This is a genomic window from uncultured Pseudoteredinibacter sp. (genome assembly GCF_947502065.1).
In the GTDB taxonomy this organism is placed as follows: Bacteria; Pseudomonadota; Gammaproteobacteria; order Pseudomonadales; family Cellvibrionaceae; genus Pseudoteredinibacter.
On record NZ_CANMYE010000006.1, the window covers coordinates 1 to 57,270 of the forward strand.

General features: G+C 47.0%; 56 protein-coding genes (1 of these 56 only partly in view). 24 read left to right on the forward strand and 32 right to left on the reverse strand.

Annotated elements, in window-relative coordinates:
- Positions 1-134: 134 nt before the first annotated feature.
- From Q1A41_RS15180 to Q1A41_RS15215, 8 genes are all read left to right on the forward strand, one after another.
- Positions 135-548: a hypothetical protein gene (locus Q1A41_RS15180; protein WP_299980714.1), complete on the forward strand. Its 414-nt coding sequence runs from the start codon at positions 135-137 to the stop codon at positions 546-548.
- 60 nt (positions 549-608) lie between these two features.
- Positions 609-1,151, forward strand: coding sequence for a TIR domain-containing protein (locus Q1A41_RS15185; protein ID WP_299980716.1), 543 nt, complete (start codon positions 609-611; stop codon positions 1,149-1,151).
- 2 nt (positions 1,152-1,153) lie between these two features.
- On the forward strand, positions 1,154-1,633 hold the full coding sequence (locus Q1A41_RS15190; RefSeq protein WP_299980718.1) for a hypothetical protein: 480 nt from the start codon (positions 1,154-1,156) through the stop codon (positions 1,631-1,633).
- A gap of 136 nt (positions 1,634-1,769) precedes the next feature.
- A complete protein-coding gene (locus tag Q1A41_RS15195) occupies positions 1,770-1,958 on the forward strand; it encodes a transposase (RefSeq protein WP_299980720.1) in 189 nt (62 codons plus the stop codon).
- Positions 1,918-2,925, forward strand: coding sequence for an IS3 family transposase (locus Q1A41_RS15200; RefSeq protein ID WP_299980722.1), 1,008 nt, complete (start codon positions 1,918-1,920; stop codon positions 2,923-2,925). Before Q1A41_RS15195 ends, Q1A41_RS15200 begins: the two co-directional genes overlap by 41 nt.
- Before the next feature lie 423 nt (positions 2,926-3,348).
- The gene (locus tag Q1A41_RS15205; RefSeq protein ID WP_299980724.1) at positions 3,349-4,950 is read left to right on the forward strand and encodes a hypothetical protein; all 1,602 of its coding nucleotides are present in this window, start codon (positions 3,349-3,351) and stop codon (positions 4,948-4,950) included.
- Positions 4,951-4,970: 20 nt separating this feature from the next.
- A complete protein-coding gene (locus Q1A41_RS15210) occupies positions 4,971-5,450 on the forward strand; it encodes a hypothetical protein (RefSeq protein WP_299980726.1) in 480 nt (159 codons plus the stop codon).
- A 30-nt stretch (positions 5,451-5,480) separates the two neighbouring features.
- Complete coding sequence (locus Q1A41_RS15215; RefSeq protein ID WP_299980728.1) at positions 5,481-5,834, forward strand: nuclear transport factor 2 family protein; 354 nt, start codon at positions 5,481-5,483, stop codon at positions 5,832-5,834.
- A gap of 56 nt (positions 5,835-5,890) precedes the next feature.
- Here the strand turns inward: Q1A41_RS15215 and lepB are convergent, their stop codons facing one another.
- The 3 genes from lepB to Q1A41_RS15230 all read right to left on the reverse strand — a co-directional run bounded on the left by lepB (position 5,891) and on the right by Q1A41_RS15230 (position 8,769).
- Positions 5,891-6,520, reverse strand: a complete 630-nt coding sequence (gene lepB / locus Q1A41_RS15220) for a signal peptidase I (RefSeq protein ID WP_299980730.1) — start codon at positions 6,518-6,520, stop codon at positions 5,891-5,893.
- Positions 6,521-6,628: 108 nt separating this feature from the next.
- Entirely contained in the window at positions 6,629-7,831 is a 1,203-nt protein-coding gene (locus tag Q1A41_RS15225; protein WP_299980732.1) for an acetate/propionate family kinase, read from the reverse strand.
- A gap of 17 nt (positions 7,832-7,848) precedes the next feature.
- Complete coding sequence (locus tag Q1A41_RS15230; protein ID WP_299980734.1) at positions 7,849-8,769, reverse strand: bifunctional enoyl-CoA hydratase/phosphate acetyltransferase; 921 nt, start codon at positions 8,767-8,769, stop codon at positions 7,849-7,851.
- A gap of 305 nt (positions 8,770-9,074) precedes the next feature.
- On the opposite strand from Q1A41_RS15230, the gene Q1A41_RS15235 reads away from it, so the two are divergent.
- Entirely contained in the window at positions 9,075-10,433 is a 1,359-nt protein-coding gene (locus Q1A41_RS15235) for a hypothetical protein (protein WP_299980736.1), read from the forward strand.
- Between the two features lie 44 nt (positions 10,434-10,477).
- On the opposite strand, the gene Q1A41_RS15240 is transcribed toward Q1A41_RS15235, so the two are convergent.
- The 6 genes from Q1A41_RS15240 to gpmI all read right to left on the reverse strand — a co-directional run bounded on the left by Q1A41_RS15240 (position 10,478) and on the right by gpmI (position 16,212).
- The gene (locus Q1A41_RS15240; protein WP_299980738.1) at positions 10,478-10,849 is read right to left on the reverse strand and encodes a hypothetical protein; all 372 of its coding nucleotides are present in this window, start codon (positions 10,847-10,849) and stop codon (positions 10,478-10,480) included.
- Positions 10,850-10,903: 54 nt separating this feature from the next.
- Complete coding sequence (locus Q1A41_RS15245) at positions 10,904-11,137, reverse strand: DUF6316 family protein (RefSeq protein ID WP_299980740.1); 234 nt, start codon at positions 11,135-11,137, stop codon at positions 10,904-10,906.
- Positions 11,138-11,269: 132 nt separating this feature from the next.
- A complete protein-coding gene (locus Q1A41_RS15250; RefSeq protein WP_299980742.1) occupies positions 11,270-12,040 on the reverse strand; it encodes a divergent polysaccharide deacetylase family protein in 771 nt (256 codons plus the stop codon).
- Positions 12,041-12,047: 7 nt separating this feature from the next.
- Positions 12,048-13,298 (reverse strand): S41 family peptidase, encoded by a 1,251-nt coding sequence (locus Q1A41_RS15255; RefSeq protein ID WP_299981022.1) that lies wholly within the window; start codon positions 13,296-13,298, stop codon positions 12,048-12,050.
- A 186-nt stretch (positions 13,299-13,484) separates the two neighbouring features.
- A complete protein-coding gene (locus Q1A41_RS15260; protein ID WP_299980744.1) occupies positions 13,485-14,642 on the reverse strand; it encodes a peptidoglycan DD-metalloendopeptidase family protein in 1,158 nt (385 codons plus the stop codon).
- Between the two features lie 16 nt (positions 14,643-14,658).
- A complete protein-coding gene (gene gpmI / locus Q1A41_RS15265; protein ID WP_299980746.1) occupies positions 14,659-16,212 on the reverse strand; it encodes a 2,3-bisphosphoglycerate-independent phosphoglycerate mutase in 1,554 nt (517 codons plus the stop codon).
- A 169-nt stretch (positions 16,213-16,381) separates the two neighbouring features.
- Between gpmI and Q1A41_RS15270 the strand changes: the two genes are divergently transcribed.
- From Q1A41_RS15270 to Q1A41_RS15285, 4 genes are all read left to right on the forward strand, one after another.
- Positions 16,382-16,792 carry a rhodanese-like domain-containing protein gene (locus tag Q1A41_RS15270; protein WP_299980748.1) on the forward strand — a complete coding sequence of 137 codons (411 nt, stop codon included), beginning with the start codon at positions 16,382-16,384 and terminating at the stop codon, positions 16,790-16,792.
- Positions 16,793-16,800: 8 nt separating this feature from the next.
- A complete protein-coding gene (grxC, locus tag Q1A41_RS15275) occupies positions 16,801-17,052 on the forward strand; it encodes a glutaredoxin 3 (protein ID WP_299980750.1) in 252 nt (83 codons plus the stop codon).
- 214 nt (positions 17,053-17,266) lie between these two features.
- Positions 17,267-17,773, forward strand: coding sequence for a protein-export chaperone SecB (gene secB / locus Q1A41_RS15280; RefSeq protein ID WP_299980752.1), 507 nt, complete (start codon positions 17,267-17,269; stop codon positions 17,771-17,773).
- A gap of 251 nt (positions 17,774-18,024) precedes the next feature.
- Positions 18,025-18,633, forward strand: a complete 609-nt coding sequence (locus Q1A41_RS15285) for an N-acetyltransferase (RefSeq protein WP_299980753.1) — start codon at positions 18,025-18,027, stop codon at positions 18,631-18,633.
- Positions 18,634-18,712: 79 nt separating this feature from the next.
- Here Q1A41_RS15285 and glnG read toward each other — a convergent pair whose 3' ends face one another.
- The 6 genes from glnG to glnA all read right to left on the reverse strand — a co-directional run bounded on the left by glnG (position 18,713) and on the right by glnA (position 28,622).
- The gene (gene glnG / locus Q1A41_RS15290; protein WP_299981024.1) at positions 18,713-20,119 is read right to left on the reverse strand and encodes a nitrogen regulation protein NR(I); all 1,407 of its coding nucleotides are present in this window, start codon (positions 20,117-20,119) and stop codon (positions 18,713-18,715) included.
- A gap of 2 nt (positions 20,120-20,121) precedes the next feature.
- Positions 20,122-21,180: a nitrogen regulation protein NR(II) gene (gene glnL / locus Q1A41_RS15295; RefSeq protein WP_299980755.1), complete on the reverse strand. Its 1,059-nt coding sequence runs from the start codon at positions 21,178-21,180 to the stop codon at positions 20,122-20,124.
- A 306-nt stretch (positions 21,181-21,486) separates the two neighbouring features.
- Positions 21,487-22,071: a DUF4124 domain-containing protein gene (locus Q1A41_RS15300; protein WP_299980757.1), complete on the reverse strand. Its 585-nt coding sequence runs from the start codon at positions 22,069-22,071 to the stop codon at positions 21,487-21,489.
- Positions 22,072-22,157: 86 nt separating this feature from the next.
- Complete coding sequence (locus Q1A41_RS15305) at positions 22,158-23,216, reverse strand: pyridoxal-phosphate dependent enzyme (RefSeq protein WP_299980759.1); 1,059 nt, start codon at positions 23,214-23,216, stop codon at positions 22,158-22,160.
- A 137-nt stretch (positions 23,217-23,353) separates the two neighbouring features.
- Complete coding sequence (locus Q1A41_RS15310) at positions 23,354-26,854, reverse strand: two-component regulator propeller domain-containing protein (protein ID WP_299980761.1); 3,501 nt, start codon at positions 26,852-26,854, stop codon at positions 23,354-23,356.
- 361 nt (positions 26,855-27,215) lie between these two features.
- A complete protein-coding gene (glnA, locus tag Q1A41_RS15315; RefSeq protein WP_299980763.1) occupies positions 27,216-28,622 on the reverse strand; it encodes a glutamate--ammonia ligase in 1,407 nt (468 codons plus the stop codon).
- A 448-nt stretch (positions 28,623-29,070) separates the two neighbouring features.
- Here glnA and thiI point away from each other — a divergent pair, with 448 nt between their 5' ends.
- Positions 29,071-30,522 (forward strand): tRNA uracil 4-sulfurtransferase ThiI, encoded by a 1,452-nt coding sequence (gene thiI, locus Q1A41_RS15320; protein WP_299980765.1) that lies wholly within the window; start codon positions 29,071-29,073, stop codon positions 30,520-30,522.
- 87 nt (positions 30,523-30,609) lie between these two features.
- Here thiI and Q1A41_RS15325 read toward each other — a convergent pair whose 3' ends face one another.
- Positions 30,610-31,092, reverse strand: coding sequence for an Lrp/AsnC family transcriptional regulator (locus tag Q1A41_RS15325; RefSeq protein WP_299980767.1), 483 nt, complete (start codon positions 31,090-31,092; stop codon positions 30,610-30,612).
- A gap of 163 nt (positions 31,093-31,255) precedes the next feature.
- Between Q1A41_RS15325 and Q1A41_RS15330 the strand changes: the two genes are divergently transcribed.
- From Q1A41_RS15330 to Q1A41_RS15345, 4 genes are all read left to right on the forward strand, one after another.
- Positions 31,256-32,209, forward strand: a complete 954-nt coding sequence (locus Q1A41_RS15330) for a hypothetical protein (RefSeq protein WP_299980769.1) — start codon at positions 31,256-31,258, stop codon at positions 32,207-32,209.
- Between the two features lie 141 nt (positions 32,210-32,350).
- Positions 32,351-32,824 (forward strand): hypothetical protein, encoded by a 474-nt coding sequence (locus Q1A41_RS15335; protein WP_299980771.1) that lies wholly within the window; start codon positions 32,351-32,353, stop codon positions 32,822-32,824.
- A 251-nt stretch (positions 32,825-33,075) separates the two neighbouring features.
- Complete coding sequence (gene typA, locus Q1A41_RS15340; RefSeq protein WP_299980773.1) at positions 33,076-34,890, forward strand: translational GTPase TypA; 1,815 nt, start codon at positions 33,076-33,078, stop codon at positions 34,888-34,890.
- A 665-nt stretch (positions 34,891-35,555) separates the two neighbouring features.
- Positions 35,556-36,803 carry a hypothetical protein gene (locus tag Q1A41_RS15345; protein ID WP_299980775.1) on the forward strand — a complete coding sequence of 416 codons (1,248 nt, stop codon included), beginning with the start codon at positions 35,556-35,558 and terminating at the stop codon, positions 36,801-36,803.
- A 35-nt stretch (positions 36,804-36,838) separates the two neighbouring features.
- Here the strand turns inward: Q1A41_RS15345 and Q1A41_RS15350 are convergent, their stop codons facing one another.
- The gene (locus Q1A41_RS15350) at positions 36,839-37,780 is read right to left on the reverse strand and encodes a DMT family transporter (protein ID WP_299980777.1); all 942 of its coding nucleotides are present in this window, start codon (positions 37,778-37,780) and stop codon (positions 36,839-36,841) included.
- A gap of 488 nt (positions 37,781-38,268) precedes the next feature.
- Entirely contained in the window at positions 38,269-38,862 is a 594-nt protein-coding gene (locus Q1A41_RS15355; RefSeq protein WP_299980779.1) for a DNA-3-methyladenine glycosylase I, read from the reverse strand.
- Positions 38,863-39,024: 162 nt separating this feature from the next.
- Between Q1A41_RS15355 and pip the strand changes: the two genes are divergently transcribed.
- Positions 39,025-39,996, forward strand: coding sequence for a prolyl aminopeptidase (gene pip, locus Q1A41_RS15360; RefSeq protein WP_299980781.1), 972 nt, complete (start codon positions 39,025-39,027; stop codon positions 39,994-39,996).
- 115 nt (positions 39,997-40,111) lie between these two features.
- Positions 40,112-40,552: a D-aminoacyl-tRNA deacylase gene (dtd, locus tag Q1A41_RS15365; RefSeq protein WP_299980783.1), complete on the forward strand. Its 441-nt coding sequence runs from the start codon at positions 40,112-40,114 to the stop codon at positions 40,550-40,552.
- Positions 40,553-40,639: 87 nt separating this feature from the next.
- Here the strand turns inward: dtd and tatC are convergent, their stop codons facing one another.
- From tatC to ubiE, 8 genes are all read right to left on the reverse strand, one after another.
- The gene (gene tatC / locus Q1A41_RS15370) at positions 40,640-41,386 is read right to left on the reverse strand and encodes a twin-arginine translocase subunit TatC (protein WP_299980785.1); all 747 of its coding nucleotides are present in this window, start codon (positions 41,384-41,386) and stop codon (positions 40,640-40,642) included.
- A complete protein-coding gene (gene tatB / locus Q1A41_RS15375; RefSeq protein WP_299980787.1) occupies positions 41,383-41,766 on the reverse strand; it encodes a Sec-independent protein translocase protein TatB in 384 nt (127 codons plus the stop codon). The genes tatC and tatB overlap by 4 nt, the downstream gene beginning before the upstream one ends.
- Positions 41,767-41,771: 5 nt before the next feature.
- Entirely contained in the window at positions 41,772-42,017 is a 246-nt protein-coding gene (gene tatA / locus Q1A41_RS15380; RefSeq protein WP_299774941.1) for a Sec-independent protein translocase subunit TatA, read from the reverse strand.
- 45 nt (positions 42,018-42,062) lie between these two features.
- Positions 42,063-42,401, reverse strand: coding sequence for a phosphoribosyl-ATP diphosphatase (locus Q1A41_RS15385; RefSeq protein ID WP_299980789.1), 339 nt, complete (start codon positions 42,399-42,401; stop codon positions 42,063-42,065).
- Positions 42,402-42,416: 15 nt separating this feature from the next.
- Positions 42,417-42,800, reverse strand: coding sequence for a phosphoribosyl-AMP cyclohydrolase (hisI, locus tag Q1A41_RS15390; RefSeq protein WP_299980791.1), 384 nt, complete (start codon positions 42,798-42,800; stop codon positions 42,417-42,419).
- A gap of 126 nt (positions 42,801-42,926) precedes the next feature.
- On the reverse strand, positions 42,927-44,516 hold the full coding sequence (gene ubiB / locus Q1A41_RS15395; protein WP_299980794.1) for a ubiquinone biosynthesis regulatory protein kinase UbiB: 1,590 nt from the start codon (positions 44,514-44,516) through the stop codon (positions 42,927-42,929).
- Positions 44,513-45,163, reverse strand: coding sequence for an SCP2 sterol-binding domain-containing protein (locus Q1A41_RS15400; RefSeq protein ID WP_299980796.1), 651 nt, complete (start codon positions 45,161-45,163; stop codon positions 44,513-44,515). Before Q1A41_RS15400 ends, ubiB begins: the two co-directional genes overlap by 4 nt.
- Positions 45,164-45,176: 13 nt before the next feature.
- Complete coding sequence (ubiE, locus tag Q1A41_RS15405) at positions 45,177-45,938, reverse strand: bifunctional demethylmenaquinone methyltransferase/2-methoxy-6-polyprenyl-1,4-benzoquinol methylase UbiE (protein ID WP_299980798.1); 762 nt, start codon at positions 45,936-45,938, stop codon at positions 45,177-45,179.
- A gap of 362 nt (positions 45,939-46,300) precedes the next feature.
- Here ubiE and Q1A41_RS15410 point away from each other — a divergent pair, with 362 nt between their 5' ends.
- Positions 46,301-47,551: a hypothetical protein gene (locus Q1A41_RS15410; protein ID WP_299980800.1), complete on the forward strand. Its 1,251-nt coding sequence runs from the start codon at positions 46,301-46,303 to the stop codon at positions 47,549-47,551.
- Positions 47,552-47,787: 236 nt separating this feature from the next.
- Entirely contained in the window at positions 47,788-48,309 is a 522-nt protein-coding gene (locus Q1A41_RS15415; protein ID WP_299980802.1) for a hypothetical protein, read from the forward strand.
- A 211-nt stretch (positions 48,310-48,520) separates the two neighbouring features.
- On the opposite strand, the gene Q1A41_RS15420 is transcribed toward Q1A41_RS15415, so the two are convergent.
- The 6 genes from Q1A41_RS15420 to Q1A41_RS15445 form a co-directional block, all read right to left on the reverse strand.
- Positions 48,521-49,228, reverse strand: coding sequence for an enoyl-CoA hydratase/isomerase family protein (locus tag Q1A41_RS15420; RefSeq protein ID WP_299980804.1), 708 nt, complete (start codon positions 49,226-49,228; stop codon positions 48,521-48,523).
- A gap of 129 nt (positions 49,229-49,357) precedes the next feature.
- Positions 49,358-50,254, reverse strand: coding sequence for an ABC transporter six-transmembrane domain-containing protein (locus tag Q1A41_RS15425; RefSeq protein ID WP_299980806.1), 897 nt, complete (start codon positions 50,252-50,254; stop codon positions 49,358-49,360).
- Positions 50,255-50,422: 168 nt separating this feature from the next.
- Entirely contained in the window at positions 50,423-51,043 is a 621-nt protein-coding gene (locus tag Q1A41_RS15430) for a glutathione S-transferase (RefSeq protein ID WP_299980808.1), read from the reverse strand.
- Positions 51,044-51,115: 72 nt separating this feature from the next.
- A complete protein-coding gene (locus Q1A41_RS15435) occupies positions 51,116-54,181 on the reverse strand; it encodes an efflux RND transporter permease subunit (protein WP_299980810.1) in 3,066 nt (1,021 codons plus the stop codon).
- A gap of 49 nt (positions 54,182-54,230) precedes the next feature.
- Positions 54,231-55,295, reverse strand: a complete 1,065-nt coding sequence (locus tag Q1A41_RS15440) for an efflux RND transporter periplasmic adaptor subunit (protein WP_299980813.1) — start codon at positions 55,293-55,295, stop codon at positions 54,231-54,233.
- A 130-nt stretch (positions 55,296-55,425) separates the two neighbouring features.
- A complete protein-coding gene (locus Q1A41_RS15445) occupies positions 55,426-56,022 on the reverse strand; it encodes a hypothetical protein (protein ID WP_299980815.1) in 597 nt (198 codons plus the stop codon).
- 236 nt (positions 56,023-56,258) lie between these two features.
- Between Q1A41_RS15445 and Q1A41_RS15450 the strand changes: the two genes are divergently transcribed.
- Positions 56,259-56,825: a DUF4136 domain-containing protein gene (locus Q1A41_RS15450; RefSeq protein WP_299980818.1), complete on the forward strand. Its 567-nt coding sequence runs from the start codon at positions 56,259-56,261 to the stop codon at positions 56,823-56,825.
- 56 nt (positions 56,826-56,881) lie between these two features.
- On the forward strand, positions 56,882-57,270 hold the start of the coding sequence (gene gltS / locus Q1A41_RS15455) for a sodium/glutamate symporter (RefSeq protein ID WP_299980820.1). It continues 811 nt past the right edge of the window; the window shows 389 of its 1,200 coding nt (coding positions 1-389); the start codon lies at positions 56,882-56,884; its stop codon lies off the right edge, out of view.

A 57,270-nucleotide genomic window follows, 5' to 3' on the forward strand; every position in this document is an offset into this window, starting at 1 on the left:
AAGTCTTCTCCAAGTTGGTTCGCGCCTCAAGCTTACCGCTTTGGTGGTAAGCTGGAGAAGGCTCAATAAGTATCAAGTCAAAGCACTCGGACACAGAAAAGCTGTGCCGGTGTTTGAGGCGCTAGCACTCAAACATGAAACGAATAGCACTCCTAATACTGATAACATTTACGCTGGGCGCATCAAGTAGCGGAAATATCCAATATACTTTCGAGGCGAGCGATCCTAACTTGGCGGTAAAGCTAGCTAAGGAGTTTCTTCAAACTCAGGGCTTTGGTCATGTCGGTGAACTAAACGGGGTCAGTGAGTATGAGCATTCGCAGTATTCAGTTTTTGCTTATCTTGGCTCAGTCGAGAAAACCGTTTATCTTGGGTTTACTGAGCTTAGAGGCGGCTGTAGCAGTGTTGAGGGTGTGCCATCTATCGAGCGCGAGTACGAAAATTATCAATCGCTCCTTGATAGTCGGGGCATAAAAATTAAAAACTTTGTAGCGAGCAAAAGTGCTAACAAGTCAATTAACTACGCGCCTTCGGCGCCGGCCAGCTAAAAGCGTGGCTTCGCCACAAAGCTGCCGGTTATTGAGGCGTTGAATTTCTAAGGAAAGATCATGAGTAATCGTCACAATGTATTCATCAGTTATCATCATAAAAATGATGAAGCGTACAAAATTGAATTCGAGAGGTTGTTCTCTGGAGTTTATGATATTTTAGAAACCAAAGCTGTTAGCGATGGTGATATAGACCCATATATAAAGACGGAGACTATTCGTCAAAAAATTAGAGATGAGTTTATTCGTTCTGCCAGTGTTACTGTTGTGCTGATTGGCTCAGAGACATGGAAAAGGAAGCACGTTGACTGGGAAATATCATCAAGTATTCGTGAGACACAAAGAAATTCGAGAACAGGTTTAATTGGCATAATCTTACCAACATACCCAAGATTAGATACAAGCAAGTACAATAAGGGAACTATTCCACCAAGGCTTCAAGACAACTTGGACTGTGACTTTGCGAAGATCTACAATTGGTCAAATGACCCATATACAGTTCAACAATGGATTCATGAAGCATTCGTTCGGCGGAAGCAAATTAATCCTGATAACTCACGTGAAATGTTTGGTCAAAATCGTTCTTCATCAAGTTGGTGCTAGTTATGAAGTGGGCTAAGTGGTTAGAAAACTGGGATATGACATCCCTTAAAATTAAAGCTCCGTTTCTTGAAATGGAGTGGAATCCTCAAGATGAAGATAAAGCAGCTGCGTGGGAACTCTACATTGAGCTTCTTACGAGAATTACTACCCAGAAATTAGATGATAATCACGGAGATGAGAAAACAGCTTTAACAAGCATATTTTCGATATTTTCAATTACGCGTGATGTCATGAAAAACAATGGCCGCCACTGCATCGAGTTTACCAAAATAGCAATTGTTGTCCTGAATCAGGTAGTAAGACCTTTTACTGCAAAATGGCATGGCCTATCGGTAAATGGAGCTTTTGACGACCCTAAACAATGCAAAGAGTTTAGAGCTGAATTGGTTGAAATTCAGAATACACTGAGAGTCTACACAAAAATGCTAGCCGATATGGCTGGGGTTGAAGATTTAACTGAGCTTGAGAGTGACGAAATTTAACAAGGCCAATCACTCGGAAAATTTACTCGCTGCGCTCCCAATTTTCCGGTGTTGGCGGCGTTACTGTAGTGGCATAGTTAATTTGGCCATCTGATTGGAGGTGATATCATCGCCTCTTAGACAAAACAGGTGATCAATGAGTAAACGTACAAGACCTACATTTAGCCCTGAATTCCGACTTGAAGCTGCTCAGCTTGTTGTTGACCAGGGGCGTTCCGTTCGTGAGGCAGCTGATGCAATGGGCGTGGGTAAGCCAACAATGGATAAGTGGGTGCGCCAACTCCGTGAAGAGCGTGAAGAAAAGCACCCTTGGGTACGCCAATGACCCCGGATCAACAGCGTATTCGCGAGCTGGAGAAACAGCTCAGGAGGGTCGAAGAAGAAAAAGAGATATTAAAAAAGGCTACAGCTCTCTTGATGTCGGACTCGATGAGAGGTTCTCGTTAGTCGACAAGCTCAAAGAGAGCCACGCAGTAACAATAATTTGCGAAGTCTTTGGTATACACCGAAGCAGTTACAAATACTGGAGCAAGCGGTCGCGATCGTTATCGCCGGAGCAACTCGAACTGCACTGCCAAATTAAAGCGGCATTTGAAGAGAGTAATGGCTCGGCGGGCGCTAGAACTATTGCAGATATTGTAACGGCCCGAGGTATAGATTTAAGCCGTTACAGGGCTAACAGACTAATGAAAAAGCTTGAGTTGGTCAGCAGTCAACTACCTGGGCATAAATACAAGAAGGCGAGCCAAGAGCACATCGCAGTACCAAACAAGCTCGATCGTCAATTTAACGTATCTAAGCCCAATCAAGTTTGGTGTGGTGACGTCACTTACATTTGGACTGGTCGGCGCTGGGCGTACTTAGCGGTCGTGTTAGATTTATTTGCACGAAAGCCAATTGGCTGGGCAATGTCGTTATCGCCAGACAGTGCGTTAACGTCTCAGGCGCTAAGCATGGCATTTGAATCTCGCGGCAAGCCTAAAGGGCTAATGTTTCACTCAGATCAAGGAAGCCACTACAGCAGTCGTAAATTCCGACAATTATTGTGGCGCTACCGAATCACTCAGAGTATGAGTCGTCGCGGTAATTGCTGGGACAATGCTCCGATGGAGAGGTTCTTTAGGAGTTTGAAAACTGAGTGGGTGCCAGCACTTGGCTATCGAAATTTTACAGAGGCAAAATATGCGGTGACAGATTATCTTGTTGGTTACTACAGCCAGACAAGGCCGCACCGACATAACGGTGGTTTAAGTCCAAACACTGCTGAGCAGCTGTACTGGAGTGACTACTAAACCGTGGCCAGATTTACTTGACCACTACAGGCCTTTGCTTGCGGGGCTTTAGTGATGTTGTCGGTTGTCGTTGATCACTATGATGGGCGCGATAATGAACACAAGTATCAGGTCTTCGCTAGGGTGTTTAAGTATCTTGCTTGGAGCTTGTTCGCTGCGGCTTTAATTTACAACCTGCTAAATTAAGCGCTTTATAAAAGTGTCACTTAACTCAGCATTCCGCTTCGCTGCTTGAAAGTCTTATGACATCTCTTCTTATAGCCATCCCTGCGCCGCTGGAGTAAGCTTTAAAGCCAGTCGCTGTATTCGTTCCCGGTGGTCGCGATAGCTTGGTCATTTCTGGCCTAGATTGTGCGGGTTCTTTGTGGTCTGTGTACCTGTGCAAAACAGGTGCTTTACTACCACCACCGGAGGGATTCTAAAATGATTAAGCAGGGTAAATACCAGGCATTTATTGGAAGTGTACTGCGAAGCTGCCGCTCGTTCTTTTCTGTTCCGTTTTCCTTATCTTTTCTACCGTGCATTGCTTTGAGCTTGTCTCTAGGTCTTAGCGCTACGGTACAGGCCCATGAGGGGCATCAAGATGAAGATATTATCTTGAAGGATTTGGGGAATCTTGGTGAGGTCGATTTTAAAGTCTCTTGTGATAAACCTGCACAAGAAGCTTTTAATACGGGCGTGGCTTTGCTGCATCATATGATGTATGCCCAGGCTGAAGAGTTATTTCAAAAGTGGAAGCAAAAAAGCCCAGACTGCGCCATGATGTATTGGGGCTATTCCATGTCGCTGTTTCACCCGCTGTGGCCGGATAAAATCTCTAAGATGGCCTTAGCCAAAGGGCAGCGGGCTATTAGCAAAGCGACTACTTTAAAAGTATCCGCTCGGGAGCAGGCTTATATTCAGGCCGCCGCTGAGTTTTATAAAGATTGGAAAACTGTCGCTGAGCCCCAGCGCATTAAAGCTTGGGCAGATGCCCATAAGGGTATTTATAAACAGTACCCTAAGGATGTAGATGCTATTGCCTTCTATGGTTTGGCGCAGTTAGTAGTGGCTTCTAAAACGGATAAAACCTTTGCCGCGAATAAAAAAGCGGGTGAGTTGTTGGCAGGGATCTTAGAGAGTAACCCTCTTCATCCCGGTGCTATTCACTATAGTATTCACGCTTACGATAATCCTGTACTGGCCGAGGTTGGCGCAGAACCCGCTCGTGCCTACGATAAAATAGCACCCGATGTACCTCATGCTTTGCATATGCCCACTCATATTTTTGTACGTTTGGGCGAGTGGAAAGATGCAATCAGTTGGAATGCGCGCTCGGCCAAGGCCGCACTAAAGTACCCTTCCCATGGTGCAACCTCAATGCACTATGTGCACGCTTTAGATTATCTGATCTACGGCCAATTGCAGCTAGGCAATGGGGCAGAAGCCGTTAAGGTATTCGAGCAGAGCCATGCTCACCATCCAATGCAAAATACTTTCCCGGTTGCGTATGCGCTTTCGACTATGCCGGCTCGGATATCTTTAGAGCAGCAGCAGTGGCAACAAGCCAGCCAGCTTAAAACTCGCGAGCCAAGTTATATCAACTGGGATAACTTCCCTCAGTTGGAAGCTATCAGTTACTTTGCCCGTGGCCTAGGCGCAGCGAGAAGTGGTAACTTGGATGCTGCACGCAATGCCTTGGTTACGCTAAATCAATTGCATACTAAAGCAACCGCCATTAGCCCCAACTACTGGGCGCCATTGGTTAATGCCCAGCGTAAATCAGTTAAGGCTTGGTTGTTGTTTGCTGAAGGCAAAAAACAAAAAGCACTGGCACTACAGCGTGAGGCTGCTGATATCGAAGATTCTCTTGATAAAGACCCAGTAACACCCGGTGCGGTGTTGCCCGCTAGGGATTTACTTGGCGATATGCTGCGATTGGATGGTAAGCTTGAGGCCGCCCAGCAGGCTTATAAAGCCAGCTTAAAAATTGGCCCTAATCGCCGTTATAGTTTAGAGGGCCTTGAAAAGGCTAAACAAATATAAGGTGAGCTAGCAGTTATAAAATGTACCAAGGTATTTTGATTGTTTCGCAGCTACTGTTAGCTGTTATTTATTTTAGTGCCGGTTTGAGCAAGTTATTACCTTGGTTTCCCAATATTATTGGGCCGGTATGGTTGATTGATGTACTAGCCAAATACAACTTGGCATTGTTCGGCTATTTTATCGCTATCGCTCAGGCTGTGGTGGGTGGCTTATTGTTTTTTCCGCGCTTTAGATTGGCAGCCAGCTTAATGCTGCTGCCAATGCATTTATGTATTACGGTTATCCCTATTTCACTAGGATGGCAGGGGACACCAATCGTTAATGGCTTGTTGTTGATAATGTTGCTTGCATTGCTATTTGACGATAGGCATCAACTAAAGGCTCTCCTGGCTAGCCAGGCTGAATCACAATACGGCAATAACAAACGTGTGTATTGGCTGAGTTTGGTTTGCTTTTTTTTCTTGGCTGTGTTTTTAAAATACGGCACTGCTTTCTTATAAGCGTGCCGCTTAACTTTTTCGGTGTTTGTAATGGCTAAAAGCTTAAACCCTGTTGTTCAAAAATGGCTGCAATGCTGGGAGCAGGGCGATATTGATAATTTGCCCATCACGGATGATTTTAGCCATAGTAGTCCCTTTGGGCTTATTAAACCCAAGTCTCGTTATCTAGAGATTGTAAATAAGAACAAAGCCGACTTTTTGGGTAACAGCCTTAAGGTGATTGATCATATCGAAGAAGGCGATAAGGCCTGCATTCAGTTTGAGCAGAAGAACAAAAATACTGGTTTAGAAATGACGGTGTGTGAGTGGTATGAGCTGGAAGGCGATAAGATTAAGGCGATTCAATCTTTTTATAATATTGGTGATGCCAAGATAGAAGGCTAAGCCCTTTGGGGATTAGCCTTGTATTTCAATAACCGTTAGCGTTTTGTTCTCACGCCCTAATCTAAATCTTTGGCGAAGCGATCACTGCGGGGTAGAAAGTAGTTTTCATAATCGAAGGATATGGCAACTTTGCCAGCGCGGCCTCGTAGTTCCTGTTGTGGGATAAAACCATAAACTCTGGAATCGGCACTGTGGCTGCGGTTATCGCCCAACACTAGATACTGATCTGCGGGTACGGTAACGGTTTCAAAGTTGGCTAATGGGCCGTTAGCTTGGTCGATTCTTACTTTATGTGGGCGGCCGGCTAGCTCTTCGATAAATAATCTATCGCCAAGTTCTTTATAGGCTAGGGCTTCGCCATTAATAATCAAACGGTGATTACGCATAGCCACTTTATCGCCCGGTAGGCCCACTACCCGTTTTACTAGACGCTTATCGGCCGCGACAGAATCAAAAACAACGATATCACCACGCTCTGGGCTATGTGGCTCTGTGATGAGCTGGCCGGTAAAGGGCACTCGCAAGCCGTAGGCCATTTTATTAATGGTAATGCGATCGCCTTCGGTGATGGTGGGTAGCATAGATCCTGTTGGTACATCGTTCCAGTCGGCGATGGCGCTGCGGAACATCATCATGCCGGCGATAAACAGGAATAAGCCTCGGTTGTCCTTCCAGAGTTTTTGCATAGTTACTTGCTCACTTTAAGAGGTTTAGGCTTAGAGTGAGCCAGTGGGGCTTAGTTCGATTCTGGTCAAAAGAAATCGATTCTTGCCGTAGACATTAAGAGCGCTAACTTAGGCGATAAGTTTGGCCGTTTCTTGGGCGATTATCTTTTCTTCATTGGTGGGGATAACTAAGCACTGTATGGCCGAGTTGGGCTTATTGATACGTGCCTTGCCTTGAGCATTGCACTGTTCATCAAGCTGCAAACCAAGCCAGCTGCAGCGCTCGCCAATACGCTGGCGTATTTCGACTGAGTTTTCGCCAATGCCACCGGTAAATACGATGCTGTCTAGGCCTTCCAGGGTGCCAGCTAGGCGGGCGATCTCCAATGCTGCGCGGTAGCAGAATATATCGACGGCCAGCTTGGCCTCTTCGGCATCAGATTCCAACAGAACTTTCATTTCAGAGCTAATACCCGAAACACCTAGGCAGCCGCTTTGGCGATAGAGTAAATCTTCTAGCTCATCGAGGCTGAGGTTTTTTTCGCGTTGTAAATACAGCAAAACGCCAGGGTCGATACTGCCAGTGCGGCTGCCCATGACGAGGCCTTCTAGGGCGCTAAAGCCCATGCTGGAAGCTACTGATTTGCCCGCTTGCATGGCACACATGCTAGCGCCAGAGCCTAGGTGGCAGACAACGGTTTTATTGGCACTGAGGTTTTCCTGCGCCAGTTGTTCGGCAATATATTGATAACTTAAGCCATGAAAGCCATAACGTTGCACGCCCGCTTCACGATATTGTTTGGGAATGGCATAGCTGCGCTCTAGTTCTGATTGTCCGACATGGAACATGGTATCAAAGCAGGCAACTTGCTTTACGCCTGGGCGGAGGCTTTGACATAACTCGATAAGTTTAATGTTAAAGGGCTGATGCAACGGCGCCAAAGGAATAAAATCACTTAATTGATTTAGGGCTTGCTCATCAATAATACGGGCTGCAGAAAAGAGTTCGCCGCCATGCACAACACGATGACCAATCGCGGCGATATTTATTTCGCTTGCCTGCTGCGCTAAGAAGTCGAGGGCAAACTGTAGGCAGTATTTATGAGCAGCCAAAGATTGCTCATCGCTTGCCTCTTCGGTTTTAGGAATATTCAGCGAGATCTTTTGCTTTTCAATATTACCTTGGTAGCTTGCGCCGGGTTTTATATTAACCCGTGCATCACCGTAAATATCCGATGTATCTAGGCGCAGCAATAGCTCGCGGTTATTCTTATTGAATAGCCCAAGCTTTAAGCTGGAAGAGCCTGCATTAACCGTTAAGATTGCATCCATAGCAATATTCCTACGCCCTAGTTTTTGTGGAGTACCAGTTGTGAAGCCAAGGCGCAGCTGGCCAATCTGGCAAAGGTGCCATCGGCGCGGCTATTTAGGACGATAGGCACTTTAGCACCAAGGGCGATACCGGCCGATTTGGCATTAGCTAAATACATTAATTGTTTGGCAATCATATTGGCTGATTCTAAATCGGGCGCTAATAAAATATCGGCATCACCCGATACTGGCGAATCAATATGTTTATCTTCGGCGGCCTGTTTTGAGATGGCATTATCAAAGGCTAGTGGGCCATCTAAAATGCCCCCTTTAATTTGCCCTCTATCGGCCATTTTACATAGTGCAGCCGCATCGATGGTGGCTGGCATATAGGATTTCACTTTTTCTACTGCGGCCAGTATGGCGACTTTAGGTTCGCTAACCCCCAATGCATGACAGAGATCGATACAGTTTTGTACGATGTCTTTTTTCTGGGGCAACTTTGGATCAATATTGATAGCGGCATCGGTAATCATTAAGGGTTTGTGGTAGCTCGGTACATCTAAAACAAACACATGGGATAGGCGACGCTCTGTTCTGATGCCATGCTGTTTGTCGATGACGGCATCTAACAATTCGGCGGTTGAAAGATCGGCTTTCATTAATATTTCCGCTTGCTGCTCTTTTACCATGGCTACCGCTTTGTCGGCTGCGGCATGGCTGTGCGGGGTGTCGATAATGGCATAAGGGCTGATGTCCAGGCCTTCTTCTTCGGCGCAGGCGCGAATGCGAGCTTCTGGCCCTATCAGTATAGGTTCGATAATACCTTTCTCGGCAGCTTCAACGGCGCCGCAAAGACCATTTTGCGCTACTGGGTGGACGACTGCTGTGCGTATGGGGCGTGCGGCAATGGCGCGCTCTATAAATTGTTCTAATTGGCCGTGTGCAGCATTCATCATAATTATGGGTTCCTATAAGCGCCTTAGATGGCTAGAAAGATAGCTCAAGTTTTGTCTTAGAGTATATCGGCTTTAAGTTAACAGAATATGATTTATATCGGTTTTTAATTCCACCAGCTTATGGAAATTAATGTTGGCAGTCGCCTGAATAAACCCAGTATACTGCTGTGACTTTATGCTGTGCGATAACAACAATAAGCTTGGGCAAATGCGTTGGCCTAATTGACTCATAAAGCTGAGTAATAAAGTCGCACGGTAAAGTGGCAGGCAAGATAACAATAACGATCAGAAAAACGGACACAACTATGAGTAATAAAGGCGAGCAAGCTGAAAAGTCAGCAGGTTTTCAGTGGCTGGGTTTTACTGCACGCATTCCATTTGTTCACACTCGGGTTTGTTGGCCTGAGCTGTTTCAGGGTATTTTAATTTCGGCGGCTACCGCTTTGGCTTTGGTGCCTTTGTTAACGGGCTATTTTGGTTTGAGCTTTGAAGAGGCGATTGCGATGTCGTTTATTCACAGCTTTTTGATCAGTGCTTCGTGGATGATCTTTGGCGAGCCTTATGCCTCTGGTTGGTTAACGCCAGCTTTGCCGTTTGTGTTAACGCTGTTGTTGTCGGACAGTTTTAGCAGTGCCACTGAGCGGCTGCAGATGATGACGGCTATTTCTTTGGATTTTGCGATTTTGCTGGCCATTCTCGGGGTCACGGGGCTTGGGGCTAAGCTGATTAAGGTGATGCCTGAGGTTTTGAAAGGTGCGGTTATTTTGGGTGCCGCGGTGGCGGCCTTTTTGAAGGTTTTTGATCTGCAGGCCAGTGATAATATTTTTAATACTCACCCTTACAGTGCCACTGTGGCGATTGCCTTGTCTTTGCTGCTCGCTTTTTCGGCTCCTATGCATCGTATGGCGGCTAAGTATCCGATGGTGGCTCGTTTGGTCGCTTTGGGTTTGCTTCCGGGTTTTGTATTGGGTGCTATTGTAGGTGCGGTAACGGGTGAGCTGAAGTTTGATATTCAGATGGGTTTCTTTGCGCTGCCTATGGTCGATATGTTCAATAAGGTGAGCCCTTTTGTTATTGGCTGGCCAAGTTTGGATATGTTTTTGCAGGGTATTCCGTTGGCTCTGATTGGTTACATTTTGTTTTTTGGTGATTTGGTCACCGGTAAGGAAGTCTTGGCGATGGTGGAGAAGAGTCGCGAAGATGAGAAGTTGGATTTTAATGATTCCCGCACGCATATTTCTGTGGCGATCCGTAATGTGATCAGTGCTTTGATTGCGCCGTTTTTTCCAACTCAGGGTATTCTTTGGACGGGTATTCATGTGGTGATTGCTCAGCGTTGGCAGCAGGGTAGGAAGGCGATGAATTCTTTGTATGATGGGATTTCGTCTTATTACATGATGGGTTTGCCGTTTATCTTCTTTATTGCTCCGGTGGTTACGGGCATTAAGCCGATGATGCCGATTGCTTTGGCGGTGACTTTGGCGCTTACGGGTTTTGCTTGTGCTTATGTGGCGATGAGTAAGGCGAATAATAATGCTGAGCGTGGTTGTATGATGCTGTCGGCGGTGTGTTTGGCGGTGATGGATCCTTGGTTGGGGTTGATTTTGGCGGTTCTGTTGAGTGTGTTTTTGGTGGACTTTAAAGCTGAGACGGATGAGGCATAGTTGCCCGTACTTTATAGCAGGGTGAGTGTAAGCTTTGGCCATGCTCAGGTTTGATGTGCAGCCTGGACCGGTTTTAGCCCATGCGGTAGTTGTTCTGGAACACGCTTAAACCATGGATTCGCGCCATCCGGGCGCTCAGCCTCCGGCCAAGCCCAAAATCCCTCCAAGGGATTTGGTCGCGGGCGCTCGACTTCGCAGCGTGGATTCGCGCCATCCGGGGCGCTCAGCCTTCGGCCAAGCCCAAATCTCTTCCAAAGAGATTTGTCATGCTGCTCTACGGTTCCTGACCAACTACCGTTAGGGCTAAAGCCTACAATGGAGTTGTTTGAAGGAACCTGTGCTTCCTTTGATGCAGGAGCCCAGTAATCATTGCTAGGCTGGCTTAAGGTAGATGAGACTGAGATTTTCCAAATCACAGATACAAAAAAGCCCGGAGGTCCGGGCTTTAAGAAATTGGTTTGCTCGCTTTTTTAGGCGGCTGATTGGTATTTTTTGAGTGTGTCGGCAAAAGCTGGCTTTTCACAGACAAACTCTACAAAGGCGTCGACACCGGCACTAGCTTGGTTTAAGTCATCAAACGGGCCAATATTAATTTGCTCGCGTGTGCTGTAATACCAGTAATCTCCCGCTTTAAAGCAGCGTTCGCTTCGCGGCGGAACTCGTCCTGATTCGCCTCTCCTGGGTTGCGTATTAAGTGCTGTCATCGGTACTCCTCCCTGTTACGCACTGTGTTGTCATGGCTATATTCTAGCCTATGAATCGATAAATGCGATTATCGTTTAGTCTAATTGGGAGAAATTCATACTAATCTCCTACATTGACTAAAAATAGATCAATTAGGGCGGGCCTGCCACTTGGTTGGAGAAGTTTTGTGCGCTAGTTCCACTTAATAGTGTGGAAATGTGCACAAATTCAATGCCGGCGATGCGCAGTGGAGGGGTTAAGCGCTCTAGGACTTCTAGGGTCTCAGGGTAAGGGTGGCCGATGGCGATGGCGTAGCCGGTGCGTTTGGCGTGTTTGATGGCTTTTTCTAGCTGAGCCAAGATATCTTGGTGGTCACGGCTGTTGTCTAGAAATACGTCGCGGCTGGCACTTGGGATGTTGTTTTGCTCGGCCATTTGCTGGGCTTGGCTTAATGGGCTGGTGCGGCTATCGATGAAGAAGAATGGGGTCTGGCTTAGTTCATCCATTAGCCATTGCATGGCTCGGGCTTGCTCGGTGACGGCTGAGCCCATGTGGTTGTTTACCCCGCGAATATGTGGCACGGCTGCCAGGCCTAAGCGCACGGCACTCTTGAACTCTTCTTCAGCCATGCCGGTAGTGAGACCGCCTTGTTCTAGTGGAGCAGCTTCATTATGGCTAGCCATTGGCAGGTGCAGCATGATTTCTTTGCCGGCTTTGTGCCCGGCATCGGCAAGCTCGGTGGCATTGGGGCTGTGGGGTATCACGGCGAGTGTGACGGGAACGGGCAGTTTGGCGCTGCGATAGCCGTTATCCAGGTGGTAGCCAATGTCGTCGATAATAATCGCTAGGCGTGGTTTGTCAGCATAGCTCGGTAGGCAGGCTGTACTTAACAATGCCAGCAGTAAGATAAAGCGGGTTTTCATAAAGCGATTATTTCTTGCTCAGCAGGCTTAGGCCTTTCAAGATATTTAGCGCTTCATAAAGCTGGTTGTCACGCTCTAGCAATTTGCGGCCGTTTTCTTGGCTGCGTTTGCGTTCTTCGGCATCGCTTTCTTCGCCGCCATTACCATTGCCTAGGTGGCCAGATAGGTCGGCTTCGGTAACTCGTGCTCTTGGCTTTATAGCGGTGAGTCTGGCGCGTTCCACTTCGATATCTGGCTCGATACCTTGTGCTTGGATAGAGCGGCCGTTAGGGGTGAAGTACAAAGAGGTGGTCAGCTTGATGGCTTTCTCTTTGCTGATGGGGATTACGCTTTGCACTGAGCCTTTACCAAAGCTGCGGGTGCCAATTACGATGGCGCGGCTGTGATCCTGTAAGGCACCGGCGACAATTTCTGAGGCTGAGGCAGAGCCGCCATTAATTAATACAATAACCGGTAGGCCATTGGTAACATCGCCTGCTTCGGCATCGTATTGTGCATTGGCACCTTTAATGCGGCCTTCCGTGTAGACGACGCGCCCGCCATCTAGCAGGGCGTCGGCCACTTCAACTGAAGAGCGCAGTACGCCGCCTGGGTTGTTGCGCAAATCGATGATGAGCCCTTTAAGGCTGCTTTCAGATTCTGTTTGTAGCTTTTCAATGGCTTTTACAAAATCTTTGCCGGTAGGAATCTGGAATTGGGCGATTCGAATTAAGCCGTAGTTGTCATCCAGTAAGCGTGAGCGCACGCTGGTGACCTTAATGTAATCGCGGACGATCTCAATATCTTTTGGTTTTTCTAGGCCTTGGCGCATTACCTTTAAGGTGATTTTGCTGCCTTTTTCGCCACGCATGAGTTCGATAGCTTCGGCTAGGCTTTTGCCTTTGATGCTTTCGTCGTCGATTTTCACAATCAGATCGCCAGCTTCGATTCCGGCTTCGGATGCCGGGGTGTCGTCCATTGGGCTGATGACCTTCACGAAGCCATCTTCCATTCCGACTTCGATACCTAAGCCACCGTATTGCCCGGTGGTGTTTTCTTTGAGATTGTCAAAGCGGCTGGCATCAAGGAAGTTTGAGTGCGGATCTAGCTCGCTGAGCATGCCTTTAATGGCGTACTCGAATAGGGTGGCGTCATCGACTTCTTCGATGTAGCCTGCTCGAATATCTTCAAAAACACGGGTAAAGGTGCGCAGGTCGTCCAGTGGCAAGCGGCCTTGTTCGGCTTTGCTTTCGGCCGGTTCAGTTTGGCCGTGACTCATTCCGGTCGCTAGGCCTAGACACAAGGCAAGGCTGATCTGCTTAATTCGGCTAGGCCTCATAGTTGGCATCCGTTATCCGTTGATTCTTATAGCTAATTCTTAAGTCGCAACCATATCACAATTACTGGGCGCTGGCGTATCTAATAGGATGGAAGCCGCCGGTCGCCATTGTTTGGGCCGAGCTGCTTAGGCGCGGCACCAGCGTGCTGGATTGGTGGGGTTGCCCTTGTAGCGGATTTCGAAGTACACACCGGATTCTTCCAGCCCGCCGGTATTGCCTACTTTGGCAATGACGTCGTTGCCATCAACCCAATCCCCGGTTTCTTTAAGCAGGGTTTGATTGTGGGCGTAGAGGCTCATATAGCCTTCACCGTGATCCACGATTATCAACATGCCGTGGCCCTTGAGGTAATCGGAAAACACCACGCGGCCATGGTGAATAGCGCGCACCGGGCGGCCGTCATTGGCGCGGATAAAAACGCCTTGCCACTTTAACTTGCCATCGGCGCGTGGGCTGCCATAGCGATGGCGAATGCGGCCGCTGCTGGGCCACTTTAATTTACCTTTGCGCTTTTTAAAGGCCACGCCATTACTGGGCAGTTTGATGTTGGCCAATGTTTGGCTAACTTCGTCCAATAACTTTTGTAGGCGCTTTTGGTCGGCCGCTTTGCTGATTAGCTGGGCATCTTTTGAAGCCAGGGTTTTATTTAATGCCGCTAGGGTGCGGCGGCGTTCGGCTTGCTTTGACGTCAGCGCTTGGTGTTGAGTTTGTAGGCGGCTTTGCTGTTCGCTAATGGCCTCTGCTTGCGCCAAAATCTTTGGCTCAATCTCATCCAGTCTGGCGATGGTTTGACGAAACTCATCCAGTTTGGCTTGGCGCGCTTCGACAATATATTGGTAGTAGCGCAGCTGCCGGCTAAATTTATCCGGCTCTTGCTGGTTTAACAGTAGGCGAAGATTACCTTGCTGGCCTAAACGATAAGCTCCGTTTATTTCTTCGCCAATATGTTTTTGCTGGCTACGCTTTTGCTGCTGAAGTTGCGCCCGCTCGTTATTGAGCCGGCTTAACTGCTTTTTTTGGCTGGCAAGTTCCCCTTTTAAGCGGTCAATTTTCTTTAGCAGTTTGGCAATATCCTCTTCCGAACCCTGCAGTTGGTTTTGCAAAGTGTTACGGCTCGATTTTACCGAATTAATTTCACGCTTAAGCTCGGCGATGGTCTCGCGCAATTGTTTGAGTTTGTTTTCGTATTCCGTAGCTGATTCCTGTGCCATCGGCGCGCTTGCCCAAAGCAAGCAGGCGCATAGGCTGGAATAGCGGGCCAAACGGGCAAAAAAACTTTGCATACTTTTCTCCGCGTTATCAGTGTGCCGCTAGGATCGCTAAATTCTTGCCATCCATTTCTGCAGGCTGTTCGATACCCATTAAGGTCAGCATGGTAGGTGCCACATCGGCTAAGCTGCCACCTTCTTCTAAGCGAATATCGCGTGGACCATAATATACAAAAGGTACCGGTAGCGTTGTGTGCTGAGTATGCTTTTGGCCACTGACTTCATCGAACATGGTTTCCACATTACCGTGATCGGCCGTTACCAAAACTTCGCCGCCGGCTTTATCGATGCTGGTAAAGATTTCGGCTAAGCAGCCATCAACAACCTCAACAGCTTTTATAGCCGCATTGTAGTCGCCAGTGTGACCAACTTGGTCGCAGTTGGCGTAGTTACAAATGATCACATCGTATTTGCCAGATTCAATAGCTGCGGTAAGTTTTTCAGTAACCTCTGGCGCGCTCATTTCTGGTTTTTGATCGTAGGTTTCGACATCAGGTGATGGAATTAACTCGCGGCATTCGCCATCGAAAAGCTCTTCCTGGCCGCCACTAAAGAAGAAGGTGACATGGGCGTACTTTTCGGTTTCCGCAATACGTAATTGTTGCTTGCCTTGCTTGGCCATAATTTCGCCAAAAGAGTTCACTAAGTTTTGCGGCGGGAAGGCACAGTTTGCTGGAATATCGGCGGCGTACTCTGTGGTCATAACAAAGTCGGCCAAAGCTGGGCGTTGCTCGCGCTCGAAACCATCAAAGCCATCGTCTACAAAGGCGCGGCTAATTTGTCGGGCGCGATCGGGGCGGAAGTTCATAAACAATAAGCAATCGCCATCGTTAATGGTGGCGGCTTCTTCGCCTTCAGCGGCAATCACGCTGGCTTTAACAAACTCGTCGTCTTCACCACGGGCGTAGGCTGCTTCCAATGCGCTAATCGGATCGGCGTAGCGATAATCAGCTTTGCCTAAGGTCATCAGATCGTAGGCTTGCTGTACGCGATCCCAACGGTTGTCGCGATCCATGCCGAAAAAACGACCGCTGACAGAGGCAATACGGCCTAGGCCTTTTTCACGCAGTAAACTATCTGTTTGCTGCAGTGATGGCTGGGCGCTACGCGGGGGTACATCGCGGCCATCTAAAAAGGCATGCAGATAAACTTTCTTGGCACCACGTTGTGCGGCCATTTCGATGGCGGCATTTAAGTGGGCTTCATGGCTGTGAACGCCACCGGGCGACAATAGCCCCATAATGTGGACGGCGCCTTCATTGGCAACGGCTTTATCCACCGCTTGGGTGTAAACCGGGTTGGTGAAAAAATCACCATCGGCAATCGCTTTGTTGATACGAGTGTAATTCTGATAGACCACTCGTCCGGCGCCTAAGGTCATATGACCCACTTCTGAGTTGCCCATTTGACCTTCAGGTAGGCCGACGGCCATGCCCGAGGTAGCAATCAAGGTATTGGCCCTGTCTTTCACCAAGGCATCCCAGGTGGGGCTATTGGCATTGTGAATCGCGTTATGCTCTTGGCTATCTGAGTAGCCAAAACCATCCAAAATGAGCAGAACCAGAGGGCCTTTTGCCGCCGTCATTGTAACTACCTTATAAGCTATGGTTGAAAAACGGCGAATTTTACCCTTTTGTGCCCCTTAACACCATGAAATCTAGGCTAGAGCGTGTATACTGCGGCGTTTTGATTTTGATGAGCTTGGCGGCCAGAGTTTGATTTGGTCTCTTTGCGCTAATGAGGGCTGTTAAGGCGTGGACGTACTGGTATTTATTACTGAGCAGTGGATGTTGGTCAGTATTTTGTTTGGTCTGATTTTTCTCTATGTCTTCACCGAGAAGCAAAAGGGCGGTAAGAGCATCAGCAGTCATGAGCTGACCCGCATGGTGAACGATGGCTCGGCAGTGGTTTTGGATGTCCGTGAGGCCAAAGACTATAAAGCTGGCCATATTGTGGATGCCGTAAATATTCCGTTCAACGCGATGGAAAAGCGCATCGTTGAGCTGGATAAGTATGAGGGAAAGACCATCGTTATCGTTGATAAGATGGGTCAACATGCTGGTGCCGTAGGCAAGCAGCTTGCCCAGCGTGGTTTCAGCATTAGCCGTTTAAGCGGCGGTATGATGGATTGGCAGGGTCAAAACCTACCCGTGGTTAAAAAGTAGGAGGATTTATGCCTGAGGTAACCATCTATTCCAGTGATTTTTGCCCCTTTTGTCATCGAGCCAAGGCTTTGCTGACAGGTAAGGGCGTTGATTTCAAAGAGATTAAAGTTGATGGGCAGCCCGAAGTGCGTGCCGAAATGATCAACAAGGCACAGCAGCGTACCGTGCCGCAAATTTGGATTGGCGAGCGCCATGTTGGTGGTTGCGACGATCTATACACCCTGGAGCGTGCCGGCAAGCTGGATGGCTTGTTAGGGTAAGGGTGATGGGGGTGGCCTTGAAATCAAGAAAACCACCCCAATCTGTTGGGTATTAGCCCGACAACTTTGGCTTAGTTTAGCGCTGAGGCTGGTTGAAGAGCGATAGAATAGAGCGATAAAAACGGCGATAAATTCGCAGCGATTTATCGTTTAGTAATATAGGTAGTAGACAATAACAGGTGTTAAACACCTTAAATTTAAAGTAGGCAAGATTATGGCTGAAGAGCATAACCAAGAAGCTGCAGCGGCAGCAGAAGAACAAACCGGTCAACAATTCGCGGTTCAGCGTTTATACGTTAAAGACATCTCCTTCGAAGCCCCTATGGGCGCTGAAGCGTTTACCAAGCAGTGGCAGCCAGCTGTAAACCAAGAGTTGGGCAACAAGGTAAACAAACTAGATGACAATAACTACGAAGTTACTTTGACTATCACTGTAACCGTTAAGTTGGGCGAAGAGACTGCTTTCTTGGCTGAAGTTCACCAAGCAGGTATTTTTGCTATCGCTGGTTTAGATGAGCAGCAGCTAACTCACGTATTGAACACTATGTGCCCGAACATCTTGTTCCCATACGCTCGTGAAGCTATCGACAATATCGTAGGTAAGGGCAGCTTCCCTGCTTTGATGTTGCCGCCTGTAAACTTCGACGCCTTGTTTGCTCAGGCTGTACAGCAGCAACAGCAACAAGCTGGCGAAGCTCCGGCCGAAGATACTGCTCACTAAGAGTTGTTTATCTTCCGATAAAAAAACGCCGCTTCTGCGGCGTTTTTTTATGGTTATCTGTATTGCCACAGGCGCTTCTTAAACCCATCGGTAGGGTTGGGTGATGCTTATTTGGGCAATCTTGTTATAGTTACTCAATTGCATGTTTTGTCTCATCTAGAGAAACAAACGCTTTGGTGGCTTTAAAAATTTGGTCTATGCTGTAATCTTCGCTTTCCTGCTAATTCTGACAAGGCAATGCCGAAGGTTCCATGGAAGATATAAAAATAGAAGGTGCTGCGCGCGAGGATGCAGCCGCTATGGCCGACCTTATCTACAGCTCTGGCCCAAAGGCATTTGATTATGTTTTTGGTTGCAAGCGAATGACCGCGAAAGATTATCTTCTGCATGCCGCTCAGCGTCGTAAAGGCCAATATTCCCACCGTAATCATGTCATTGTGCGCCGTAATGGTACAGTGCTGGGCTCTATGTTCAATTATGATAACCGAGGCCTCAGCGCTATGTACCTGCCTACCATAATATCGGTGATCAGCTTTTTCCGCTGGCGTATTTGGGGGGTGGCTAAGCGCTCTAATGTTATCGATCAGGTGATTAAGCCGCCTGCTGATGATCTTTTGGTGGTGGCCCATCTGGCCGTTGCACCACAAGCCCAGGGTTTAGGAATTGGCTCTAAGTTGATTGATTATGCGGCCGATATTGCCAAAGAGCATGGCTATGCCGGTTTGGCTTTAGATGTTTCTATGGAAAACCCAGCAGCACAAAGGCTTTATGAGCGTTTGGGTTTTGAAGTTTGTGCCGAGCGTTTATCGCCCATCGATGAAGTGCCTGGGCATCGCTATATGGAGTGGCGTTTTACTTAAGGGTAAGCAAGGGCAACTTTTTGAGCTTTTCTTTTAAGCTTTTCTCAGCTTGCATCGTCAGCGCCTTGCCTATTTCAAATTACTCATGCTCCATTTGTAAATCTTTAAGTTTTCTCGTCAGCGTATTTCTGCCCCAGCCTAATAACACAGCCGCGTCGCGTTTTCGGCCGGCAGTATGTTTTAAGGCGGTTTCAATCATTGCTTTTTCAAAGCGTGGCATGGCGCTATTAAGTATTTCTTTTTGCCCTTGCTTAAGCGCTTTTTCGGCCCATTGACGCAAACATTTTTCCCAATCACCATTGGCCATATTGGGTCCGTCTTGTTGCTTCTCTAGCAACTCAGGTGGCAAATCCTCGACATGAATTTCTCGGCTGGAAGCCATCACGGTTAACCAGCGACAAGTGTTTTCCAGCTGTCGAACATTACCCGGCCAATCCAAAGAGCACATAAAGGCTTGTGTTTGGGGTAGCAAAACCTTGGGCTCTACATTCAGTTCTTTTGAGGCACGGCGAATAAAGTGCTCAGCCAATTTGGGGATGTCTTCTTGTCGCTCGGACAGTGTAGGGATATGAATACGAATAACATTAAGGCGGTGAAATAAATCTTCGCGGAATCGATTTTCGTCAACCAGCTGCTCCAAATCTTGGTGAGTTGCTGCGATAATTCTGACATCAACTTTCACTGGCACATGACCGCCAACTCGATAAAACTCTCCATCGGCTAATACGCGCAATAATCTTGTTTGGGTATCGGCTGGCATATCACCAATTTCATCCAGAAATAGGGTGCCACCATCGGCCTGCTCAAAGCGGCCTTGGCGTAAACTGCTGGCGCCGGTGAAAGCTCCTTTTTCATGGCCGAATAATTCCGACTCCATTAAATCTTTAGGAATCGCCGCCATATTAAGGGCAATAAAAGGATTCTGTTTGCGTGGACTATGGCGATGCAAGGCCTGCGCAACCAGCTCCTTACCGGTACCGCTTTGGCCGTTAATTAACACGGTAATATTGGATTGTGATAGGCGGCCTATTGCACGAAACACTTCCTGCATGGCAGGCGCTTCGCCAATAATTTCGGCGTCGCTATCTTCAGTATTAGGATTTTGCTGAAACTGTTCGGCAGCTTGAATTAAAGCTCGCTGAGTCATCGCGACGGCTTCATCAATATCAAATGGCTTTGGTAAATATTCAAAGGCACCACTTTGATAAGCGGATACTGCACTTTCCAGATCTGAATGCGCGGTCATTATAATGACCGGCAAATTTGGAAAGCGTTCTTGCAATTGCCCTAACAGCGATAGGCCATCGGTACCAGGCATGCGAATATCACTGATGATCACCGTAGGTTGTTTACGCTCTAGCTGTGCCAAGGCATCATCACCACTGGCGAAGCTTTCGGTATTGATGTCCGCTTGCTGCAAGGCTTTTTCAAGTACCCAGCGAATGCTGCGGTCATCGTCGATAATCCAAACCGTTTGTTCTTGCATATTCATTGCTCGTTGGCCTTGCCGAGGGGTAAATAAATAGAAAACTGTGTGTTGCCAATGTTACTGTCACATTCAATCAAGCCGCCATGCTGGCTGATAAGTTGTTGAGAAATTGCCAGCCCTAATCCAGTGCCGTTTGCGCGCCCGGTGATCATGGGATAAAAAATATGGCTGAGAATATCCGCAGGAATGCCCGGGCCGTTATCGATAATATCCACTCTTACTACCAAGCGATGGAAGCGTTGGCCGATCGTGAATTGTCGTTGGATGCGGCTGCGCAAAATAATTTTTGCGTTTTCGGTTTTGCTCTCAAGTATAGCTTGAACGGCATTACGGGCAACATTTAATAAGGCTTGAATCAATTGTTCAGAATCTATCGGTAGATCAGGGATGCTTGGGTCGTAATCTTTTTCCAGCACAATACGCTGGCCCACCTCGGCATGAATAACGGCAATAATTCTTTCCAAAACCTCGTGAATGTTACAGGGGCGTAGCTGCAGAGGCTGATTGGGGCCTAGCATGCGGTCGACCAAATTTCTAAGTCGGTCGGCCTCATCGATAATAACTTGGGTGTAGTCTTTTAGTGATTCACTATCCAGCTCTTTTGCCAGCAGCTGCGCCGCTCCGCGAATACCGCCGAGGGGGTTTTTGATCTCGTGGGCCATATTTCGAGCCAGATTGCGGCTGGTTTCTTGGGCGCTAAGAAGGGCTTCTTCTCGAGAGATACGCAGCAATCTATCCAAGGGTTGAATCTCAATGGCTAAGCCTTCTTCATCCGCGAGGGGGGTGACGCTGTAATCGATAGTGAGCTGGCTGCCATTGGGTAAAAGCCAGCAGGCACGGCGTTTGGTGTATAGGTGATGATCTTGCAGAGCTTGCTGTAATGTTTCAATGGCCTCATCGCTTTCTTGGAAGAATTCCAAAAAAGATTGGTTTGCCACCTGTGCTCGACTGACCGCCAGTAGATTCTCAGCGGCAGGATTCATATGCATAAGCTGTAGGCTGGGGTCTACAATGACCACAGCTGTGCTTAAGCTATCGAGCAATTGTTGATAATTCATAGGCTCCGTCGCGTTTTAATGTCGGAATTCTTTATTTCTAAACTCTAAAGACTGTAACGCCAGTTCTAAGGGCAGCTTGCGCATCGCTGTGGCGCACCGGTCCCCGACTTAATGCTTAGAGCAAAAAGCAAACCAAGAATGGCGGCCTTAAAGGAGATATTTTTAAGTCTTTGATTTATATAGAGAAAAAGAATAGACCTTATTCTCTGCTCGTCTTGGATGTGGGAATAATAGCGAACTTTTCGAGGGGGTGCACCAAGTTGGTGCGCCAGTGCCTTTGTTGTGGTCGAATAAGGGGCTGTTGCTTTACTTGGCTCTTGGTCTGTGCACCCAAATGGTGGCCTTGGCGGGCTTGGTGAGTTGCTTGCCGTTGGAATTTACCAGGCGAGCTTCGATTTTATGCTCGCCACGAAAAATCTCCTTCACTGTTGCTTTGCCATCTTGGCTTGGTAGCAGCTGACCATCCATATAGATTTTAATTTGGGCGCCCGCAATGGCGGCTTGCTTAACCTCATCGATTTTACTTTGCTCTGGGCTGTTGCTGCGCACACTTACTTCAAAAGCCGCTTCGATATGAAGATCCCGTTGATGGGCCATTAGGTGGCTGCCATTTTTGGGGCTGCGTAGGTAAAGCTTGTAGGCGCTATTAAAGCGGGTTTCCACTTGTTGGCGCTGCTGGGCTAGCTTTTCAAGATCCAGACCTGGGGTAGTGTTTACAGCAGGAAGGTCGACCTTTTCATTGCTGGCGTCATCCGCTGGTTTATCACTGTAGGTGACGTTGCCGTCTTCATCGATGTTTTTATAAATCTGAGCAAGTGCCGGGCTAATGAGCAATGCTGTTAGCAGGAATACAATATAGGGTTTCATGTTGTTTTTACCTAGCAGTCTCATTTAAGGCTCTTATTTCGTATGTAGATTGTGGCGTATTTATTTAGATAGCAGTGTTTGAAAAAAGTGCCGTGCTTGCAAGTCTACGATTAAAGTGGCTGGGTTTGCAAAAAACGACGAAGCTCTTTGGGTATGCTGGCCATGTCGGCCTTTGCCGCTAGTTCCTTTACGTCGGCGGAGTTAAAGGTGTGCCAGTACAATACCTTCTTATCACTCTGATTGGCGCAACAGTTTAGTGCGGCAGCGGCCGTTTTGGCTGTGTAGGTGGGTTCTAGCTGTATTTGAGTTTGCTCAAACATCTGCTCTGCCCAACGGCCTTCATTAGTGGCATGGCCGTAGCCACGGCCAAAATAATCGTCTTGCAGCTGAATTTCAGGAAGCTCAATATCTTTAAAGCTTGCCTCCATTTGGCAAAGGTATTTGAAGCAATTTTGACGTAGTTTGTGAACCGTGCCGCGAGTACAGGCTGGAATTGGGCCAATATGGGACGGCGCTACACGAATGCCGACGAGTTGAGATTTTAGTCCAGCTAAGGCGCAGCCTAAACTTAAGCCGGCCAATGTCGAGCTGGAGCCAACCGGGCAATAGATGTAATCGGGCTCTGGTAATGTACCATCATCTATTTGTTGTTTAAGCTCAAAAGCCGCGTTTACAAAAGCAATACAGCCGAGAATATTAGAGCCACCCGCAAACAGATAGTAATTGCTTTGCGATTTGAATAATTTTCCGATGTAAAAGTTCAGAGCGGTTCTAAATAAAGAACCTTGGTAGTGAAGCTTGGCGTTGAAGCGGTGCATCAGTTTTATATTCTGCTGAACATGGTTGGTTACCGGCTGTTTGAACAGCAGCAGCTTTAAGGTAATGCCCATTTGTAAAGCATAAATTGCAGTCGCAACTCCGTGGTTGGTGCCAATAGCCCCAAAACTGACTAGCTTCTTCTTCTTTGATTTGATCACGTCGGCAAGTATAAATTCCAGCTTTCGAACCTTGTTGCCACCGTATAGGGTATTTGTTTTATCGTCTCGCTTGATCCACAGATTGGGTGCCAATTCTGGAAGTGGCTCTATTGGAGTTGGGAGCTTCGCTAATGCCAACGAGGGGATGTGTTCACCAAGACCAGGAAAGGCTTCAAATAAGGGTCTTTTCATCGAAATCTATAACACTCGCTCGACTGGGATAAATGTATGGCGGGCAATTATAGCGGACTAAGCAAAAGGTAGTAATAAAAATAGCATCAAGGCGGCTTTTATCGATCAGTATGTTAGGGCGGGCATAATTGCTGCGCTTAAGCGTTAGTGCTTGGCAGGCTAGTATCGTTGCTTAATGAGTGCTCATTTGATTTTTGGGAGGCGGTACCGGCCGTGGTCTCGGGTGAAATAACGGTGCTATCAGTTGGCTCCTCGTTCATAGGATTAACTTGTTCGTGAACTTGATCGACGGCTTTATCCAAATTCATGGGCAGAGTAACTTCGAATTTTGCGCCTTCGGGTGCTTCGCTACTGCAAGTTATGCTGCCCCCCAATCGTTGGGTAACTAGATTGAAAACAATGCTCAGGCCTAAGCCGGAACCACCTTTGCCTCGCTTAGTGGTAAAAAACGGGTCGTAAATCTTACGTTTTATACTCGGTGATATGCCTACGCCATCATCACGATGGATCAGTATTACAGATTGGTCTTGGCTGTGCACATCGAGATAGATATTGCCGCCTTTATTGGGTGAGCAGCCGTGTTGAACAGAGTTATTAACCAGGTTGGTAATTAGCTGTGCAATGATGCCAGGATAGCTGTGTAGCACTATGTCCGAGGGGCATTGAAAGTGTACTTTGCAATTAGAATTTTTGACGGTTGGTGATAGCGTCTCTAAAACTTGATTGAGGTAGTCATGCAGTTGGATTTTTGAAAATACCTCGTTGTGTTGATCAACAGAAACATTTTTAAAGTTACGAATGAGCTCGGAGGAGCGATTTAGATTTGCCAGGATTATATTGGTGGTTTTTATGGTTTTGCCTAGGTACTGTTTGAGAATGTCTTGGGTGAGAGAGCCTTGTTCAAAACTGCTTTGTAGTGAGCGGCTGCTGTCATGAAGATGGGAGGCCGCCGTAACGCTGATGCCTAATGGTGTATTGACCTCATGAGCTACTCCAGATACCAGCTCGCCCAAAGCGGCCATCTTCTCTTTTTCAAGCAGTTGTTCTTGGGTCTCCATGAGTTCATCGAGCGCCACTGTGAGTTGTTGACCGCGTTGCTCCAGATCGCTGTTTTTTTGGTTCAGCTCTTGGGTTCGATCTGATACCAATTTAGATAGCTTTCGCTTCTCCTGTTTATGTTGGTATAACCTGAGTCGATAAAAACCAAGCAAGGCTAAAATGATGAGTAGTGTACATGCTGCTTTGAAAACATTGGATTGATACCACTGTGGTAATACCTCTATGTGTATTGCCTTGCTGGGAAGGGTGTCAATACTCCTGCTGTTTGTTCCTCGTAAATGAAGTGTGTAACTTCCTGGTGCGAGATTGCTAAATAATAAGCTGTGCTGACCGGGAGGAATGCTTTGCCATTGACTTTGTTCGCTTTGCAGATTGTACTCAAAACGATTTTTTCCTGGGTCGGTAAAATCCAAAATGGCGAGCTCCACCGAGAGTGTGGATTCATCAGCCTTCATGCTGATGCTTGGTTGCTTGTAGAAGTTTAACGGCTTGCCATCTAGAGATACATTGCTAATGGCGAGATTCGCCGCGCGTTGTGGGATTTTCAATGTCTCTGGCAATATGGAAATGAGGCCGTTTGCTGTTGAAAAGAGTAGTTCTTTGTCCGAGTAGGATGCCGCCAGTTTACCCTGACTTAAAAAATATCCGTCAGCCTGGTTTAATGGATAAAAGCTATTGTTGCGGCTGTCAAAAACCCCTTTACTCCCCCAAAGGCGGCCAAACTCATCTTCGCCTACAACGCCAAGAAAAAACGAACCTTGAGGGGCGTTCTTTATATTTGTTAGCCTTTTAAAATGAAGTTTAGAGTTTTCTATGCTGCCTTCGAATAGTCCCGTACTTGTATCCGCCCACAGCCGCCCTTGTTTATCCATGTGGATACCTTTGACATCATCACCGACCAAATGGCTAGCATGGAGGGCAGTCTCGCTATCTGCTGTAAGTGCATTTTTTAATGAAAAGAGTCCATGCTCAGTTGATACCCAGAGGGTTTCTTGTTGGTCAAGAATGATGTTGTTGGTGTAGCTGTATATGACATTGTCGGGGGATTCCATCCTAAATTCTTGGTTTTTCCCAGTTTCCAAATTAACTCGAAGCAGAGAAAGAGTATTGCAGCTAAACCATACGTGGTTCGCAATAATGCTGCTGACACCTAAAGAGTCGCAGAAGTTATTAGATTGGATCTCTTCAAGAGAGTTTTGGCGTTTTCGGTATCGCTTTATGCGGCGGTCCTGATACACAAAAATGGTGCTGCCATCGCTTAGGGTTTTTATATTGCTAAGTTTTATTGGGTTCTGGTCGCTGCTTTGGCTAAAGCGCCTAAGTTCTTTATCGATTTCTAAAAGCGATTCAGGTAGGGGAATCTTGTCGCCATTTTGATTGATTAGGTTTAGCCCTTCACCGGCGAAAAGAAAGCCCTCATCACCGAGCCTGCCCATGACGCTGATTTCTTTGATATCCAAGGCGTTTTGTTTGTTCTCATGGCTGTAAATAATTTTGCTACCAGTTGCGTTGCTGTTAACCGTGCTTAAGGTTTGATTGCCCGCCAGATAAGCAATCCAAATAAGCCCCGTCTTGTCTTTTAACATGGTGTGTACAGTATTGTCTGCCAGGCTACTATCAACCCCGCGCTGTGTGGTTAGTGCTCTTAGAAATTTCCCAGATTGACGATCAATAACGGCAATGCCTTTGCCGTAGACCGATGCCCAAATTTCCTGCTCATTCGCTTGGATAATATGCCGAATAATGGCCTGGGGCAGAGCTGGGAATTGAGTGTGGCTTGGATGACCGCGAACAACCGTGCGATCGTCGTCGGCCAGCCATAGTAAACCTCCTCTGTATGTGCCGACCCAGATTCTTTCATGGGAATCTTTGAAAAAGTTATAAGCCCTTTTCGATTCGATCTCGGCGGTTTTGCTATAACTTTGCAGTGATTGAATTGTTTGGCTTTCAAGATCGAGAATGTCGATACCACCATCTGTTGCAACCAACATCTTTCCGTGTCGATCTTCAATAATATCAAACACGGTGCTATGGCTAAGCTTTTGTCCTTTGGGCCCGTCTGCTCGATAATTCGTAAAAGATTGTTTGCCATAGGGGAGGTGACTAAGGCCATCATAGGTTAATACCCAAATGCCTCCATTCTTATCTTCATAAAGCCGATAAACTTCGTTGTTGGCCAGGCTACTGGGCTTATTTGGGTCATTTCGATAAAACGAGAAGCGATCCAGCTCTGGGTCATAAACTGATAGAGTGGATTTTGTGCCGATCCATAGGCGCCCATCTTTGGCCGCGAGTAAGGCATAAATTTTATCTTCGATAATGCTGTGTGGGTTATTGCTATCGTGCCTGTAAGCTTTGAAGTCATAGCCATCATAGCGAAATAAACCGTGCTCACTGCCGATCCATAGAAAGCCATGCTTGTCTTGAGCGAGCGCTCTTACCCGGGGAGTCCCCAGCTGATCTTTATCGTGTATATGGGAAATGAGCTCTTGGCCATGGCGTGCAAGAGGGGAAGGAGGTTCACCGTGGCTTGTGCTACAGATAAGCAAAAAAATAATAAAACGAATGAGGCTATGCACTATCTATCCTGAGCTTGTGAGGTTTGGGTGATTCTTGATTGATCAAGGATCACCAGCAAACGTCTCTCTGGGCGAGAGTATTCCTTGCATTGTCTTATTCAGTATAGGCAATGTTTCAAGGCTTGCCTGAGGGCTTGAGTAAAAGGGAGTTGTCAGAAGCCAGGCCCAAGAAAGAAATGCAGTGTTGTAAGGGTTTAGAGAAGAATTGTGAAATCGAGCTGTGTGATTGATAGCTTGGCGAAGAGAGTGCGCGGATTGAAAATATGGGATGTTTAATGGAGCAATTTAGAAGGGGCGGATTGCGGTGACAGGGGAGTTAAAAACTGGGCAGGTCGCTTAAGGCGCCTGCCCAATTAATAGCTTATACGCTGTAGTACATATCAAACTCAACAGGGTGAGTGGTCTGCTCTACGCGGTTTACTTCTTCCATTTTCAGGTCGATGTAAGCTTCGATCATGTCATCGGTGAAAACACCACCGCGAGTTAAGAACTCGTGATCTTCTTTCAGTGCATCAAGAGCTTCACGCAAGCTACCAGCTACTTGTGGAATTGCCGCCGCTTCTTCAGCTGGCAAGTCGTACAAGTCTTTATCGGCTGCATCGCCAGGGTGGATCTTGTTCTGAACACCGTCAAGGCCAGCCATCAACATAGCGGCGAAGCACAGGTATGGGTTAGCGATTGGGTCAGCAAATCGAGCTTCAATACGCTTACCTTTTGGCGAAGCGACGTATGGAATACGGATAGAAGCTGAACGGTTGCGAGCAGAGTAAGCCAACATAACTGGCGCTTCAAAGCCTGGAACCAAGCGCTTATAAGAGTTGGTGCCTGGGTTAGAGAAAGCGTTAATCGCTTTAGCGTGCTTGATGATACCGCCGGTGTAGTAAAGGGCAGTTTCAGACAGGCCAGCGTAGCCGTTACCGGCAAACTGGTTTTCGCCATCTTTCCAGAAAGACTGGTGAACGTGCATGCCAGAACCGTTATCGCCGACGATTGGCTTAGGCATAAAGGTCGCCGTCTTACCGTAAGCGTGAGCAACATTGTGTACACAGTATTTTAGAATCTGAACTTCGTCAGCTTTCTTAACCATGGTGTTAAATACCACACCGATCTCACACTGACCGGCCGTTGCTACTTCGTGGTGATGTACTTCAACGTCTAGGCCCATGGCTTCCATGGCATTACACATGGCAGCGCGAATGTCGTGTAGGCTGTCTACTGGTGGTACTGGGAAGTAACCGCCTTTAACGCGAGGGCGGTGGCCCATGTTGCCATCAGTGAAAGATTTGTTGCTAGACCATGCGGCTTCTTCAGAGTTGATCTCGAAGCTGCAACCGCTCATGTCGTCTTTCCACTTAACGTCGTCAAAAACGAAGAACTCAGGCTCAGGACCAAAGAAGGCGGTGTCGCCTAGGCCGGTAGACTTCAAGTACTCTTCGGCGCGTTTAGCAACAGAGCGAGGGTCACGCTCGTAACCTTGCATAGTAGAAGGCTCGACGATATCGCATCGTACGATTACTGTAGGCTCGTCGGTGAACGGATCCAATACAGCAGAAGAATCATCCGGCATCATGATCATGTCGGATTCGTTAATGCCTTTCCAGCCAGCTACGGAAGAACCGTCGAACATTTGGCCGTCTTCGAAGAAATCTTCGTCAACAACTTTAGCGGGAATCGTTACGTGCTGCTCTTTACCTTTAGTATCGGTAAAACGCAGATCTACCCAACGGGCTTCGCTCTCTTCGATCAGCTTCAGGGTATTCTCTGACATCTTCAACCTCCAGGGTGCTATGGTCATGGCTAATTATAAATGCGCGGTCTATTCCCTTGCCGGGTCTGCGACCTTGATGCATACGGGTCTACACATGGCAAATACCATGCCAGTCTTATTCAGGGCGGATAGCCAGTGTTTTTAAGGGGGCTGGCGCTAGCGGCACCAAAACTGTGCGCCAATTTGGTGTTTTTTAGAAAACAGGGCACCACTATGGTGCATTTTGCTGTAATGGTGGTCGTTCGGGCGCTTTTGGTGCAGTTTGCTGGGCTAGAGCGTGCAAGGCAGAACAAAAAAGAACCACAAATAAGTCATTTGATGAAAAAGTAACCGTGAGAAATCTTGGCGACTGCTTTATAATCCGGCCCCCTCGCTGCCCGGCATTAGTTTAGCTGGCATTGCGGCCTTATTTCCTTACTCGATTCCTTATAGGTATATAGCAAGACTTATGCACATTATTGTTCGTCTTTTTTCAGAGATCACCATAAAAAGCGCACCCGTACGCAAGCGCTTTATTAAGCAGTTACGCAATAATCTGCGTGACTTGCTGCGCCCCATTGATGCTGGTATCAAAGTGACCCGTGAGTGGGAAAAAATCGATGTGATGGCCGACAGTGATGATCCACAGCTGATTCAGAAGATCAGCCAAGTGCTGGCTTGTACGCCAGGTATTGCGCATTTCTCATTGGTGCATCAATACCCATTAGGTGATCAGCATGATGTGTTTGAGAAAACCATGCTGCATTGGAAGGATGCGCTTGCGGGTAAAACTTTCTGTGTACGAGTAAAGCGCACTGGCAGCCATGAGTTTACCTCTACTGATTTAGAGCGCTATGTTGGTGGTGGTTTAAACCAGCACACTGAGGCTGCAGGTGTAAGCCTTAAAAACGCCGACATTACCGTGCAGCTAGAAGTCAAAGACAATCAGTTGTTTGTTGTTGAGGCTAGGCGCCAAGGCATGGGTGGTTTCCCTATCGGTACGCAGGACTCTGTCTTGTCTTTGATATCGGGCGGTTTTGATTCAACGGTTTCCAGTTATCTCACCTTGAAGCGCGGCTTGCGTACCCATTATTGCTTTTTTAATTTGGGTGGCCGTGAGCATGAGATTGGCGTAAAGGAAGTCTCCTTTTACTTATGGAATAAATTCGGTTCTTCTCACAAGGTGCGTTTTGTTACGGTGCCTTTTGAAGAGGTGGTAGCTGAGATTCTTAAGAATGTGAAGAACTCCCACATGGGTGTGATCCTCAAACGCATGATGTTACGTGCCGCCGAGCAAGTAGCCGATGAGATGGAGATTCAAGCTTTAGTGACTGGCGAAAGTGTGGCCCAAGTTTCTAGCCAGACACTAACAAATTTATCGGTTATTGATAAAGTAACCGATACCTTGGTGTTGCGCCCGCTAATCACCATGGATAAAAATGATATTATTGATATCTCGCGTAAAATCGGCACTGAAGAATTTGCAGCGGCTATGCCTGAGTATTGTGGTGTAATTTCCAAAAAGCCAACTACTGCCGCTAAGATGGAAGATGTTTTAACGCAGGAAGAAAATTTTGACTTCTCTGTATTAGAACGTGCGGTGAGCGAACGCAATGTGCAGACCATTGATGAAATCATGGCGGACACAGAGCGGGAAAGTGCTGAAGTAGAAATTCTTGCACAGCTGCCTGCAGCAGCAAAGGTGATTGATATTCGTCACCCAGACGAAGTAGAGCAAAGCCCGCTGAAGCTTCCCGAGCAAGACGTTATTTGTATTCCTTTTTATAGTCTCAGCACGAAAGCGGCGAGCTTAAAAGAAGGTGGCCCTTACTACCTATATTGCGATAAGGGCATTATGAGCCGCTTGCATGCCAGTCATTTGGCTGACGATGGTTATGCCGTTGGTGTTTATCGCCCTTAATGGCCTAGAACTTTTATATAGGGGCTTTTTTCTGAAGCTTTTATCTAGAGCTTTTGTATAAAGGCGACTATTAAATTTAGAAGAGCATCAATTGCCATGCTCTTCTAAATTTAAGGCAGTTTCAAACTTCACAGTTCTAATGGAAATTGAGCTGTGAAATTTTCGAATATTACTATTGCTGTGTAATACCCGATCAATAAATTTTTCATAGGCGTGAATATCGCGCACCGACACCAATAAAATAAAATCCACTTCGCCAGTGACTTGATAGCATTGGGTAACTTCTTTTGCCGCTAGCACCGCCTCGCGAAACTCCCGATAGATTTCTTGCCGATCGCGTTCCATTTCAACGCTGACGATCAGCTGCAAGCCGTGCCCCGCAAGCTGCGGATCGAGCATGGCGACTTCCTGTAAGATAATGCCGCTTTCTCGTAAGCGCTTAACCCTTTGTAGGCAGGCGGGTGGCGATAAGCCCACTTGGGCAGCCAATGCCTGATTGGCAATGCGGTTATCTTGTTGTAGCTGAGACAAGATGGCGATGTCTATGCGGTCTAAATTGTAAGATTTCATATGTCTAGTATTTTAAAGAACTGAATTAAGTATGCTGCTAATAATAAATCAAATATTAGTTTGTGGAATACAAATACAAAATAATTCAATGATTACATCAGGCACAATAAGCTCTATCTGAGAGCCTTGCTTGGAAGGCGCTGTAAGTCTGGGGGTAGTGCTAGTGCAGAAGTTTTTTAACGATTGGTGGGCTGAGACTCAAAGGGTTTGTTGGAGCCTGTTTAAAGTCATGCTGCCAGTCGTTATTGCCGTGAAATTGCTCGACCAATGGGGCTTTAATGAGTTATTGGCCGATTTTCTTGCTCCTCTTATGCAGGCGGTTGGTTTGCCCGATTCCATGTCCTTGGTCTGGGCTGCGACTATGTTGTCGAATATTTACGCCGGCATGCTGGTCTATGTGCAGTTGGGTGAGCCTTTAAGTCAGTCCCAGATCAGCATATTGGGGGCGATGATGTTGATTGCCCACGGTTTGCCCATGGAGGTGGCGATTGCCCGCCAAGCTGGTGTCTCGGTAGTCTTTAGCCTAGTGCTACGTATTGTGGGTGCAATTGTTTTTGCTTGGCTGATCAAGCTTACTTATGAATTCTGGCCACAAGATCAGGCGGCAGAGCTGCTATGGCAGCCCGACTTTAAGCAGACGACCACTTGGTGGGGCTGGGCCCAAGAGCAGCTGTTGAGCTTTGTGGTGATCTTCTTGATTGTGGCTTTATTGCTGGCCGTGCTGCGCCTGCTTAGGGTGTTGGGGGTGGAGGCTCTAATCGCTTGGTGCCTAGCGCCGGTGCTTAAATTGCTTGGCATCGCCAAAAGCGCCATGACCATAACAATTACCGGCATCACATTGGGTATGGCCTTCGGTGGTGGCATCTTAATTGATGAGGCCCGTCAGGGAAGGGTAGAGCCCAAGGATGTCTTCAGTGCCATCATGATGCTGAGCTTATTGCACAGCCTTATCGAAGATACCTTACTGATTCTACTGCTGGGTGCAGATTTTAATGTCATCTTCTGGGGGCGCTTGTTGTTTTCTTTGCTGCTAGTTGCCCTGTTAACTCGCCTGTTAAACCACCCTAAGTTAAGCCGTGTTTGTTATCGCGATATGCGTGAAAAGCCTGCAGGCTAGGGATTGCTAACTATACTCTTAGGGGAATTAGGGCTTTAGATGTCAGTTTTTGAGCTTTTATGCCAAATACGGCTCAAGAAGATAACCGTTTGTCCGATAGCCTCAGTAGAGATGAGATAGTAGCGCAGCGAGCGAACAAGCATGGCAAAGAAGTCACAGGAAGCCCAAAGTAAACAGAAGAAGGTCATTGGTGGCCTAATTGGTGTGGTGGCGGTAGTCACTGCTGTTGGTATGTTTGTCGCAAATCAAGGGCCTGCTCTAGCGGATCCAGATACATTCAGTGACGGTATTCCAGTGTATGGCAAGCTAAGCCTCAATGACGCTCGCATTGCTTGTGAGCGTTACACCCGCAAAAGTTTGGGTAAGCAGTTAAAAACCCTATCGGTGGATACCCGCTCCAGCCGTTTGGACAATAAAAAAGGCCAATACATGGTCTATATGGAAGCTTACTTGTACGAGAATGAGATGGGTGGCGGTAAAAGCGATCACTACTATGTGAATTGTGCTTCTGATAAGTCAAAGCTCAGCCTAGCTAAGTATGAGCTGATTAAAAATGAAAATGAAAAAACCAAAGCTAAGCGTAAGGAAAAAGGCAGTCGTTACGGTTGGCAATAAATCTCTTTGGGGTCGGGTCCTTAAAACCTGCTCTTTATAGCCTGGCCCTAATATTCTATCGGTAAGCGTTGTGGTAGTTTGTGCTTACTAACAAGCCCTTTGGGCTTCTTTGCTTCGCTTTGCATCCCCATCTGTAACAAAGTCACTCGATCCCCCAGAAAAAACCGAAATTGCTCATGATTTCGTCAGGCAGTCTCTGTATAATGCCGCGCTTCTTCGCCCAGCTGGGCTGTTTTTTAGAGAGATACATTGTGATCGAGAATTTACGCAATATTGCCATTATTGCCCACGTTGACCATGGCAAGACCACCCTAGTTGATAAGTTGCTGAGCCAATCTGGCACCTTGAGCCGCCGTGATGAAGGCGCCGAGCGTGTGATGGACTCCAACGACCAGGAGAAAGAGCGCGGTATTACTATTTTGGCGAAGAACACCGCCATTGAGTGGAATGGCTATCGCATTAACATCGTAGACACCCCTGGGCACGCCGACTTCGGTGGTGAGGTAGAGCGTGTACTATCGATGGTAGATTCAGTATTGCTATTGGTTGATGCGGTAGATGGCCCAATGCCACAAACTCGCTTTGTAACCTCTAAGGCCTTTGAAAAAGGTTTGAACCCAATCGTTGTGGTCAACAAAGTTGACCGTCCGGGCGCGCGTCCTGATTGGGTAATCGATCAGGTGTTCGATCTATTTGATCGCTTAGGTGCAACGGATGAGCAGCTAGATTTTCCAATCATTTACGCTTCGGCGCTAAATGGTGTTGCCGGTCAAGAGCCCGATGACCTGGCTGAAGACATGACCCCGCTATTCGAAATGATCACCGAGCGCGTATCGGCACCTAAAGTTGATCCAGAAGCGCCTTTCCAAATGCAAATCTCCGCTTTGGACTATGACAGCTACGTGGGTGTAATTGGTGTTGGCCGTATTTCTCGCGGTACGTTAAAACCAAACCAGCAGGTTGTGGTTGCAGCAGCTGATGGTTCTACTCGTAAAGGTAAGGTGCTTAACGTTAAGGGCTACTTAGGTCTTGATCGTGTAGATACTGAATTAGCCAGCGCAGGTGACATTGTTTGTATCAATGGTATTGATGGCTTGGGTATTTCTGACACTTTATGTGATCCAGATAATGTTGAAACACTGCCAGCATTGAGCGTTGATGAGCCAACCGTATCGATGACCTTTATGGTTAACGATTCTCCGTTCGCGGGCCTAGAAGGTAAGCTGGTTACTTCGCGCAATATTAAAGAGCGTTTGGATCAGGAATTGATTCACAACGTAGCGCTGCGTGTACAGCAGGGTGATAGCGCTGATAAATTTATCGTATCAGGCCGTGGTGAATTGCACTTGTCGGTATTGATCGAAACCATGCGCCGTGAAGGTTTCGAAATGGGTGTATCTCGCCCTGAAGTAATTCAAAAAGAAATCGATGGTGTAATGCAAGAGCCGTTTGAAGCTGTTGTGATTGACGTTGAAGAGCAGCACCAGGGTGCCGTAATGGAAGAGCTTGGCCTGCGTAAAGCTGAGATGACCAATATGGAGCCAGACGGTAAGGGCCGCGTTAAATTAGAATTTATCGTGCCTTCACGTGGTTTGATTGGTTTCCGTGGTTTGTTCCTAACCCTAACCTCGGGTTCAGGCATCATGACCAGCATCTTCGATCACTACGGTGAAGTGAAGCAGGGTGAAGTGGCCAAGCGTCAAAATGGCGTATTGGTTTCTATGGTGAAAGGTAAAACCTTGAGCTACTCACTATACAGCTTGCAGGATCGTGGTCGTTTGTTCTTGGGTCACGGTATTGATATCTACGAAGGTCAGATTATCGGTATTCACTCGCGCAGCAATGACTTAGCGGTAAACCCAACTAAGGGTAAGCAGCTAACCAACGTACGTGCGTCGGGTACTGATGAAGCAACCATTCTTACTCCGCCAATCAAGCACACCCTTGAGCAGGCGCTAGAGTTTATTGAAGATGATGAGCTGGTAGAAGTAACACCAGAAAGCATTCGTCTGCGTAAGAAGTTACTAACTGAAAACGAACGTAAGCGCGCTAAGAACGCTAAGTAAGTTTTAGTTTTTAGTTAAAGAAGAAACCGGAGCTTGCTCCGGTTTTTTTGTGTCTTGGTTTTTTGTGCGGCCCAGTGTTGCTGGGTTTCTCAAAATGGGGTCAGATCCCTCTTCGGCGCTGGGCGGGGTCACGCTGGGCGGGGTCAGATCCCACCTTCGATAAGATTACTAAGATTACGGTAATTGATTGAATTGCGGTTTCTATTCAGGCGGGATCTGACCCCAATTCTATTTCGTTGAGTGCGGTGAGATTGTGCCAGCCTTAATGGGGTCAGATCCCTCTTCAATAAAAATTCAGTAGCTGATTGAATTGCGGTTTCTGTTCAGGCGGGATCTGACCCCAATTCTATTTCGTTGAGTGTGGCGAGATTGTGCCGGCCTTAACGGGGTCAGATCCCTCTTCAATAAAAATGCGGTAGCTGACTAAATTGTGGCTTCTGTTCAGGCGGGATCTGACCCCAATTTTATTTTGTTGAGTGCGGCGAGATTGTGCCAGCCTTAACGGGGTCAGATCCCTCTTCGATAAAAATACGGTAGCTGATTAAATTGCGATTTCTATTGCAACGGGATCTGACCTCTGTCGTCGCTCTTCGAAAAAACTCATACTTTACACAGCCGCAGGTCAGCTATTACTCTAAGCGCTAACATCGACGGAATGATTACTTATGAGATTAAAAGCAATTGCCTTTGTGCTTTCAATGGTTGCTGTTTTGGCAACATTTCTTTGGTATTTACAGCGAGACGAAGCACTCAGCGAAGAGTCTTTAGCGCTGCTATCAAAAGTTGATCCAAGCATAGATAGCCCGGCTTATCGATACTTAATGGGCTTTGCTGCGCCTAAGGGCGAATCGCCGCTCGAAGAAGGCTCTCGCCTGTTACTTGAAATCAGAAAACAAGAAAAAGACAGCGGGTATACCATTTCATACAAGGAAGGTGGCTTGCCCGCTATTGAGGGCGACTTGGTCTGTAAAACTTGGGAAGACAATTGCCTAAACATATTATTCTCAGGGCGATTTGAAATAGATAGGCTTCTGGAGCAATACAAAACTCGATTAGATAGGGTAAAAGAATTTTATCAGTTTGATGAGTACAACACGCTAAGTGAGCCAATCTTGTCGGAGCCCTTTGCTCCGTACTTGCAGTTGATGTCAGCTGATCGCCTTATCCATATGCAGGCCATTCAACTGCATCAGCAAGGTGACAGTCAGGCTGCAATCGATGCGCTTTATGATTTGCTGGGATTCCAGCGAAAGATGCTGAGTTTACAGGATCAGCTGATTGGTAAAATAGTTTTTCTAACGTCGTTTCGGCAAACCATAGATGTGCTTTCTGTAATTGCATCCGAAGCCTCGGGCGAAATAATTTCGAAAGCTATCAAAAATCTTAGTGCTGAAGAAAGGGATTTCTCTCGTTCCGCAGCGAGAGAATTTAACCTTATGTATAACTATGCTTTAGAGAGGGTTGAGGAGCAGAAGGGGTGGGGTGCGATTTGGCGGATCTTGTACAAGCCTATTATGACGGCCAATCAATATGCTCCTCGGTGGGTGCATTTCTTGAGGTTGTCTGAGCTGACTCCAAAAGAGTTCAAGGATGCTCTATCTGAGAAAACTCGTGGGCCAAGCGTTTTTTGGAAACTGCGTAATATGATGGGTGCTATTGAGCAAGAAGTTAATGCGGGCTCCGAGGACTATATTATTCTCATGAATGATATAGATTCAAAAATTCTTCTCTTTAATGAAATCTACGCAGAAGGTCGCTCTTTTACTGAAATCGAAAACCCATATTTCCCCAATGATTTTGCAAAGTTAGTGGGTAATAAGGTCTGCTTTGATGGTGTTGGTGAAAGTGGTAATAAAGTAGAAGGTGGCGGTGAGAAATGGAGTCGCTGCTTGTTTGTCAAAAGTTCTTTTTAAACTCAGAGCCAAAATACGGCTCTGAGTTTTTACTTTTAATCCAAGCTCGGACTGCTAGTTTGATCCAGTGGCTGCATCTTAGCTTTGCGCTTTCCGCCCAGTTCGGCATAGAGCATTGCACTAATGATCAAGCCAGCGCCGATCCAGCCTTTAAAGCCTAAATGCTCATCCAAAAATACATAGGCAAAGAAGTGCGCGAAAATCGGCTCTAGTGCAAATACTAAGGCGACCTTGTGGGGCTCCAGTAATCGTTGGCTTGAAGTTTGTGCCCAGTAGGCGAACGCGCTTCCCAGCACGGCTGAATAAAGCACTGCTTGAATAACCACCGAGCTAAACAGTTGCTCTTGAATTGGTGGGTATTCTTGAGTTTCGCCAATTCCGAATGCCGCAGCGATTGCGCTATAAACACCTACCGCCGCAAGCTGATAAATACTGAGCAGCACGATGGGGTAGCGATCGGCATAGCGATCGGTAAAACAAATATGTAAAGCGAAGCAGATAGCGCAGATGGTGACCAGTATGTCGCCGCTATTAAATTCCAGCTTGTCACCTACAGTAAGCATATATAAGCCAGCTGTTGCCATAACGACGCTAATCCACACCGCTTTATCAACTTGCTTTTTGAATAGTAGGTAGGCGATTACTGGGGTGAGCGGTACGCAAAGGCCGGTAATAAAGCCCGCATTAGAAACGCTGGTATAAAGCATGCCTTGGGTTTGGGTGCTGAAACCTAAAAACAACAGTAGGCCTAAACCAAAACCCGTTTTTAGTACTGGGCCGTGACCGCTGAAAGAACGGCGCTCTTTTGACATCCACCACAGTGGTATAAGGCACAGTGCTGCTAGGCTGAAGCGCAAGGTGTTAAAGGTATTCACAGCGACAATATCAATAGCTTTGTCGATAACCACAAAGCCAGCACCCCAGATGATGTTCACTATCACTAGGGCCCAAAATGCTGAGCGTCCAGAACGAATCATGTCTAATTAAAACCTGTGCTTATTGGGCAAAGCAGGCGATCTTAGCAGGCTTGAGGCTTTCCTCAAAGCTAAGTTGCTAGTTTCAGATCGCGGCTCCGGTCGGGGTCAGAACCCGCGGGTTCTGACCCCAGGTTTGGGCAGTTTGTTTGGGGTGTTACTGCGACTGATGGAGTCGCGGAGGTTTGGGTGTTCTTTGCAGTTCTGTGTCTTTGCTTCTATGGCTTTTTACCTTGAAGGGTTCTATAGGAGTGGTTGGTGCGTATAGATCGTGGCTCCGATCGGGGTCAGAACCCCTGGGTTCTGACCCCAGGTTTGGGCAGTTTGTTTGAGGTGTTGCTGTGACTAATGGAGCCGCTAAGGTTTAGGTGTTCTTTGCGGTTCTGTGTCTTTGCTTCTTAGGCGTTTTACCTTGAAGGGTTCTATGGGAGTGGCTGGTGTGTGTAGATAGGGGCTCCGATCGGGGTCAGAACCCACGGGTTCTGACCCCATTACTTGGCTAGTTTGTTTACCTGGGTGCGGCGAAAGCAATCTTGGCAGTGATCATTAACCAAGCCACAGGCTTGCATATGGGCATAGCAGATGGTGGAGCCGAAGAACTTGAAGCCACGTTTTTTAAGATCTTTGCTAATAGCATCTGATATATCAGTAGTGGCCGGGTACTCTTCCATCTTGGTGATTTTGTTCTTGATGGGCTTGTGATTCACATAGGCCCACATATAGTCACTAAAGCTGCCAAACTCCTTTTGAATCTCTAAAAAGATCTTGGCATTGCTGATGGCAGCTTCAATCTTGCCGCGATGGCGAATGATGGCGGGGTTTTGCACCAGCTCCTCAACTTTGGCCTGATCAAACTTAGCGACCTTTTTGGCGTTAAAATTCGCAAATGCCTTACGGTAGCCTTCACGACGCTGCAATACTGTATACCAGCTGAGCCCGGCTTGGGCGGATTCAAGCACCAAGAATTCGAACATGACTTTATCGTCATATACGGGGACGCCCCATTCTTCGTCGTGGTAGCGAACATAGTCTTCTTTGCTGGTATCTAGCCAGGGGCAGCGGCAGGGGGCTTTCTTGCTGGGCATGGTAAATCTCCTCGTTGGAAGCTCATAATAAAGCCACTAGCACTTAGAGCAAGTTAAGTTTCTTTGATATGCTTGCCTAACTGCCTTAAAAATAGCTTCTATAATGTCTCTAAGGCTCGGTTTGGCCTGTTGTCCTTTTTACCGCTAGGAGTGCTTGCCCCTATGTTAATGCTCTATCCGTCCATTAAGCCCTATAAGACCTTTTATTTGTCCGTCTCTGATGGCCATCAGCTCTATGTAGAAGAGTGTGGTAATCCAGAAGGCATACCGGTCTTATTCATTCATGGTGGGCCTGGAGGCGGTTGCAGCAAGAAAGATCGATGTTTCTTCGATCCGGAAATGTATCGCATTATTCTATTTGATCAGCGTGGTGCAGGGCGCTCCTTGCCCCATGCTGAGTTAGAGGCCAATACCACTCAAAAGCTAATTGCCGATATCGAACAAATTCGAGAGCGCTTAGAGGTGGATCAATGGGTCTTGTTTGGTGGCTCCTGGGGTTCTACTTTGAGTCTACTCTATGCCCAAGAACATGCCGATCGGGTAATGGGGATGATTTTACGAGGCATCTTCCTCTGCCGTGATCGAGACCTGCGTTGGTTTTACCAAGAGGGCGCGCACCATATATTTCCCGATTATTGGCAGGATTATGAAGAGATTATTCCGCCGGCTGAGCGTGAAGATATGATCTCGGCTTATTACCGTCGTTTAACCGGCAGTGATGAGTTGGCTAAAATGAATGCGGCTAAGCATTGGTCGGTATGGGAAGGGCGCTGTTCTACGCTACGCCCGAGTGCCGACAAAGAAGCGCACTATTCAGATCCGCATGTGGCTTTAGCCATGGCTCGAATTGAGGCGCATTATTTTGTAAACGAGGCCTTTATTGAGCAGGACCAGATTATTAAGAATGCTGAGAAGTTAGCGGGTATTCCTACCACGATTGTTCATGGGCGTTACGATATGGTTTGTCCGCTGGATAATGCCGTGAGTTTGTACGATGTGTTGCCAGATTCGGAGTTGCATATTATTCGTGATGCTGGCCATGCCTCAAGCGAGCCTAGTATCACCGATGCACTAGTGCGAGCGACCGAAGAAATGGCCGAGCGCTTTAAGGGCGATTTTCATCGCGGGGCTTAGTTGTTTCTGAGCGCTCGAAGTTAGCGCTATTAATTTAAAGCTGGTTCAATAAATTCAAATGGGGTCAGAACCCGAAAGGTTCTGACCCCGATTTTTATCTCTCTAAGGAAGTATCTTGAAAGGCTTAATTCAAAGAGTTAGTCATGCCAATGTTGTGGTTGCTGGTGAAGAAGTTGGTGCGATTGAGCAGGGTATTTTATTGCTGTTAGGTATCGAAAAAGATGACGGCAAGGAGCAGGCCGATAAGCTGCTTGATAAGCTTTTAAAGTATCGCATCTTTTCCGATGAGCAAGAGCGCATGAATTTGAGTGTGAGTGATATTGAGGGCGGCGTATTGGCGATATCACAATTTACCTTGGCGGCGGAAACGAAGAAGGGATTGCGTCCGGGGTTTTCTACGGCTAAGCCACCTGCCGAGGCGGAGGAGTTGTACAACTATTTTGTATCGCGTTTGCAGGAGAAGCACCAGGGTAAAGTAGCTACTGGTGAGTTTGGTGCTGATATGAAAGTTAGCTTATGTAACGATGGGCCGGTGACGTTTATGTTGGAGGTTTAGTTGTAGCATCAAGATCACGGCTCCGATTCGGGGTCAGAACCCACGGGTTCTGACCCCGGGACCTCATGGGTTCTGACCCCCGGTGGTTTAGGAGTTGGCTTCGCGCTTAACTAGGGTTTTGCCCATGATGATGCCCACTTCAAACAGCAACCACATTGGCAGCGCTAGCAAAAGCTGGGAGATTACATCTGGGGGTGTAAGCAGCATACCCAATATAAAACAGCCCACAATAATATAAGGGCGTTTTTCGCCTAAGCTTTCGGGCGTGCTTACGCCGGCAGAAATTAAGATGAAGGTCGCGATAGGAATCTCAAAAGCCAGGCCAAAGGCGAAGAAGATTTTTAGAATAAAATCCAGATAACTGCCCATGTCGGTCATCACCGATACGCCTTCGGGCGCCACGGATGTGAAAAAGCCAAACACCAGTGGGAACACTGCATAATAGGCAAAGGCTATACCGGCATAAAAAAGAAACACGCTAGATATAAAAATAGGCAACGCTAGACGGCGTTCTTCTTTGTACATTGCAGGCGCGATAAATTGCCAGACTTGATAGATCAAGAACGGCATAGAGACAAAAATCGAAACAAATAGGGTTAACTTAAAGGGGGTTAAGAAAGGTGCGGCCACCTCGGTGGCGATCATACCGGCCCCTTCGGGTAAGAACTTTTGTAGCGGTGCGGCAACGAAGGTGTAAATATCGTTGGCAAAATAAAACAAGCCAGCAAAAACCAACAGCACAATTAAAATACAACGTAATAAACGGTCACGTAATTCAATCAGATGCTGAACCAGTGGCTGTTCTACATCTTGGTGTTCACTGCTGTCATTCATGATGCTGTTTTATCACTTGTCGGCTGAGGATTTTCAGCGGCCGCTTGAGGTTCTGAACTCGATTCTGCTTTGGTTTCATCGTTACCGATGGCAGCGCTTTGCTCTGAGGCCGTGTTAGGCTCTTCAATATCAAGGCTTTTGTTAAGCTCTGCCTCAGCTTTCGCTAGGCGCTCCATAACTTCTTCATTGTGCAGTTGGCGGCGAATATCATCGGCGCCAATTTGCTGCTCAATTTCTTGGCGGGTATCACTAATGCTGCGTTTAATGCGTCCCCAGTAAAGCGCAAGCTTGCGCAGGGTGCCAGGCAGGCGCTCGGGCCCGATAACGACCAGTCCCACTACGGCAATCAGCAAAAGCTCAAAAAAACCAATATCAAACATAAAGCTTACTTTTCAGCTTTTTCGGATTCAGTTTCTTTTTCAGTGCTTACACTTTCGCTTTTATCTTGCTCGACAGATTTAGGCGCTTCTTTGTCTTCGCCTTTATCTTCGTCATTCATGGCTTTTTTGAAGCCCTTAATAGCGCCACCTAAATCGCCGCCTAGGTTCTTTAAGCGCTTAGTGCCGAACAATAGCAACACAATCACTAAAATGATCAGTAGCTGCCAAATGCTAATTCCACCTAAACCCATTATCTTTTCCTCGCTCTAGAATCGCTTACTGCTTAGCAGCAAAGCTTATTTGTTTTTACGAGCCGCTTTTTCTTCCAAACCAGAAAGATCAAAACGACGCTCTAATTCACTAACAACAGCGCTGGCATCTTCGCCAAGATGGCTTAGCATAACCAGAGTGTGAAACCACAAATCCGCTGTTTCATAAATAAGGTCTTTATTATCGCCACTGTGCTCGGCGTCTTTAGCGGCCAGCACGGTTTCGATGGCTTCTTCGCCAACTTTTTCTAAAATCTTGTTTAAGCCTTTATGGTGCAGGCTTGCTACATATGAGCTATTTGGATCTGCAGCCTGCTTGCGCTCAGCCAGCACTTTGCTTAATTGCTCTAGTACATCGTGTGTCATGGTTGGCCTCTGTCCTTACTGATAGATATCTGAAGGATCTTTTAACACCGGATCAACGACGACCCACTGTTCATTTTCTAAGCGGCGATAAGCGCATGATTCGCGCCCAGTATGACAGGCGATGCCACCAATTTGCTGCACCTGCATAACGATCATATCGCCATCGCAGTCTAAGCGAATCTCTTCCAGCTTTTGAGTATGCCCCGAGCTTTCGCCCTTGTGCCAAAGCTTTTGACGAGAACGCGAGTAATACACGGCCTCTTGGCGCTCTACGGTAAGCTCTAATGCTTCACGATTCATATAGGCCATCATTAAAATGCGGCCTGTCTTGCTATCTTGGGCAATCGCGGCGACTAGGCCGTTACTGTCCCATTTAACTTCATCTAGCCAGTTGCTCATTGTTAAACCTTATTGCCGGCTGTTTTGCTATTTTTTGCTATGAGGGCGCATTATTGCATAGCCCCCGTCTCGGCTAAAGCTAGTGGCGAAGCCTTAACGAAAGTTTAAAGCTAGCACCAACAGGGCTTAACGATGCCAGAGTAGGGCGAGGCCAACTACTGCCAAAAGTAACGATTGGTAAGACCAAGCAGCGAGTGCTGGTCCCGCCGCCATCAATAAGCAGGCAGTGCCCATAATAGGCCACAAATAACGGCCTTGGCGTGTCTTAGGCTCTGGCTTTACGATGTTCTGGGTGGCTGGGCGCAAGCGCTGCCTTTCTAGGTTTTCATAGATCAGCTCAGGGATTTCGGGAAACTTCTCCATCCATTCTGGGGCGTAGCGCTTAAACTGCTGCCACAGTGCTTTTGGTGCAAAGCGATCCTTTAACCAGCGTTCAAGATAGGGGTGGGCCGTGCTCCATAGATCCAGATCAGGGTAGAGCTGGCGGCCAAGGCCTTCAATATTAAGAAGGGTTTTTTGTAGCAGTACCAGCTGTGGTTGTACCTGCATATCAAAGCGGCGGGCGGTTTGGAAAAGCTGGATCAACACCTGGCCAAAAGAGATTTCTGCCAAGGGCTTTTCAAAAATAGGTTCGCACACGCTGCGAATGGCATTTTCAAACTCGCCAATTGGGGTATCGGCCGGTACCCAGCCACATTGCACATGTAGCTCGGCGACTTGGCGGTAGTCGCGGCGGAAGATAGCCAGCATATTGCGAGCCAGGTAATACTGATCTTCGCGATTTAAACTGCCCACAATGGCCATATCGACGGCGATATATTTGGGCTGCTTCGGGTTTTCTCTGGCAACGAAAATATTTCCCGGGTGCATATCGGCATGGAAAAAATTATCTTCAAAAACCTGCCGAAAGAAGATGTCCACACCACGCTCGGCCAAGCGCTTCATGTCGGTATTTTGCGCTTCTAGCTGCTCGATGTCGGTGACCGGAATGCCATAAATGCGCTCCATGACCATCACGTTCTGACGGCAAAACTCCCAGTGCACCCTGGGCACATAAAGCATCGGGGAGTTTTCAAAATTACGGCGCAGCTGGCAGGCATTGGCGGCCTCCATTTGCAGATTGAGCTCATTTAAAATGGTGTGTTGATAGTCTTCTACAACCTCAACAGGGCGCAGGCGGCGGCCATCTGCGCTAAAGCGTTCCACGAGGCTTGCTAGGCGAAATAGCAAGGCAATGTCTTCATTGATAGTGTTTTCAATGCCGGGTCGTACTGCTTTTACGACGACCTCTTCACCGCTTTTTAGCTTGGCCGTGTGTACTTGTGCCACCGAGGCGGAGGCGAGTGGCTCACAGGAGAATTCTGCAAATAACTCTTCGACCGGCTGGCCTAAAGCACTTTCAACAATCTTTTGAAATTCAGCTTGGTTAAAGGGCGCCACATTGTCTTGCAGGTGGTTTAGCTCTTTGACGATATCTTGCGGGACCAAGTCTGGGCGTGTAGATAGCAGCTGGCCAAACTTAACGAAAATAGGGCCTAGCTCTTCTAGGGCATGACGTAGGCGTTGTCCGCGGTTTAACTCGCCTTTAGGAAACAGCCATAGTAAAGGCTTTGCACTGCGCAACCACCAAGGTTGTTGTGCACTATCGAGCAGTAAATCTAAGCGATAGCGGGCGCCAACGCGGATAATCTTCAAAAGGCGAAACAGTGCCGTCATTCGGGTTGGTTTCCTTGCTTAGCGGCATTAAGTGCCGCTTCCAGGCTGTGTTGAAGCTTGCCAACTTTGGCGGCCAGTCGCTCGCCGTCATCGCGTAGCTGATCTACTGCCTGATTAAAATCTTCTAGTTCATAAGGGTGTGGAGTAGCACGCAGTTCTTCGCTAAGGGCTTCACCGCTACGTTGCCATACACTGGCTTCGCGTTCGCGCCAGAAGCTTATGCCTTTGCGCACTAAGCCCGCTAGGCTGGGGCCAGCGACATCGCCAAGCAGTTGGCTTAAGGGCTCTTCCCAGTCGATGTCTAAATCTTTGGCGATACCTTGTAGATCTACTAACAAGCCTGTGCTGCCAAAAACTTGTACGCCGCTATTGGCCAAGCTGTGTTGTGAGGATAACCCTAAGTTGGCAAGTGCCATGGCGCTGCCTTTGAGTTGGCAGTCTATTTGGCCTTCATAATGCTGTCGCAGCTGAACCTGGCCGTCATCTATGAGCACAAAGGTCGTGATAGTAGGCCCTTGGCAGCAAATCTGCAGGGTTTTTGAGCCGAGCTTGCGCAGCTTTTGTTGGCTGCCTGGGTCATAGCTTAGGGCGCTATTGATCATGCGCTCTAAGCTGGCGAGGGCGGCCGTGCTTAGGGTTGGGTCCATGCTAAAAGCTCGCTTAGGGCTTAATGCCTTTATGCAGTGCGACAATGCCGCCAGTCATATTATGGTACTCACAGGCTGCAAAGCCGGCATCACTCATCATGTCTTTTAGGGTGTTTTGATCCGGGTGCATGCGGATAGATTCCGCTAGGTAGCGGTAGCTATCGGCATCATTGGTGATCAAGCGGCCCATGGTCGGCAAAAAGGCGAAAGAGTATGCGTCATAGGCCTTTTCCAGTAATGGATTGCCTGGCTTGGAAAACTCTAAAACCAGCAACCGGCCGCCGGGCTTTAATACGCGCAACATAGAGCGTAAAGCTAGATCTTTATCGGTTACATTACGCAGGCCAAAGGCGATAGTGATGCAATCGAAGGTGTTATCAGCAAAGGGCAGAAATTGAGCGTCCGCCTGGGAGACCTGTACATTACCCGCAACGCCTTTATCGATCAGCTTGTCGCGGCCAACTTTCAACATGGAATCGTTGATATCGGCCAGCACCACTTGGCCTTCTGGGCCCACTAGGCGGCTGAACTTAAGGGTTAAATCGCCAGTGCCGCCGGCAATATCCAATACCTTTTGCCCTGCGCGTACGCCGGAAAGCTCGATGGTGTAGCGCTTCCACAGGCGGTGGATGCCACCTGACATCAAGTCGTTCATCAGGTCATATTTTGCGGCTACAGAGTGAAATACATCGGCAACTCGACCGGCTTTTTCGCCTTTGTCGACGGTTTCATAACCAAAATGGGTGGTTTCCTGCTCTTGTTTGTGCTCGCTCATAATGCCCGGTTCGCTAGAAATTTAGTCGGCCGCTATTTTACAGGCTGGAGCTGTAAAAGCCATGTTTGAGAGGCCAAGCTAGACTGAGCTGGGTCAAGGGAAGGTTAGAGGTGAGAAGTTAGTAGAGGTTAGATGTGAGAAGAAAGACGAGAGATGAGAGATGGGAGATGAGAGATGAGAGATGAGAGATGGGAGATGGGAGATGGGAGATGGGAGATGAGAGACGAAAGAGGAGGGGCGAGCCTCTTAGGACGCTGTCGGGTAAATTGCCGGTAATTTAGGCGATCCCGTCGCAATCTGGGTGCTGCTGTTACGAAATGGTTTATACTTCAGCTCAGATCAAGTTGTATTTAAGGTAAATTATGTCGCAGCCTGCCAACCAGCATAGACCTGCCCCTATCTATAAGCGCTTTCGGGATGTCTTCGAAGCTGGCTTTAAGATCGATTGGGTTACTGCCAGTTTTCTAAGTATTACCCATGTCTTAGCGCTAATCGCTACACCATTCGCCTATTTCTTTGCCCCAGAGGGTTTGTGGGTTTGGATGTTGGCGTGGACCATCTTGCATGCCCTAATTGGTAGCCTATCCACCACCGTATACAGTCACCGCTTAATTGCCCATGGTGCGGCCCGCAAGGTGAGCTGGCCGGTGCATATCCTATTTGGCTTTATTGGCCAGGTGATGGCGGTACAGGGCCCGGTAAGACGTTGGGCAGCAATGCACATTATTCACCATGGTGTGGATCGCAACGGTGAGCATCGCCGAGATCCATACAGTGCCACTTGGTTTCCAGATGCTTGGCGCAACTTTGCCTGGTCCCATATGCTGACTTACTACTTTAAACACCCCGAAGATGAAATGATTGAGCGTGCTTATCAAAGTAAGAATCACCCGGCACTGGTTTGGCAGGAGAAGCTCTATGTGCCATTGTTGGTGTTATTAAATTTCTTAGTACCGATGGCATTGGGCTTATATCTAGCCGGTTTTATTGGCATGTTATGCATGATGATGGCTGGCATCGCCGGTTTTGTATTGGCACAACACAATACCTGGACAGTAAACAGCGTAACCCATATGTGGGGCTTTACTCCTGGTGCTTTCAGCTCGGCGGTAAACAACTATATTTGGCTGGGGCCTTTAGGCGAAGGCAATCACCACGCCGACCACCATGATTTTGCGCGTGATTATCGCAATGGTTTTGGTATCAGTGGATGGTTATTAGACCCTACCCGTTATGTTATTTTAGGCTTGCGTGCTATCGGTTTGGTAAAAGGTTTGCACCGGGCTAATAAGCGCCAAGAAGCCGAGATTTTAGCTCGTCGTAAATTGATTCAAGCTCAGTGCGATACCAAAACAGCACGCTGGCAAGCTTGGGAAAATAAGTTGGAATCCCTGAAGGCCGAGTGGCTTGATGCGGCCCAGCGCTTTGAGCAGTTTAAGCAGCGTAAAAGCCAGCTGAAGTTACAGCTGAAAAGCGCCAGCCTACCGAAAATTGAATTTCGCGAGAAATTGGAATTGTTAAAAGCGGAAATGGAAGTAGCTCGCCGGGCAATGCAGGCTCGTCGTCAGGCTTTTTTGGATGCTTTGTTTGAGATGCGGGCTTTGCCGGCATAACACTTTCAGTTTAGGCGCTTTAAAGAAGGGTTGAAGTGTGAGCTTCAGCCCTTTTTTTGGATCTAAAGCTTGTATGAGATATAGCGAGGTAAGGGCCTTGTCGTTATCGAAGCGCCTTGGACCTTACTAATTTGAGTATAAGGTTCTATATCTACAACCCAGTTTTGGGAATAGTTTAGGCGAGTGTTTTTGTTATTCTAGTTCGGCAATTTGTTATTCGATATCTAGAGGGATTTATGCCGAGCTTAGCAAAATGTTTATTCATTATATGCTGTGTGGGGAGTGTTCAGCTGCTCTATAGCCCAGCGGTTAGTCACGCGCAGCAGCCATTTCAAGTTCAGTCTCAGAGTTTGAGTGAGGATGCCCTAAATGCTTATTTGGAGAGCCTGCAATTTTGCTTGGTTGAAATCGGTGAGATGGCGGCTTATACACCTGAGCTGGAAGCTCGCTTGCGACAAAATATTCGCCAGAACTTTAGCTATTTGCCACAAGAGACGCAGTTGAATCTAATTAATGCGCGTTCTATATGGTCGCAATATCAAAGTCAGTGGGCGTTTTTAAATATTGACCAGAAAAAGGAATTTGGTTTTGCAGTTTTAGGTTTGGCTTTTGGTGAAGAAGCCGCAGCGCAAGCTTTGGGTATGGGGCAAAGCGGTTCAAGCTCATTCAACGGTGTAGACGTGGACTCTATAGGTGGTGGTTGTACGGGTGGCCACTGTGAAACAGTTGGTGGTACTGTTGAGATAGATCCCAACTAATTGTGAATCCGTCGAATCAAGAAATTGGCAGTGCTTAATTTACTAAGCACTGCCTGTGAATTAGACCTTAACAGGCTGGTGAAAAACTATCTGCGTTGCCATTGCGTTGTTAAAAACAAGCTCAAAATGCTCATCTATTACCTATAAGCTGCGCTTTTTCGCTTGTTTTTGCCTAGCGCTGACTGCCTCGAAAACGTTTTTCAATAGCCTGTTAAGCAAAAAGCGTCTCTCGGTGCTTTTCAATATCTGGTCGCATCTGACGCTTAATTTGCGCGTAGGTAGCGCGATCTTTTTGGGCTAACAGCTGGGCGTATTCAAAAGTTTTCTGTTGTAATTCATCCATAGCAAACAGGCCATCGACAACATCGCCTTGTAGAGCTTCTTCACCTGTTAGTGCTCGCCCGAGCAAACACATTTCCTTTAGCATTTTTTTATTGGGCATAAGGCCAACGATGTCTTGCATTACCAGGGTGAAGGGGATGTTGATATTTACTTCTGGGTAGCAGAAGCGGCCTCTGTCAGAACGCATAAAGCGAAAGTCTACAGCGCTCATTATGATCGCCCCGCCGGCATAGCAGTTGCCATTTATCGCTGCTACCGTAGGCATGTCTAATAGTGCTAGGCGGACCAACAGTTGTTCGAGGGTTTTAACAAACTTCATTAAGCCATCTTGATCTTGCGCGCCTAACCACTCAAGGTTAATACCAGTAGACATGGTTTTTTCATGCTCGCAAGTAATCATCAATGCGGTATTGCCCTGATACTTTTCCACTTCATCTAAGTGAGCTAAGTATTCTTCTACCACTTCCTGGGTGAGTTTGTTTTCAGTGTCACCTTCGGTGAGGGTGAGTACGTGAACATTGTCTCTAAGCTCTAACTTCATTGCGGGCATGGTCATCTTCTCGGTTAAAAAGGTCATGGGCCCAGCAAGGCGGTGCTATTTCTTATAGCAGGCTGTTGCCGGGTTGATGTCTCTATCCTGCATGATTGCGAATCACTTGCTCAATGACCATTTTGATCAGAATGGTGACGACAAAGCGCAGAGACGTTAAGGTATTTGATCACTTTCTTTGTTGCGGCGTACCGGCTTGGCTGCTTCGATATTGTTTATTCTAGCCATGATTTCGCTCAGGCGTGACCAGCTTTGAAGCGTAATGGGTAGAACAAGTGCCGCTTCTACAAAGCTCCATGAGTAGCTGATTACGGCGAATATTTTGCCTACTGTTACTTCGATATTGCTTGCGGCGAACCAAAGATTAAAGCAAACAAAGCTGAGCAGTATTAAGAAGATGAGGCCATAAACGATAGATTCGCTGTCTGACAGATTAACTTCCAGCTTACGAAGACGTAGTAAGTGATTCTTTATACGGTCATTCTTCTTGCTCGCCAAAATATCGACCTGCTTTTCTTCTTGTTGATTGTAGGCTGAGTTGAGTCGATAGAATCGTTTATGAAATAGGCTGTAGATTGCCATCATAATGATGGCGGCTGATAGTGCGGTGATCGCTAATGTCGGGTGAAAGCTGTACAGCACAATGGCAGAGACAAGTAGCTGAATGAACGATGTCATAAGCTCTGGCGCTTGCTCTTCTAGAAAGTCGGCCAGCTCTCTGCCCATACCCATGCGAGCATTAAGGGTTGAGGTTGCCAATTGTTGTGAACGCTGTACTAGAGTTTTACCCAGTTCCACACGAATGCTACCAAAAACCCGAGTGTCGTAAGCTCGTCGGCATACGGCGATAAACAACAAGGCAAACATCAGGGCAATCAGGTGAATAAATTTTTCAATGTTATTTTCCAAAAGCCCGTCGATAGCAAATCCAGTGAATAACGGTATAAGAGCCATTAGCACGGTTTCAAATATGGTAAGCAGCCAGGTTAGACTTATCGACTTCCAAAACCTTTTCAGCAAGCTACTTATTGTTATGGGTAAATCATCTAGCATAGCTGTTCCTATTTAGCGCCGACTAATACATCATCAATGCTATTACGAAAAGCGCTGGAAAAGATGTCCCAGATTACTGAAATAGATTACTGAAATGGATTGCTTTGAAAAAGGGGAAGACGCTGTGGCTTTTGGGGACTTGCCACAGCTGTATAGAGAAGAGGCTTGCTAAATGCTTTTGTCTAATTCAGCTTCAAGAGCCTCAGCTTTCTGAAATTTCTCAAGACCAGCCAAAAAGTCGTGATAGGCCTTTAGATTCGGAAACATCGCCAAGGCGCCGCCGCGATGTAGGGCATCCACAATAAAGCTCATCATAATATCGGCGCCCGTGAGCTGGCCTCCGACAAGATAACCTGCCGTTACGCGTTGATTAAAGTAGGTCATAACTTTGGCGACCTCGACCTGTGCATACTGATCTAGCATATTCATCTTGGCACCGTCTTTCTCCACAAACATCTTGAGCAGCAGAGGTAAGATGGCCGAGCTTTCAGCAAAGTGCATCCATTGTAAGTAATCAATATAGTCGTCGCTGCCTGACTCGGGAATCATATCAGGGCGATATTGTTGGCATAGATACTCGGTGATTGCGCCAGATTCCGCTATAACGCGGCCATTGTGCTCGATAACGGGCGATTTGCCTAAGGAGTGGATAGCTTTAAGCTCAGGAGGGGCTAAATTACTTTGGGCGTCGCGTTGATAGGGTTCAATGCGATATTCGACACCAAGCTCTTCTAGCAACCAGATAATACGTTTCGAGCGCGACTTATTCAGATGATGCAAAACGATCATGGTAACTCCTTTATTATTGTTATCGTTTTGAAGGGCTGCTTTCAATAAAGCAGCCCTCGTTGTTTCCGGTCGTTATTTGTCAATGCTGTATTCGCTGTCTTTAACTCCGAATAATTGGGCGTATAAAATAGGAATAACTATTAGTGTTAAAACTGTAGCAAAAGAAAGACCGAAAACCAAAACTACCGACATAGATTTGAAGAATGCGTCAAAAAATAGGGGGATAACGCCAAGCACGGTTGTCAGGGCTCCCATCATAACAGGGCGGACGCGACTAGCGGCAGCATCAATGATCGCATCCAGCCGTGGCTTACCTGATTCGATTTCTAGGTCTGTTTGATCTACCAGCACAATCGCGTTTTTAATAAGCAAGCCTGAAAGGGAAAGCAAACCCAGAATAGCCATGAACTCCATAGGGGTTCCAGTAACTATCAGCCCTACAACTACACCAATAATTGCTAAAGGAACCACTAGCCAAATAACAATGGGCTGTCGAACGGTGCCAAACAATATGAAGACGACCAAAACCATGGCTAGCAAGCCCAATGGAATAGTTGAAGCCAAGTTGTCGTTGGATTCTTTAGAGTCTCCATATTCGCCTCCCCACTTTAGCTCATAGCCTGCTGGCAGTGGAATAGCATCGATCTGTGGACGCACGCGCTCAAACAGGTCAGCTGTTAACTCATTGGGGTATGGGTCACTTTGTGCTTTGATCCTCCATATTCTGTCTTCGCGACGAAGTTGGCCGTCACGCCATATCGTTCTGAATCCGTTGGTAATCTGAGTGATGGGTACGACTTTCCCTGTCGCAGAGCTGACGACCAAAATGTCTTTAATATTATTAATATCTTTACGCTCATGCTCGGGGGCGCGTGAAATAATTGGGATTTGTTCATCCCTTTCGCGGTAAGTACCAACTTGCCTCCCGGAGAAATTAGTTTGCAGTGCTTTTGCTAAGTCTTCTCGGCTTACACCTGTTCTTTGGCCAGCATTGGCGGCATATACTGGCTCTACCACAGCTACTGCTTGGCGCCAGTTGTCTTTGACAGATAGCGCTCGGCCATCATTTGCCATAATTTCTTTAGCTTGATTGGCCAGTTGCCTCAGCACTTTCGGGTCTGGACCGCTAAATTCAGCTTCAATTTTAGAACCGCCGCCCGGGCCGAGTACAAACTTCCATACCTTGCCTTGTGCTTGTGGATAATGATCATTTATATGCGACTGAATTTTCGGCATAAGACCGTCAATTAGCTGATAGTTTTCAGTCGAGACTAAGAGTTGTGCGTATGCCGAATTGGGTGACTCTGGACCGTATACCAGCATAAAACGCGGTGCGCCGCCTCCAATCGATGCCTGAACGGACTTTACCCCTTCCAAAGAAGAGACAAACTTTTCAAGTTGCATTGTATCTTTTTTGGTCTCGCCAATATCGGTGCCCTGGGGTAGCCAATAATCTACAACGAATAGCGGGGTTGTTGACGATGGAAAGAACCCTGATTTTACAAATTGAAAGCCCCAAATAGACACCGAAAATAGTAAAACTATGCTGAATAGTACGCTTATGCGATGGCGAAGGGAAACAGCCAGTAGAGCTTTATAAGCTTGCATTGCTTTGTTGTCAGAACTTTCTTTTGTTTCTTCGCTATCAGTGCCCTGAGAAAATAGGTGATAGCAAAATAGCGGGGTTATTGAGATAGCGAAAAACCAGCTAAACAAAAGTGAAATTAAAATCACCCAGAAAAGATGCCCGGTATATTCTGCTGTGGATCCTGGGGCAAATCCGATAGGAGCAAAGGCAATGATCCCTACTAAAGTTCCGCCAAGTAAAGGCCATATCGAGCGTTTAACAATTCGTTTTGCAATTTCAAGTTTATCTTCACCGCGTTGAACGCCTACCAGTATGCCTTCGGTCACTACAATGGCGTTGTCTACCATCATGCCTAAAGCGATAATAAGCGCGCCTAAAGAGATTCTATGCATGGGTATATCAACCCATTGCATAGTGGCTAATGTTGCGAAAACAGTAAGGATTAAAATCGCACCAATTACGATGGCTGACTTTAATCCCATAAAAATCAATAGCGTAACAACAACGATTACTAGAGCAGCAATTACATTCACTACAAAGTTTTGAATCGAATCGTCAACAATTTCACCTTGATGATAGAACTTGTGAAGAGTCATGCCCGCTGGTCGTAAGTTATCGCTAGTCTCGATTTTGTCTGCAATAGCTTGTCCAATCTTGACAATATTACTTCCAGAAATACCCGAGATACCAATTGATATGGCCGGCATGCCATTAAATCGATACAGTTTTTCATCTGGTTCTTGGTAGCCTCTCCAGACTCGCGCAATATCTTTTAAATAGATTACTCGTCCAGAATTGTCGGTTGAAACGAGTAAGTTTCTTATTGCCTCTACGGAGTCGATGTTGCCAGTAGGGTCAATAACAATACGGTCGTTCCCGATTCGCACATTGCCCGAAGATACCACGGCGTTTTGTTGGGATAGAGTGTTATAAATGTTTGAGATTGAAACGCCGAGAGCGGAGGTTTCCTGCCTGGAAATTTCTACATAAATTGCTTCTTTTTGCAATCCGCCGATATCTACACGAGCCACACCATCAACCTGAAGTAAGCTGCTTTGCAGGCTTTTAGCATATTTTTTTCTCTCGGCAGGACTGTAATCGTTACCGGTGATGAAATACAGTAATCCAAAAACATCACCAAAATCATCCGCAACATATGGTGTGGATGCCCCTGAGGGAAGTTGCCCGGCTGCATCGTTTACTTTATTGCGAAGTTTGGTCCATATAATTTGCAAAGCTTCTTTGTTCGGCGAGGCTTCGTAAGCTATTTCAACGGTTATTTCTGATTTTCCTGAGCTTGATGCCGATCGAATACCCTTTACTTCAGCCATTTGTTGAATGGCTTTTTCAAGTGGTTCAGTGATTTCTAGTGCTACTTCCTCTGGACTGGCACCGGGGTATCCGGTGATTACTTGAGCTTCGCGAATAGTAAACTCTGGGTCCTCAAAACGGGCCATATTTTTGTAGGCCGACCAGCCACCTGCTAGTGCTAGCAAAATAATTATTACGCTTAGCACTGTGTTTTTTATACTGTATTCAGCAATGTTCATTGTTTAATAAACCTCAAATATTCAGATTGGAAAATGGATAAATATGCGCTTATTTCCATTCTTTAATCTTCATACCTTCAGATAGATAGGCGGCACCAGCGCCGACAATAGTATCTCCACTGCTAAGCCCCTGGCTTACGATCATAGTGCGACCGATCCCAGGTTCAATAATCACGACCTGCTTGTGTACCGTCATTGTTTTACTATCAACCAGCCACGTGAAATCAGAATCGCCGTCATTGTTAATCGCTCCTGCAGGTACCGCAACTCTCAAAGAATCATTGGTTTTGTGATGAAGCTCTATAGTGGCGTTCATACCAGGCAAGACATTGATGTTGTCTGGGGCGGGAAAAGTAAAGCTGACGGCATAGGTTTGCGATGAAGCATCGGCGATCAATGTTGCTTCGCTGAATTCACCAGGTATTTTTTCGTTGGGGTTCGCATCAAGGATGATAAAGGCTTGATTGTTCTCGTCTTCTGCTGTGTCTCTAGGAATTTTAGCTACGAAACTAGCTGGTAAATCAGCAGTGGCCTTGTTGAGCCCTTCATCGATAATGCTGACGATAACTTGCCCTGCAGAAACAGTCTGTAACTGATTGACAAAGGTTTGTGCAATCACACCATCGAAAGGAGCCCGCATAATTGTATCGGCTAATGCCTTTTGGGCTTGGTCAAGTTGGTTTTTACTTACATCAAACTGAGTTTTTCTCTGTTCTAGATCACTTTTAGAAATGGCTAATTTTCCAGCGAGGCTTTTGGCGCGCTCGTACTCATTTTTAGCATTGTCGAATTGAGCTTTTGCACTTGCGACAGCCGATTTGTAATCGCTTGGATCAATTTTGGCGATCAGGTCACCGGTTTTTATTTCTTGGGCTTCTTTGACTGGAAATTCTTCGAGTTTGCCACCAACTTGTAGGCTGAGCTCTGTAAACTTATTGGCTTTGATCACTGCTGGGAAACGATTGATTTCCTCTGCTTTCTCGGTACCAATCGTGATTAGCTTTACGGGCCTTATCGTTTCGCTAGCTATTGGAGCCTGTTCATCGCTGCAAGCTACGAGTGTAATGCTGATAAAACCGGCCAATAAAGCCTTAGTGGCGAAATTGTAGCTCATGGTTATCTCCTGATTGTGGTATCGCTACCCATTGAGGTGGGGAGCGACGAAATGTCGAGTAAAAGTATATGCGTCAATTGTGCAGATAGGTAAGTTGGCTTGATGGTTTTCGCCTAGTAGAGATGCTATTCTAACTAAGTTTTAGAATTTCAGGTACTGCCCATATCGCTGCCGGTGTGCCTGCTCTATATTTTCTGCAAATTTGTTCAATGTTTAACTCTGGGTGCTTAAAAAAAGCGAGCATGCAGCGATAGTTAGCCACAGAAACCATCTTAATATTGGGGTTGTTCTGTTTTGTTACAGCCCTTTCGTAATCAGCTCTTCCGCTCCCCCTGCCGCTGTCACCTAGTTGGTATTGGGAGTGTCTGGACCACAGCCAATTAACGGCGAACACATTAGAAGGCAGCTCGACAGCTCGTTGCAATCGCTTAGTGGTAGGGCATTGATAGTTTTTCTCTTTTTCAGAGTAGGCGCTGCCGCTTTCTTTAGGTAGGACCTGGTCGCCTGATACGTACAGTCCCGCATCTTCTATTCGCTGCAAAAGCTCGAGTAGCTCTTGCTGCAGTTCTAATTGGGTTTGCTTCAGGTGTTCTTCTTTCTGGTGAAGCGTATAGGCGTGTAGGGCCTCGATTTCCGGTAACGTTAACTTGCTTTCTAGAATGTCACGGATGTGATCAGGAAGCTTTGATATCCCCTCCTTGTAGCTCTGAATTTCATCGTTGTTCATAAGTGGCCTCTTGTAGAACTTAAGTGCTTGATATTTATGTATTTTTTCTGTGCTACCAGTAAAGCTGGAATAGTTTGAACCAACACCTCTTGCCTATAGTGCATAGATTACTGATATTTGCATGAAGCTTATTGATCTGGGTCAACGCGTTCAAAAAACCTTAATGATTAAATATGTCAAAGGTTGCTTATATCTAAAATTTAAAGGTTAAAGATTCTTATCAGGAGATACTATATATGAATATCAAACCCTTGAACGTGGCTATTCTGGTCTCATGTGCGTTTACACTTGCTGCATGTTCAACTGCGCCTAAAGTCTTTACTGACTCTGATTCTCGACAAGACTTTTCGAGCTATAAATCCTTTGCGTGGACAAACGCTAATCCTATGTTGAAGACGGGGGAGAGGGTTGTTAGTCCGTTAATAGAACCTAGGTTAATGAAAGCCATCAAAGCGAATCTGGTGGCCAAAGGTTATGATTACGTTGCGGATAAAGCTCAAGCGGATATTGCCATTTCATTTTCTGTTGGAGCGCGAGATACCGTAAAACTAGAGTCTGATCCTGCTGTTCTATACGACGTACATTGGCGTTGGGGCGGCCCAAATTACGGTACCACTTTAATGACTAGGACCTATACTAAGGGCAGCTTGGCGATAGATGTGTATGATATAGAGAGAAACAGCCCTGTTTGGCATGGAATGGTATCAAGTCGCCTGAAAAAGTCAGACTTGAATAAGCCAAGTACGGATCAGCAGCTGCAGACAGCTGTAGATACTGTGCTGCAAGAGTTTCCTGCCAAATAAAGTGCTTTTAATACTAGCACTGCTAAAACCATCATAAATTTGACGAGCAATAACTAATGGATGTGGTCACTCTAGATAATTTTGTCAGCTTCACCCTCGGAATTGTTGTGTACTTTTTGGGGGTGGCAGTAAATAAAAGAGTGCCGTTTCTGCGTTTCTACAACATCCCTGATGCGGTTAGCGGTGGCTTGTTAGCAGCTTTAGCGGCCTTATTACTATACGGTTTTGCGGATATAGAGTTGAACTATCAGCTTGATGTGCGCGACACACTTTTAGTGTATTTTTTTACAGCCATTGGCTTAAATGCTCGTTTAGCTGATTTGTTTAGTGGCGGTCGCCCCTTGCTAATTATGTTACTGCTGACCTTGGGTTATATGGTGGTGCAAAATATTGTTGGCATGTCGGCGGCCTGGGCCCTTGAGCTGCCTCCTGCATTGGGAGTGCT

Coding starts and splice junctions, on each gene's coding strand:
- Q1A41_RS15225 (WP_299980732.1), bottom strand. CDS start 7,831: ATGGATGCAATCTTAACGGTTAATGCAGGCTCTTCCAGCTTAAAGCTT.
- Q1A41_RS15300 (WP_299980757.1), bottom strand. CDS start 22,071: ATGAGACTGCTAGGTAAAAACAACATGAAACCCTATATTGTATTCCTG.
- Q1A41_RS15400 (WP_299980796.1), bottom strand. CDS start 45,163: ATGGACCCAACCCTAAGCACGGCCGCCCTCGCCAGCTTAGAGCGCATG.
- Q1A41_RS15260 (WP_299980744.1), bottom strand. CDS start 14,642: ATGCAAAGTTTTTTTGCCCGTTTGGCCCGCTATTCCAGCCTATGCGCC.
- glnG (WP_299981024.1), bottom strand. CDS start 20,119: ATGCAAGAACAAACGGTTTGGATTATCGACGATGACCGCAGCATTCGC.
- Q1A41_RS15450 (WP_299980818.1), top strand. CDS start 56,259: ATGAATATCAAACCCTTGAACGTGGCTATTCTGGTCTCATGTGCGTTT.
- Q1A41_RS15345 (WP_299980775.1), top strand. CDS start 35,556: ATGAGATTAAAAGCAATTGCCTTTGTGCTTTCAATGGTTGCTGTTTTG.
- Q1A41_RS15355 (WP_299980779.1), bottom strand. CDS start 38,862: ATGCCCAGCAAGAAAGCCCCCTGCCGCTGCCCCTGGCTAGATACCAGC.
- Q1A41_RS15285 (WP_299980753.1), top strand. CDS start 18,025: ATGGAAGATATAAAAATAGAAGGTGCTGCGCGCGAGGATGCAGCCGCT.
- lepB (WP_299980730.1), bottom strand. CDS start 6,520: ATGCAAAAACTCTGGAAGGACAACCGAGGCTTATTCCTGTTTATCGCC.
- glnL (WP_299980755.1), bottom strand. CDS start 21,180: ATGAATTATCAACAATTGCTCGATAGCTTAAGCACAGCTGTGGTCATT.
- Q1A41_RS15415 (WP_299980802.1), top strand. CDS start 47,788: ATGCCGAGCTTAGCAAAATGTTTATTCATTATATGCTGTGTGGGGAGT.
- ubiB (WP_299980794.1), bottom strand. CDS start 44,516: ATGACGGCACTGTTTCGCCTTTTGAAGATTATCCGCGTTGGCGCCCGC.
- Q1A41_RS15235 (WP_299980736.1), top strand. CDS start 9,075: ATGAGTAATAAAGGCGAGCAAGCTGAAAAGTCAGCAGGTTTTCAGTGG.
- pip (WP_299980781.1), top strand. CDS start 39,025: ATGTTAATGCTCTATCCGTCCATTAAGCCCTATAAGACCTTTTATTTG.
- hisI (WP_299980791.1), bottom strand. CDS start 42,800: ATGAGCAACTGGCTAGATGAAGTTAAATGGGACAGTAACGGCCTAGTC.
- Q1A41_RS15250 (WP_299980742.1), bottom strand. CDS start 12,040: ATGAAAACCCGCTTTATCTTACTGCTGGCATTGTTAAGTACAGCCTGC.
- Q1A41_RS15440 (WP_299980813.1), bottom strand. CDS start 55,295: ATGAGCTACAATTTCGCCACTAAGGCTTTATTGGCCGGTTTTATCAGC.
- Q1A41_RS15210 (WP_299980726.1), top strand. CDS start 4,971: ATGTACCAAGGTATTTTGATTGTTTCGCAGCTACTGTTAGCTGTTATT.
- Q1A41_RS15255 (WP_299981022.1), bottom strand. CDS start 13,298: ATGAGTCACGGCCAAACTGAACCGGCCGAAAGCAAAGCCGAACAAGGC.
- Q1A41_RS15185 (WP_299980716.1), top strand. CDS start 609: ATGAGTAATCGTCACAATGTATTCATCAGTTATCATCATAAAAATGAT.
- Q1A41_RS15385 (WP_299980789.1), bottom strand. CDS start 42,401: ATGACACACGATGTACTAGAGCAATTAAGCAAAGTGCTGGCTGAGCGC.
- secB (WP_299980752.1), top strand. CDS start 17,267: ATGGCTGAAGAGCATAACCAAGAAGCTGCAGCGGCAGCAGAAGAACAA.
- Q1A41_RS15205 (WP_299980724.1), top strand. CDS start 3,349: ATGATTAAGCAGGGTAAATACCAGGCATTTATTGGAAGTGTACTGCGA.
- ubiE (WP_299980798.1), bottom strand. CDS start 45,938: ATGAGCGAGCACAAACAAGAGCAGGAAACCACCCATTTTGGTTATGAA.
- tatA (WP_299774941.1), bottom strand. CDS start 42,017: ATGGGTTTAGGTGGAATTAGCATTTGGCAGCTACTGATCATTTTAGTG.
- Q1A41_RS15420 (WP_299980804.1), bottom strand. CDS start 49,228: ATGACCTTTTTAACCGAGAAGATGACCATGCCCGCAATGAAGTTAGAG.
- Q1A41_RS15195 (WP_299980720.1), top strand. CDS start 1,770: ATGAGTAAACGTACAAGACCTACATTTAGCCCTGAATTCCGACTTGAA.
- Q1A41_RS15325 (WP_299980767.1), bottom strand. CDS start 31,092: ATGAAATCTTACAATTTAGACCGCATAGACATCGCCATCTTGTCTCAG.
- glnA (WP_299980763.1), bottom strand. CDS start 28,622: ATGTCAGAGAATACCCTGAAGCTGATCGAAGAGAGCGAAGCCCGTTGG.
- tatB (WP_299980787.1), bottom strand. CDS start 41,766: ATGTTTGATATTGGTTTTTTTGAGCTTTTGCTGATTGCCGTAGTGGGA.
- grxC (WP_299980750.1), top strand. CDS start 16,801: ATGCCTGAGGTAACCATCTATTCCAGTGATTTTTGCCCCTTTTGTCAT.
- Q1A41_RS15435 (WP_299980810.1), bottom strand. CDS start 54,181: ATGAACATTGCTGAATACAGTATAAAAAACACAGTGCTAAGCGTAATA.
- Q1A41_RS15410 (WP_299980800.1), top strand. CDS start 46,301: ATGTCGCAGCCTGCCAACCAGCATAGACCTGCCCCTATCTATAAGCGC.
- Q1A41_RS15305 (WP_299980759.1), bottom strand. CDS start 23,216: ATGAAAAGACCCTTATTTGAAGCCTTTCCTGGTCTTGGTGAACACATC.
- Q1A41_RS15425 (WP_299980806.1), bottom strand. CDS start 50,254: ATGCTAGATGATTTACCCATAACAATAAGTAGCTTGCTGAAAAGGTTT.
- gpmI (WP_299980746.1), bottom strand. CDS start 16,212: ATGACGGCGGCAAAAGGCCCTCTGGTTCTGCTCATTTTGGATGGTTTT.
- Q1A41_RS15230 (WP_299980734.1), bottom strand. CDS start 8,769: ATGATGAATGCTGCACACGGCCAATTAGAACAATTTATAGAGCGCGCC.
- Q1A41_RS15430 (WP_299980808.1), bottom strand. CDS start 51,043: ATGATCGTTTTGCATCATCTGAATAAGTCGCGCTCGAAACGTATTATC.
- Q1A41_RS15180 (WP_299980714.1), top strand. CDS start 135: ATGAAACGAATAGCACTCCTAATACTGATAACATTTACGCTGGGCGCA.
- Q1A41_RS15245 (WP_299980740.1), bottom strand. CDS start 11,137: ATGACAGCACTTAATACGCAACCCAGGAGAGGCGAATCAGGACGAGTT.
- thiI (WP_299980765.1), top strand. CDS start 29,071: ATGCACATTATTGTTCGTCTTTTTTCAGAGATCACCATAAAAAGCGCA.
- Q1A41_RS15335 (WP_299980771.1), top strand. CDS start 32,351: ATGGCAAAGAAGTCACAGGAAGCCCAAAGTAAACAGAAGAAGGTCATT.
- Q1A41_RS15445 (WP_299980815.1), bottom strand. CDS start 56,022: ATGAACAACGATGAAATTCAGAGCTACAAGGAGGGGATATCAAAGCTT.
- Q1A41_RS15215 (WP_299980728.1), top strand. CDS start 5,481: ATGGCTAAAAGCTTAAACCCTGTTGTTCAAAAATGGCTGCAATGCTGG.
- Q1A41_RS15190 (WP_299980718.1), top strand. CDS start 1,154: ATGAAGTGGGCTAAGTGGTTAGAAAACTGGGATATGACATCCCTTAAA.
- tatC (WP_299980785.1), bottom strand. CDS start 41,386: ATGAATGACAGCAGTGAACACCAAGATGTAGAACAGCCACTGGTTCAG.
- Q1A41_RS15350 (WP_299980777.1), bottom strand. CDS start 37,780: ATGATTCGTTCTGGACGCTCAGCATTTTGGGCCCTAGTGATAGTGAAC.